The organism is Candidatus Sororendozoicomonas aggregata, from assembly GCF_031528575.1.
Taxonomy (GTDB): domain Bacteria; phylum Pseudomonadota; class Gammaproteobacteria; order Pseudomonadales; family Endozoicomonadaceae; genus Endonucleibacter; species Endonucleibacter aggregata.
In genome coordinates, this window is record NZ_JAVLSP010000008.1 from 1 (window position 1) to 57,671 (window position 57,671).

Consider the following 57,671-nt stretch of genomic DNA (forward strand, 5'->3'; position numbering starts at 1 on the left):
TCGTCAAATAGCCCCACTATTATCCTCAGAAGCAGAAATTTTTATCCTCAATTTCTCGTAATCCTCGCTACGGGCGCTATTCTCGGTCAGGCTCCTAGTGGTGCCTAAATGATTTTCTACTATTAAAATAAAATTTCTAACCCAAAATAGTATTTCTTAAATATTTGCTATCCTCGCTAGCTTGCACTAAACCTATTAGTGAGGCAAGCGATTGCCGGATTATAAAAATCCTATCTAGGCCCATCAAAACAAGGACGATAAGAAATGAAAAAACTCATCCTAACATTCGTTGCACCGCTCGTATTAGCTCTTCCTCTGACAGTCAATGCTGATAAAGCTCCCTCTAAAATAAATGTTAATAGTGCTTCAGTTGAGGAATTGGATAAAGGACTGGACGGTGTGGGTGAGCGCATTGCTACGGAGATTGTTAAATACCGCGAAGAACACGGTCCTTTTAAAACCATGGAAGATCTTGATAAGGTGAAATATGTTGGGTCTGGCCTGTTAGAGAAGAACAAAGAAAAAATATCATTTGAACAATAAAAAATTATTCTTGACTTAATAGCTCTTGAAAAGCCAGCATGCGTTGTTGGCTTTTTATTTGATAGCCTGCTTCTACTGTTGGTCGTGAGCTAAGCCTATGACAATGAGAATATAAAGCGCTTAGGCGTAATTGTGGAGCATCCCACTTCCGTTTTGTTTTACGGTCATTTGAAGTGGCGTTGTTCAGAGCCAACCAAAACCTGCTTTTCAAGTGCGGCAAGCGCACTTCTTAACTGCCTATCTGCCTCTTTTTTTCCAGATAAGCCACTGTCATTGGCTGACTCAGACCATGAGCGACCCTGGAGCACTTTTGCAACCAGCAACTTCTGATGTGTGGCATTTAACCTGTTATTCCCTGATGATAATGCACACAAGACAAAGCGTTTAATAGAGGCAATGGTGCTTTCATAGAGGCGCTGACCTTGAGCATAGGCCGCAAGCTCTGATATTTCAGCTTCAGAAGGCCGGTCATTTGTAGTCATTAGCTCTGCCAGGCAGGGAATAACAATATCAGCGTCCAAATGACGAAGCCCGTCCGCTAACAAGTGGATAAACTGGCTGGAAAAACGCTGCCGAGCTTTACATACCAGCTTTTCCCCTTTTGCATTGATAGCGCTGATCAGCAGGGCAGAGTGCGTTCCGCTAGAGGCTTCCCTGGTTAAACCGACACGCACAGGCTTTAGACCCACGTGTCGCCAAAATGTCAGTAGCTCAGGTGTTGCCCCAAAAAGACTTCCCAGATAATCGACCTCCTGGTTACTCAGGTCTTGACGTATAGAGTCCATCAATGCTGTTCCGATTCCCTGTCGCTGGGCAGCAGGATGTACTGCAATACGAATAATCCTGGCTCCTGTTAGACCAATAGACTCACAAATACCCACATGATTACTTAAAGACTGTGGCAGCAAGTGTCCTCTGACCCTGCGCTCTCCTCGCCAGATGCTTTCTTGCAAACCTTTGTCAATATTCCCTTCCAGGGCTACCAGAGCTGTAGCAAGCACATGACCTCGCGCACGAACTGCATAGACCTCAATATTGCTACCATCCAAAAGCTGCCGTACATCAAATGGGCGGGTTTTATAGTGTGCGAGCACTAAAAGACCAAACAGCTCATTGAGTAGTGTGTCGTCGTCCAATAGCTGATCACGGTTAAGTTTTTCATAAACCCAATGTTGTCTATCTAGTCTATTGACGACGTTTGCACAGACGGGTTCTGCATCAAGCATCAATGCTTGAAATGTAAAGTGTTCCACCGGATCATTGTCAGACCATCGAATGGGGGTTGTGCAGTGCAATGACCGCCACTGTGGGGTTTGTTCATCAAGGTTTTTTCTGAAACGCACGGCAAACCCTTGCCCAGTCCCTTCATAGCCATGGATCGTGGAAGAAAAAACAATACGCGAATACGTTGTCAATAGCTTTTGCAGTAAAGAGGCTGGAATAGCTGCCGCTTCATCGACCAATAATAACGCGCAGGGTTCTTGCTTTCCCGCTAGCTCATCAGGTGCTTTGAATACCAATGAAGATTGTTGCCAGGTGATTATGCCGCGATGAACATTGGGGTTTTCGAGGTGTAGTTCAGCATGCTTAAAAACAGCATCCAATGCTGACAAAGAGGGGGCCGTCACAATAATACGACAACTTATTTCTGTCATCAGTGAAGCTGCAGCAATGCCTAATGCTGCACTTTTTCCACGACCACGGTCAGCAGTAAGGACTAACGGACGCCTCCTGTGACCTTGAGCCACTTTCTGAATGGCCCTCACAGCTGTTAACTGATCGCTCGTTTTGCACCCCATTGCATGTTGAGTATTGACATGCAAACCGCCCGTATCGGTTTCTGGCTGAATAAACGTGTTGCCGTGTTCTTCAAATCGTGACAGCAGGGTACTTTGACCAATGATATGAGTTAAACGCTTTAAATAGCGTCCTGAGACAGTTTCGGGCGTCTCAGGATAAACGACTACTCTTTTATGTTCTGGGTCGAAGAGCTGGCTCCACTGTGCCAGAGGTGGTGTTAATAACAGCAGTAGTCCACCTGCTTGCAAGGTGCCACTGAGGGCACCAAATGCATCTGCATCAAAGCCGGACCAGCCGTTTATGATCAAGCAGTGGGCTTCTCGTCCCAGCCACTGACCGGCTTTAGAGGCAGGAACACATGTTATCGTATCAGCATACGATGGTAAGTGCGGCGCGTCGCCTATCCAGAGAGAATATGTATGGGATTTCCCATTAACACAACAAATGTCCAATGCAGAAATAGCCTGCTCGCAACACCATGCCTGAGACCCTGAGAGGACGACAAGGCGGCGCTGAAAGTTATGCTTGGCACGATGATACAATCGCTGAATCTGTGATTGAAAAGAGGTACCGGGTTGACTCAAACGAAAGCTCCCTGCCGCATCAGTTGATTATCCGCTTCTTTTGGCAGTTGTTGTTTACAATCTTTTTAAGCTGTGGCTGACGATAAAAGCAGCCTGCTTTGGCTTTCCCTTGTTCCATAGCGCTGCTATGTTTGCCAGAAAACTGAAAAGCAGGCGGTTTTTTTTCATGGGTTTCGCTTTTCAAAGACGTTCATGAACGGCTGCTAAGGGGATTTTTTAGATTCTGCTGGTTCAATGATGACTGCTTTTTTGATGACAATTGGGGTGATTGGTACATCGCTGTAAGCGCCATTGCGGCCAGTTTTGACCTTTGCCATGGCATCAACGACGTCCATCCCTTTAACCACATGACCGAACACAGCATAGCCTGGCTGACCCGGACGGGCATCAAGAAACTTGTTGTCTTTTTCATTGATAAAAAACTGAGAAGTGGCGCTATCGGGTGCACTGGTGCGAGCCATAGCGATGCTGCCTCGTATATTGCTTAAGCCATTAGCTGACTCATTCACAATGGGGCCGCGCGGTGTGGCTGGATGCATATCCGGCTTCATACCACCACCTTGCGCCATAAAGCCATCAATCACACGGTGAAAAATCAAGCCATTATAATAGCCATCACGGACATATTTCAGAAAGTTATCAACAGTGACCGGCGACTTTTTTGGATCTAAAGCTAATACTATCGTACCCATTGAAGTTTCAAGGGAGACTTTAGGCTGTACAAACGTTTCAGATTTTGTTGTCGCCTTGGCAGGCACCAATGTTTTCGTTTTCACCGCCTCTTGTGCGTGAGCAACGCCAACCACCAAGGCGATGACTAAGCCTGCCAATAGGCTATAGCTACTTTTCATCATCACAACCCTTACAACATTTAGTTGTTAAAACATTCAGCGCCTATTTTAGGTGTTGAAGCCCGCTACAGTAAATAGCATCTCTCAGGTACTTGCAAATTATCTCGGAATCAGTAAGATACCTTCTGTCTTTCAGGTAACACTGAAGACAGTGTCGGAGCGTGGCGCAGCCTGGTAGCGCACTACAATGGGGTTGTAGGGGTCGGAGGTTCAAATCCTCTCGCTCCGACCAAAAATTCAGTTAAGCATTCCATGAGCCCATAACCTAACCCGGATATTTCATAAACTGCCCTGAGAATTGCGCAGAGCCTTGCGGTTCTAAGGGATTTTGTGAAGGAGCGCCGTACCGGGGAGTACGTATTTTCCCAGAGCGACTATATTTATCTCATGCTTTCCTCTGCACAGTCTTCCAATACAGAGGTTGCGCCTGATCCTATCAAAGCCCCCTTTGCCTGCGCCCAAGTCACACTCAGTATAGTTGTCGTCTAATCTGTAATAGGCCGCTGCCCATATGACGCTTTCAGGGAAGCACGGAGTAATTATCATAGCATGGGGATAAGTTCAGAAAACCGGGTATAACTGACCAGCCTGGTAAAACTATCCCGCCAGGATTTCAAACGCACCTATTCTTCAGAGTTTAAGCAAACGGAATTGTGCCACAAAGTTGCCTCCTCTTATTCTGCCAACATTAGGTCTTCAGGCATCAGGCACGAGATAGTCTATAGCTATCCACAGTATTAAGTGGAAGGTGAAATTGCTATGTTGGTCAGTGGCTGGTACTATTGCTCCTCGTAAGTTGGCCGGGCAGTCGCTGTTTAACAATCTGTTGGTTGTTAAAGGGAGGAAAGTCCGGGCTCCACAGGGTAGAACGCCAGGTAACGCCTGGGAGGCGAAAGCCTACGGAAAGTGCCGCAGAGAGCAGACCGCCGATGTTAGTCAGTGAGACTGGCAGGTAAGGGTGAAAGGGTGCGGTAAGAGCGCACCGCATGGTTGGTAACAGTCCATGGCAGGGTAAACCCCGTTCGGAGCAAGACCAAATAGGAATTCGATGGTGTGTCCCGCACTGAATTCGGGTAGGTTGCTTGAGGTGTACGGTGACGTATATCCCAGATGAATGACTGCTCAACCTGTGTTTTCAGGTAGACAGAACCCGGCTTACAGGCCAGCTTGCGCTATTTTTTCTTCATTGATCTTATCTTTCTTTGAAATAAGCCAGTGACTTTTACTTCTGTTTGTTTTTTGAACATTGTTATTTCGTCGTTTTTTATCGCTTGATTTCTGCCTATTTTATTAATTTATAACGTTTTTTATAAGTATATGTCTGCAACTCTTTGTTATTTGTTTTGTCAAAAAAGTGTCTTTTGAATGTCAGGATGCGCTTGACGAGTTCTACCCGCCTTCCTATATTGTCTTTGAGTGGTATATTGTGGGCAAATGTGGGTTTTGATGGGATTTATAGAGAAAAAAGGAGTTGTATTTTCAGGGAGCGTGTCACATGTTTCGTGGGGTTAATGCAGTTAACCTGGATGAAAAGGGTCGGTTGGCCATACCTGTAAGGTATCGGTCGGCGCTACAGGATATTTACAATGGAGCATTGGTAGCGACTATTGATACCGATGAACCCTGCCTGCTGATTTACCCTCTGGATGAGTGGGAGTCCCTCCAAAAGAAAATAGAAGCGTTACCTAGTTTTCACCCGATGACTCGCCGAATACAACGCCTGCTGATTGGTCATGCTACTGATCTTGCAATTGATGGCAGTGGGCGTATTCTTATTCCCCCTTTACTGCGAGATTTCGCAGGACTTGAAAAGCGCTGTATTCTTCTCGGGCAAGGTAAAAAGTTCGAGCTATGGGATGAATGTGGCTGGAACGTCCGCCGGGATGACTATTTGCAAGAGGCGGGCGCCTCTGGAGAAGCACCTGATGAATTACAATCGTTGTCGTTATAAATGATGGAATTATCCGAAGAGCACAAAACAGTTCTGCTGACAGAGGCAGTTGATGCATTGATTACTGACCGCAGTGGCGTCTACATTGATGGCACCTTTGGTCGCGGCGGGCATAGTCGGGAAATCCTTGCGCGGCTTTCTGACGGTGGGCGGTTATATGGCATGGATAAAGATCCTGCTGCTATTGGGGTTGGCAAGAAGCTGGCTCGCAGTGATGACCGGTTCAGTGTCCACCATGGCTCATTTACTGAGTTGAATAATTTGCCCGGCGCTGATCATGTGGATGGGATTTTGCTGGATTTGGGGGTTTCGTCACCACAGTTGGACTGTCCAGAGCGAGGGTTCAGCTTTTTGAACGATGGGCCGCTGGATATGCGTATGAACCCCTCAAAGGGCGAAAGTGCTGCCCAGTGGTTGGCAAGGGCAGATGAACAGGCTATCAGTAAAGTCATATGGGAATATGGAGAAGAGCGTTTTTCCCGGCGGATTGCACGTGCTATTGTCCAGGCGAGGGGGAAAGCGCCAATTCTGACGACAGCACAACTGGCGGGTATTATTTCGGCTGCCTGTCCCCGCAAAGAAAAGAACAAGCACCCTGCGACGCGAGCTTTTCAGGCGATTCGCATCCACATAAATCGTGAGTTGGATGATTTGATCGATTGCCTGGACCTTGCGTTGGGGTTGTTGAAACCGGGTGGCCGTTTAGTTGTCATTAGTTTCCACTCTCTGGAAGATCGCATTGCCAAGCGCTTTATCCGCAAGCATGAGAAGGGTGATCCCTTACCGAGCTGGCTACCTGTCAGAGATGATCAATTAAATAAACAATTAAAGTCCCTTGGAAAAGCCACCAAAGCGTCAAAAGAAGAAGTGAATGCTAACCCCAGAGCCCGAAGCGCGGTCATGCGGGTGGCACAGAAGCGGGAATTAGCATGTTGTTGACGCCGTTACAGTCTATAGCAACGAAAAAAACTGTATTAACAGCGGTGCTCCTGTTTATGGTGGTCATTTCAGCACTGGCGGTAAGTTACAGTGCTTTTGAAAATCGTCGGTTGCATAACGTATTACAGAAAATGCGGCAAGAGAGAAACCAGGCACAGGTAGAGTGGGGGCGTTTGTTGTTGGAATACAGCACGCTGACGTCTCCGGGGCGAGTAGAGCAGATAGCCCGTGAGCAGTTGAATATGAAAGTACCTGGGGCTGAAAATATCGAAATGGTTATGCAATGAATAAAAAAAACAGGCGGTCTGAGAAAGCAATAACTAACCGATGGCGGTTATGTTTGCTTCAGTGCGTCCTGGTTATTGTAGCTATTACTATTGCCTACCGTATTATCGACCTCCAGTTGATTGATCGTCATTTTTTGCAGAATGAAGGCAACAAGCGTTCAGTTCGCTATGAGACTGTGCCTGCTCACCGGGGGGTCATCTTTGACCGTAATGGGAAACCCCTTGCTGTCAGCACGCCAGTCATTACATTATGGGCTGATCCATCAGAATTGTTGCAGGCTAAAACACGTTGGGCAGAATTGGCGACGGCATTGGGTATCAGTGAAAAAATGCTTGCCCGCCTTATATCTGACAACCGGGGTAAAGATTTTATATATCTTAAACGTCATATGACGCCTGAGAAGGGAGCGAAGGTTCTTGCGTTGAAGATACCGGGGGTTAATAAAATAGAAGAACATCGTCGTTATTATCCGGCAGGAGAGGTAACTGCCCATCTGGTGGGGTTTACTGATGTTGATGAAAAAGGGCAGGAAGGGATTGAGCTTGGCTATAACGATTGGCTGGAAGGTGTCCCGGGTAAAATACGTTTTCTGAAAGACCGTCGGGGCCGACTGGCAAAGCAGGCTGAATTGGTAAAAAGTGTTGAGCCGGGAAAAGAATTAATGCTGAGTATTGATCTTAGCATACAGTATATGGCCTACCGTGAACTGCAAAAAGCGGTTGATAAACACAAGGCTAAGGCGGGATCTCTGGTGATGATTGATGTTCAGACCGGTGAGATTCTTGCCATGGTGAATCAGCCTGCTTATAACCCGAATAATCGTGCAGGTATGGCTGCCTTCCGGGTTCGAAACCGCGTGGTGACGGACGTACTGGAGCCGGGATCAACCCTTAAGCCTTTTACAGTGATGGCAGCACTGGAGTCTGGTCGCTATACCAAAGAAACACCTATTAATACCCATCCCGGGTATATGCGTGTGGGCCGGAATCTGGTGAAGGATATTCTTAACTACGGGCAGTTAACGGTAACGTCGGTGTTAACGAAATCCAGCAATATCGGAGTAACAAAAATGGCCATGGACGTGGGGATTGATAGTGTGCTTGATACCTTCCGGCGTGTTGGATTTGGACAGATAACGGGTATTGGTTTCCCCGGGGAGAGTGCCGGGTATCTGCCGTTTCGTGACCGCTGGAGTGATATCGAAGTGGCTACACTGTCCTTTGGCTATGGCCTGACGGTGACCCCCCTGCAATTGGCACAGGCTTATGCGGTGTTAGGGGCAAAGGGAGTGATGCGACCTGTTTCTCTGATCAAGCGGGATGTTCCACCGAAAGGTATCCGCGTGTTTGATGAACAGATCAGCACAGATGTATTGGAGATGTTAAGCACTGTAGTGGATAATGGCTCTGGGCAACGTGCAAAAGTCCCTGCTTATCGTGTGGGAGGGAAAACAGGCACTGTCCGGAAAGTCGGCGCATCCGGGTATCAGGATGATCGTCATGTGGGTATTTTTGCTGGTGTTGCTCCCATTGATAATCCAAGGTTGGCAACAGTGATTGTGATCGATGAGCCTACCGAAGGTGGGTACTATGGTGGTTTGACGGCTGCACCGGTTTTTTCAAGGGTAAATGCCAATGCCCTGCGGATGCTGAGTGTGGCACCACAGCAGAAAGAAGTGCTTACCGCAGAGCGCGAAAATGATAGCAGTGAAGGTGATCCGGGATAACCTGACAGGAGCAGTAATGACAGAAAACGCCCTGAAAACATTGAATGACGCATTGTTTCTGCTGGATGTTTCATCGGTGGATTATTGCTGCAAAATTAACGGGTTGGCCCTTGATAGCCGCAAGGTTACCAAGGGCGATTTGTTTTTGGCGGTGCCAGGTGTTGCCGGGGATGGTCGTCATTATCTGGCTCAGGCTCAGCAACGGGGAGCGGCGGCTGTTTTATTTGAACGTGAAGGCTTCTCAGCGGATTCCCTGCCTGAACTGAAAATCCCTGTTATTCCCGTTTCTGGCTTGAAAGGTAAGCTGGGACAGCTGATAAGCACCTATTACTCACCAACGGGTAAGCCTGTCAGTATTACCGGCTATACGGGCACTAATGGAAAAACCTCCTGCTGCTGGTTTATGGCGCAGTTAATGGCGCGATTAGGTGTCCCGTGTGCAATGATGGGAACCATTGGCAAAGGCTTACCGGGTGCCCTTGAGTCAACATTAAATACTACCTCTGATGTGCTGTCTACTCATCAGTTTATTGCTGGCTTACCGGAGCGGGGCTGTCATGCCCTGGCTATGGAAGTTTCTTCCCATGGGCTTGAGCAGGGGCGCGTTGATGGCGTTGCTTTTGAGGTGGCTGTGTTCACCAATTTAAGCCGTGACCACATGGACAGTTATGCCAGCGTTGATCAGTACGCTCGGGCAAAATCATTGTTATTCTCAGATCAGGCCATAAAACATGCAGTCATCAATCATAACGATGCGTATACGGATATGATGCTGGCGGCATGCCCAAAACATGTGAATGCGCTCACATGGTCTTTGTCTGATGCCTCGGCTGACGTTTATGCCAGGGATATTATTTTGTTGCCTGAGAGTATAAAAGTGGTTGTACACTCTCCTTGGGGTGACTACCCATTAGAAGCGCCTCTGCTGGGACGGTTTAATCTGGAAAACCTGCTCGCCGTCATTACTGCGCTTGGTGTACAGGGGGTTGACGTTGGGCAGGTCATCCGGCAGGTGCCGAATCTGACGACGGTACCAGGTCGTGTTCAGCGGTTTGGTGGTGGGCAGCAGCCGCTGGTACTGGTGGATTATGCCCATACGCCAGATGCCTTGGGCAGTGTCCTGTCAACCTTGCGTGAGCACGGTGCCAGACAGCTGACTTGTGTCTTTGGCTGCGGGGGTGACAGGGACAGGGGCAAACGCCCATTGATGACCAGGGCGGCGTTGTCGAGGGCTGATAAGGTAATATTGACCAGTGATAACCCCAGGACAGAATCTCCAGAAACTATTATTGCAGATGCCCTGGCAGGTTTGACTGCTGAACAGCGGCAACATATCACGGTTATTGTTGACCGGGCTGATGCAATCAGGAAAACCATTCAGGGAGCATCAGCAAGGGATATTGTCGTGATTGCCGGAAAGGGGCATGAAACCTATCAAGAAGTTAACGGCGTGCGACAGCCCTTTGATGACAGGGAGCATGTGCAACAGGCGCTGGCGTACAGGAGTAACCAATGATCCATTCTAGTTCTTTGAAAACCCTCGCCAACCAGCTTCATGGGCAGCTGACGATGCCTGAGGCCGCGTCATTGGTTGTTACCGGGATGAGTATTGATTCCCGGTCAATAAAACGCGGTGAGTTGTTTGTGGCGATCAAGGGGCCACGTTTCGATGGGCATGATTATTTACAGCAGGCAAAGCGGGCCGGCGCTGTGGCAGCGGTGGTTGATCGCACCGTTGACATCCCTGAGCTTCCTCAAATTGTTGTGACAGATACATTTAAGGCACTAGGCGCTCTTGGTGCCATGAACCGGCTGGCATTTACCGGCGTGGTTCTTGCGGTGACGGGTTCTTGTGGGAAAACATCAGTAAAAACCATGTTGGCATCGGTTATGGCTGAAAGTGTTTACACCTTTGCAACCGAGGGTAACTTAAACAATGGTTACGGGGTGCCGTTAACGCTTTTTCAAATTAAAGCCGCCCACGGTGCTGCTGTCATAGAGCTAGGTACCAGCTCACCCGGAGAGATCGCCTACATCGCTGGATTAACCAAGCCGGATGTGGCAATGATTACCAATGCGGCAGAAGCGCACCTTGATGGTTTAAAGTCTGTTGCAGGGGTGGCCCATGAAAAAGGGTTTATTCTGGATGCTCTCAGTGGGACAGGGGTTGCAATACTCAACCGGGATGATGCCTTTTATTCTGAGTGGCATGATCGGGTGCATCAGGTAGCAGGACGAAAGAGCCTGACCTTCAGTATGGATAGCCCGGATGCTGACTGCTACGCAAGCCGTATTGGCAGCTCTGATAATGGGATGCGGTTTGATTTGCACCTTGGCGGTGAGTGCAGGCCGGTGTCTTTAGCTTTTTGGGGACGTCATCAGGTAGCTAATGCCTGTTGCGTTGCTGTGGCAGCATTTTCAGCGGGTCTGGGGCTGGATAGTATTGTTCGGGGGTTGGAAAGTGCCCGCCCTTATCAAAGGCGGGGACAACGATACGTCCTGTCTGGCAAGTCTGATAAAGGTTCGGGGGCTAAAGAAATCGTTGTGTTTGATGAAACCTATAACGCTAATCCCCGGGCTACTTTAGCGGCTATTGATCAGCTATCGGAATGTTCAGGTAAACGGATTATGGTGTTTGGTGATATGCTGGAACTTGGTGCGGTGTCAAGCACTAAACACCAGGAAATCGGCTCCTATGCTAAACAGCAGGGAGTTGATTATTTTGCCGGTTTTGGGGTACAGGCGCGTCTGGCCTGTGAAGCATTTGGTAAAAAAGGGCGTCATTTCGAGAGTAAGGCCGCGCTGAGTGACTGGGTGGACTCCCTGACGGGAGAAGCGCCTGGCAAGCGGGTGTCAGTACTGGTTAAAGGCTCGAAAGGCATGGAAATGTTGGATGTTGTCAGGTCCCTTGTGGGGCCGGAATATGAGGGAGAGCGCTAGATGCTGCTCTGGCTGGCTGATTATTTATCCCAGTATTATCACGGGTTTTTTATTGTTAATTACCTGACACTAAGAGCAATCTTTGGGGTATTGACCGCCTTAGGGATCAGCCTGTGGCTGGGACCTTATATGATTCGCAGTCTTAGCTATCACCAGATTGGTCAAAGTGTCAGAAATGATGGGCCTCAAAGCCATTTGAGTAAAGCCGGTACGCCCACCATGGGGGGAGGCTTAATTTTAGTGTCCATTCTGATCAGCACCTTGTTGTGGGGTAATCTGACCAATAAGTATATTTGGTTGGTGTTGATTGTCACCGGTATCTTTGGCGCTGTTGGCTGGGTCGATGACTACAGGAAGGTTGTGGAAAAAAATTCCCGGGGGTTGCCCGCAAGGTGGAAATACTTTTGGCAGTCGTTAGCGGGTTTGGGGGCGGCTCTGTTTTTGTACTGTACCGCTCAGGCAGCGGCTGAAACAACACTGATTGTCCCTTTCTTTAAAAGCGTCTCCCTGCAATTAGGGCCGTTTTTTATTCTGCTGGGGTATTTGACTATTGTCGGCACCAGTAATGCGGTAAACCTGACGGACGGGTTAGATGGTTTGGCTATTATGCCTACCGTGCTGGTCAGTGCCGCGCTCGGTGTGTTTGCTTACGTCAGCGGTCATGCAAACTTTGCCCAATACTTATTGATGCCGGCCATTCCGGGTTCTGGAGAACTGGTTATTATTTGTGGTGCTATCGCGGGTGCCGGCCTGGGCTTTCTCTGGTTTAATACCTATCCAGCCCAGGTGTTTATGGGTGATGTGGGCGCGTTAGCACTTGGTGCCGCGTTGGGTTTGATCGCTGTGATTGTTCGTCAGGAAATCGTCCTGATTATTATGGGCGGGGTTTTTGTTATGGAAACGGTATCCGTCATATTGCAAGTGGGTTCATTCAAACTGACGGGGCGCCGAATTTTCAAAATGGCGCCACTTCACCACCACTTTGAGCTCAAGGGCTGGCCGGAACCGCGTGTGATTGTCCGTTTCTGGATTATCACCCTGGTGCTTGTGTTGTTGGGGTTAGCAACACTGAAAATCCGTTAAAATCTGGCCTGTCTTCTTATTCACGGGCACTGGAGAAAAAGCGTGGCTCTGATTGGCTCAAGCTGCAAACGAGTAATTGTAGGTCTTGGTAATACAGGGCTGTCCTGCGCGCGTTATCTGTCTGCACAAGGGTTGCCTTTTTCCGTTGTTGATAGCCGCCTCTCTCCGCCGGGATTGGCTGCATTGCGTGACGAATTGCCTGATGTGATGGTTCATACCGGGAGCCTTGATGAGCAGTTACTGGCCGGGGCTGATGAGTTGATTGTCAGCCCCGGAATCGCGGTTGATACGCCAGCGATTGCCGCAGCCGCTGGAACAGGTGCAAAAGTCATTGGTGATATTGAGCTATTTTGTCGGGCAGTAACCAATAAGCCTGTTATTGCCATTACCGGGTCCAATGGTAAAAGTACAGTCACGACACTGGTAGGTGACATGGCTCGTGAGGCCGGGATTTGTGTAGCTGTGGGTGGGAATATTGGTATACCCGCACTTGAGCTTTTAAAGCAGCGAGCAGATCTTTATATTCTTGAGCTATCCAGTTTTCAGTTGGAAACGACCGATTCTTTGAGGGCAGTAGCTGCAACAATATTGAATATGTCGCCGGATCATATGGATCGATACTCGTCCATGGCTGCTTATCATGCGGCCAAGCAAAAGATTTACCGGGGTTGCCAGGCAGCAATTGTTAATCGGGATGACTCGTTAAGTATGCCGTTGTTGCCGAGCAACACCCCGTGCACTTTTTTTACCGCGCGCTCACCGGATCTACAGCAATACGGGCTGCAAAGGGATGATCAGGGGACGTGGCTATGTAAAGGCCCGCAGCGCCTGCTTAATGCGACAGAGCTTCGTGTTTTCGGTCGTCATAACCACTTGAATGCGCTGGCCGCATTGGCTCTTGGTGAAGCTGCTGGTATTAATGAAGCGGCCATGTTGCGGGCTTTACGTTGCTTTCGCGGCTTGCGTCATCGTTGCCAGTGGGTGGCTGAGGGCGGCGGTGTCCAGTGGTTTAATGACTCCAAGGCAACCAATGTGGGGGCCAGTGTCGCTGCCATCGAGGGGCTTGGCAAGGCCTTGTCGGGTCAGTTGGTTTTGATTGCTGGTGGTGATGGCAAAGGAGCAGACTTTTCTGAATTATTGGCCCCTGCTAAGCGTTACGTGCGCCACGTGGTATTGTTGGGGCGCGATTCGCCGCGGATCAAAGCAGTTATTGAAGGCCAGGTGCCCTATAGTTGTGCCAGCTCTTTGGCAGAGGCTGTCACCCTTGCAGCTAACAATAGTGTGTCAGGTGATGCTGTCCTGCTGGCACCTGCGTGTGCCAGCTTTGACATGTTTAACAGTTTTGAACACAGGGGGGATCAGTTTATTCAGTGTGTTCAGCAGCTATTGCAGGAGCCGCATCAATGTTAAGATCCGATGCGCATGCTTATGCTGAGGCGCGTCTTATTGACTTTTCTCTGCTGGCTGCCGTGCTGGTTCTTCTCTCTATCGGCTTGGTGATGACGGGGTCAGCCTCGTTGGATGTGTCAAACAGCATGTTTTCCAGCCCGTTCCATATTTTTGCCAAACAAGCGGTTTATGCGCTTGCCGGCTTGCTGGTGATGGTGTTAGTGCTGTTGATTCCAGTGCCTCTCATTGAGCGGTATAGTTGGTTGTTGCTTTTTCTGGCGCTGGGTTTACTGGTTCTGGTTCTTATCATTGGTCGTGAAATCAATGGCAGTATTCGTTGGATTCCCCTGGGGTTATTTAACCTGCAGGCATCGGAGGTGGCCAAGCTTTGTATTGTGATATATCTGGCTGCCTTTTTAGTCAGACGACTGGATGAGGTCAGAACGAAATGGACTGGCTTCCTGAAGCCCATGGTGGTGCTGGGCGTTTCTGCGATATTGCTCCTGCTGGAGCCAGACTTTGGCTCTTTGGTTGTGCTGATGGGGGCGTCATTAGGCATGATTTACATGGCAGGCGCAAGACTTTTGCCGTTTATCCTGTTGATTTTTGTGATGAGTAGCATGATCGTGTTGCTGGTTATTTTTGAGCCTTACCGCATGGCGCGATTGACATCTTATATGGATCCATGGGCTCATGCGTTTGGTAGTGGCTACCAGTTAACACAGTCACTGATTGCTTTTGGTCGGGGTGCTTTTACAGGGGAAGGGCTGGGCAATAGCATTCAAAAGCTGTTTTATCTGCCAGAAGCGCATACAGACTTTGTTTACGCGGTGTTAGCAGAAGAGTTCGGAGTCATCGGTAGTCTGTTGGTTCTGGCTTTATTTGTTTTTGTTGCCTGGCGGACTTTGCTAATAGGTTATCGTGCCGAGGGGCTGGGCTTATTATTTCATGGTTTCGTAGCTTATGGCTTGTCACTCCTGTTTATCAGTCAGGCTTTGATTAACATTGGTGTCAATACAGGTTTGCTGCCTACTAAAGGCTTGGCTTTGCCTCTGATTAGTTACGGTGGTAGTAGTTTATTGATTAACTGTCTTGCATTTGGCCTGTTACTGCGTATTGATTATGAGCGGAGAATAGAAGCGCAGATGATTACCGGACAGAAACGTAACAGGGAGAAGAAACACGCTGATGGTTCACAATAAGCAACCATTAACTATTGTTGTGATGGCTGGAGGCACCGGGGGGCATATTTTCCCCGCTTTGGCGACGGCTGTTGAGCTACAGGCTCGTGGTTATTGTATTCACTGGTTGGGCACACCGGGGAGTATGGAGTCAGAGATTGTTCCACGATACGGCTTTGAGATAAGTTTTATGCCGGTTACGGGCCTGCGTGGGAAAAAACTGGAAACGCTCTATAAAGCCCCCTGGCGGTTGGCTCGCTCATTAATGACAGCTATTGGGGTGCTAAGGCAGAAAAAGCCAGTCTGTGTGTTGGGTATGGGGGGCTACGTCACGGGTCCTGGTGGTGTTGCTGCCCGCTTGTTGGGTATACCCCTGGTCATTCATGAGCAGAATGCGGTGCCAGGCTTAACAAACAGGCTATTATCAAAAGTTGCTTCTCGGGTGCTTGAGGCCTTTCCAGGCACATTTCCGGTCTCATCAGATAATGGCTGTATAAAAAGAAAGGTATTTACAACGGGAAATCCGGTAAGATCCACTTTGGCTCTGTCTTCAGACTACCAGGCAGGAAAACCACTGAAGTTATTAGCGCTTGGGGGAAGCCGGGGCGCTGTAGCCATTAATCAGGTGGTTCCTCCACTATTCGCCGGTTGCAGAGGTAACCTGGATGTCTGGCACCAGACAGGGAAGCATAATATCGTCGCCACACTGTCAGCTTATGAGGCTCAAAACATTGCCAGTCAGCCTTATAGAGTTGAGCCTTTTATTGATGATATGGCTGCTGCTTATCAATGGGCGGATATTGTTTTATGCCGCTCAGGGGCATTGACTGTATCAGAGTTGGCTGTTGCCGGCAGGCCCGCTATTTTGGTGCCTTACCCCCATGCTGTTGATGATCATCAGAGTGTCAATGGGCGTTACCTGGTGGATGAAGGCGCAGCGCTGATGATCCAGCAAAAAGATTTGGATGTAAATATGTTAATTACCCTGCTATCGGATCTGGGTAATGATCCTTCCCGGCTTGCTGCAATGGCAGCATCAGCAAAAGCTGTTGGAAAAGCACAAGCCACCCGTGATGTCGCTGAACACTGTCTAGAGGTAAGCAATGGCTGATGTAAAAAAAACCATACCGGTTATTGCAGTACCTGAGATGAGGCGTATCCGTCGTATTCACTTTGTGGGTATTGGCGGGGCAGGCATGTGTGGTATTGCAGAAGTCTTACTGAATCAAGGCTATCAGATTTCAGGCTCTGACTTACGTTCATCCCCAGTGACTGACCGGCTCGACTCTCTCGGCGTTAAGATATTTATTGGTCATGCCAATAATAATGTAGTTGGCGCCGATGTTGTGGTGACCTCAACCGCTGTTTGCGAGGATAACCCTGAAGTCACCACTGCCAAAGCGCAGCGTATCCCTGTGGTACCAAGAGCTGAAATGCTGGCTGAGTTGATGCGTTATCGTCATGGTATTGCTGTTGCGGGCACGCACGGTAAAACGACAACTACCAGTTTGATTGCTTCAGTTCTCGGGTTTAGCGGGATTGATCCGACCTTTGTGATTGGGGGGCGGCTAAATTCTGCGGGTGCCAATGCCCGATTGGGCGACAGTCGTTATTTGGTCGCTGAAGCAGATGAATCTGATGCTTCCTTCCTGCACCTGCAACCGATGGTAGCTGTTGTCACAAATATTGATGCTGATCATATGTCAACCTATGACGGTGACTTTGAAAAGTTGAAAAAAACCTTTCTTGAGTTCATACATAATCTGCCTTTTTATGGGGTGGCAGTTATGTGCATTGACTGTCCTGTGGTTAGGGAATTACTGCCTGCTGTCAAGCGCAAGGTGATTACTTACGGATTCAGTGAGGATGCAGATGTCCGTGCAGTAAATGTTCGCCATGAAGGGATGAGAACTTGCTTTAATCTGGCGCAAAAAGGGCATGATAGAAAAACGCCCGTTGAGCTGGCTATTCCAGGACGTCACAATGCGCTGAACGCTCTGGCAGCATTCACTGTCGCTGTTGATGAGGGCGTTTCTGAATCAATGGTTGCAGAGGGGTTGCGCCAGTTTGAGGGAGTTGGTCGTCGTTTTCAGGTCTATGGCAATTACCCTGTTGCCGATAAGGGAAGTGTCATGCTGGTGGATGATTACGGTCATCATCCAACAGAGGTGGCAGCCACCATTGAGGCTGTCCGTCAGGGGTGGAGTGATAAACGACTGGTGATGCTTTATCAGCCGCATCGCTACTCTCGTACCCGAGATTTGTACGAAGATTTTGTTGAAGTATTGTCTCGTGTTGATGTTTTGTTGCTGATGGAAGTGTATGCGGCGGGTGAAGCAACCATAACGGGTGCAGACAGCCGAAGCTTGTGTCGCAGTATCAGGCAGCGGGGGCAGGTAGATCCGATTTTTATCAGTCATTCTGGTGATGTGGCAACAATATTATCCAGAGTCCTCAACGATGGTGATTTGCTGTTAACGCAGGGAGCAGGAGATATTGGTGCTTTGGCGGCCAAGCTTGGGGCAACGGGACTAAGCCTTTAAGGAGCAAAGTATGAATAATAGTAAAATCTCTATCGCCGATGATGTTAAAGCGTTTGGCAAGGTCGCGGTCATTCATGGGGGGTGCTCTGTTGAACGGGAAGTCAGTCTTGCCTCCGGTGATCGTATTTATGCAGCCTTGCAAAAAAGGGGAATTGATTGCCAGTTAATGGATGCCGCGGATAATCTGGTTGAGGCACTGGTAGCCTATAAGCCTGACAGGGCATTTATTGCGCTGCATGGAACTGGTGGTGAAGATGGCACTGTCCAGGGCTTACTGGATCATATGGGAATTGTTTACCCCGGCAGTGATGTATTGTCGTCAGCCTTGGCAATGGATAAGTACCGGAGCAAGCTGTTATGGCAGTCTGTTGGATTGCCAACACCGGCTTTTCAACTGGTGAACTCTGAGGAGGATTTGCAGCATTGTTCGGCTTTACTCCCGGCGTTTATAAAGCCCAGTCGGGAGGGGTCGAGCGTTGGCGTTACCCGTGCCGAGAGTGAGGAGGAGCTGTACCTGGCATGGGAAAAGGCTAGCAGCCATCATGGCCCGGTATTGGTGGAAAAGTTGATTGACGGCCCGGAGTATACGGTGGCAATTTTAGGGGGGCAGGAGCTTCCGGCTGTCCGTATTGAGGTAGCAGACACCTTTTATGATTATGAAGCCAAATACCTCTCTGAAGAAACAAAGTTCTCTGTGCCCTGTGGCTTATCGCCTGCGCAAGAGCAGGAGATGCAAGCGCTGGCTCTGACAGCCTTTGAAGTGCTTGGCTGTAGTGGTTGGGGGCGGGTGGACTTTATGCGGGACGCTTATGGGCAGTTCTGGCTGCTGGAGGTTAATACCATCCCGGGTATGACCGACCATAGTCTTGTGCCTTTGGCTGCCAATGCAGTTGGATTGTCGTTTGAAGATCTGATTATCGCTATACTGCGGACGTCTGATAAGCATTCGTCCGTAAAATCCTCAGTAACCGAGCCTGATCCCTTGTGTGCTGAGCCTTTATGATAAAAGCAAGATTCCCGCTAATTGGCAGGATTAAGCAGGTATTGTTCAAAAAAAAGGGGGCTTCTCCTTTTTCAAGCACTCAGTCCTGGAGACGCGCGTTGCCTATCGCGCGTTTTTTACAGCTACTGCTGTTTCTATCGGTCGTTATTGGAGGGGGGGTGGTTTGGCCACGATTCATGATGTGGATAAACCAGCCGATTACACGGGTGGAGGTCCATTCGACTTTGCGTTATATACACAAGAGTCGAGTGCAGTCTATGCTGAACCCATTGATAAAAAGCCGTTTTTTTCAGTTGGATTTACAGCGGGTAAGGGAGGTTTTGTTGAGCCAGTCCTGGGTGAAAGAAGTGTCTTTGCGAAAAGAGTGGCCAGACAAACTGGTTGTCTTTCTGGAAGAGAAGGAGCCTGTTGCTCGTTGGGGGGATGACAGCTTGATTACCGGGGATGGAGATGTTTTCGGTCTTCGGAATCTGGAAGATTTTCAGGCTCTTCCGGTATTAAAAGGGCCTTACAAGCAGGCACAGGTCGTGATGCAGCAATATTTGGCGATTGGTCAGTTATTGCGCCCCATGGGTTTAGTCGTCAACGAGCTGGATCTTAGTAGCACAGGTGCATGGAGTTTTCAGGTAAACGGCGTCAGAGTCAATATGGGTGAGGATAATCGCGCGGAGAAGTTGCAGAGGTTTATTCGTCTCTATCATGCCAGGCTGGAGTCTCAGTGGCAGAGAGTTGGTCGTATTGATCTGCGTTATTCCAATGGGGCTGCGGTGGCCTGGAATAACTCTTGACGTTGCCGGACCTCTGGCGGAAGTAACATAATTTTTGCTGTTTCTTGGGCAGAGGCTATAAACGTATTTTGGTAATGACAGTTTTTGCGGTTTAGGAAGATAGGTGTCATGACATCGGCGGATAATGGAAGCATGATTGTTGGGCTGGACATCGGCACGTCTAAAGTAGTTGCGATTGTCGGTGAAATTACCCCAGACGGTGATATTGAGATAATAGGTATTGGTTCAAATGCTTCACGGGGCCTGAAACGCGGTGTCGTGGTGAATATTGATTCAACCGTCCATGCGATCAAGCGGGCGGTTGAAGAAGCTGAACTGATGGCAGGCTGCCAGATTCATTCAGTTTTTGCCGGTATTGCTGGCAATCATATACGTAGTTTGAACTCCCACGGCATTGTCGCTATCCGTGAGCGCGAGGTGACATCCGCTGATGTTGACCGGGTTATTGATGCTGCGCAAGCTGTTGCTATACCCGCGGATCAGCGTATTTTGCACATGTTGCCTCAGGAGTATGTGATTGATACCCAAGAGGGCGTGAAGGAACCTTTAGGCATGTCAGGGGTTCGGCTGGAAGCTAAAGTGCATTTGGTGACGTGTGCCGTGAATGCTGCCCAGAATATTGAAAACTGTATCCGTCGATGCGGGTTGGAAGTTGACGATATTATTCTTGAACAACTGGCATCGAGTTTCTCGGTGTTATCAGATGATGAAAAAGAGCTGGGTGTGTGCATTGTCGACATTGGTGGTGGAACCTCGGATATTGCCATATTCACTGATGGTGCAATCAGGCATACTGCAGTTATACCTATCGCAGGTGATCAGGTGACGAATGATATTGCGATGGCTTTGCGCACCCCAACCCAGAACGCGGAAGATATCAAGATAAAATATGCCTGTGCCCAGGCAAAGCTCGCAGGTGCGGATGAGACCGTAAAGGTGCCCAGCGTAGGTGGACGAGCACCACAGGAATTATCCAGGCGGGAACTGGCCGAAGTGGTTGAACCCCGGTATGGTGAACTGTTTACTCTCATCCATGCTGAAATCAGGCGCAGTGGGTTTGAAGATTTGATTTCTGCCGGTGTGGTATTAACCGGGGGAACTGCAAAAATGGAAGGGGTGGTTGAGCTGGCTGAAGACATTTTCCAAAAACCCGTGCGCCTCGGCTTGCCGCAGGACGTCCATGGGCTGACAGATGTTGTTAACAACCCCATTTATTCCACCGGTGTTGGTTTATTGCAATACGGACGTGAAGCCCAAAAGGAAGGGCGCGGGGAAAATGCCTTCACAAATCAGGGCAGGAGTTTGGTAAACCGGCTAAAAACATGGTTCCAGGGTAACTTCTGAATGATCAGTTTTAAGAGAATAGACAGTTAAGGTGAGATAAGGAGAAAGTCATGTTTGAATTGGTTGACAACGTTCCGCAGGAAGCGGTCATCAAAGTGATTGGTGTTGGTGGCGGTGGTGGTAACGCCGTCTGCCACATGCTCAATAGCCAGTTAGAAGGTGTTGAGTTTATTTGCGCAAATACTGATGCCCAGGCCTTAAAAAAACAACACTTGCAGGCCCACACCCACCTGCAATTAGGTGCGTCCATTACGCGAGGTCTGGGTGCCGGGGCTAACCCTGATATTGGCCGTGAAGCGGCAATGGAAGACAGGGATCGTATTTCTGAAATGCTCTCAGGTGCTGATATGGTCTTTATCACAGCTGGCATGGGAGGGGGGACAGGGACAGGTGCTGCCCCGGTTGTTGCGCAGATTGCCCGGGATATGGGAGCACTTACCGTTGCAGTGGTCACTAAGCCTTTTTCTTTTGAGGGTCGCCGGCGCATGCAAGTGGCTGATGAAGGGCTGAAGGAACTTCAGGACTGTGTAGATTCTTTGATTACTATTCCCAATGAAAAACTGTTGCCCGTGTTGGGGCGTGATGTCAGCTTGTTGAATGCGTTTGGTGCGGCGAATGATGTACTGCTTGGTGCCGTTCAGGGTATTTCTGAATTGATTACGCGCGATGGTCTGATTAATGTCGACTTTGCGGATGTGAGAACGGTGATGTCTGAAATGGGCATGGCGATGATGGGCACAGGGGCTGCGACGGGGAATAACCGTGCGATTGAGGCGGCAGAGAAAGCTATTCGCAGTCCTTTGCTGGAGGATGTTAATTTGCAGGGAGCTCGTGGCGTATTGGTGAATATTACAGCAGGTCTGGATCTATCTGTTGGCGAATTCCACGAAGTAGGCGACACTGTACGAGAGTTTGCGTCAGATAACGCCACAACCGTCGTTGGTACTGTTATTGATCCTGAATTGAGCGACGAGCTGCGGGTGACAGTAGTGGCTACTGGTTTAGGTGCTGCTTCTCCTGTGAAGCATGAAGCAGGAGCATGTGCTGCTGTTGAGGCGGTGGGAACAAAGAAAACTGATGGAACACTTGATTTGCCAACGCTGGAAATTCCTACAGTAATCCGCAACAAAGAGGTGGGTGACCGGGAATCTGCAAAAGCCGCCACAGGGGCTAAGAAGCGAGCAGTGACAACAACAGCAGAAGCGGAAAGTGTTGACTACCTGGATATTCCTGCATTCCTTCGCCGCCAGGCCGATTAGTCAGAAAAACCGTTTGTAACAAAAGGCTATTTTGGGTGCCCTTGTTTCAGAAGGAGTTTTTGTTACAATATGTTGTTGAAATTTCGAAAACAGGGGCCTATAAGGTCGCGGAATAGCGTTACCATGATCAGACAACGTACTCTGAAAAACATTATTCGTGCTACCGGGGTCGGCCTGCACTCAGGTGAAAAGGTGTTTTTGACCCTGAAACCGGCCCCCGTAGATACCGGTATTATCTTCTGTCGCACAGACTTGGAACGAGTGACAGAGATTCCGGCCCATGCGCTGAATGTGGGAGAAACCACGCTTTGCACCTCACTGGAAAAACAGGGTGTGCGGGTAGACACTGTAGAACACTTATTGTCTGCTCTGGCAGGACTTGGCATTGATAATGCCTATGTGGAAGTCAGTGCCCATGAAGTGCCTATTATGGATGGAAGCGCAGGTCCTTTTGTCTTTTTGATCCAGTCAGCAGGTATACAAGAGCAGGATGCACCTAAGAAGTTTATTCGTATTAGAGAGACTTTAACTGTTTTGGATGGTGATAAGGCGGCGACTTTTAAGCCCTATAATGGCTTTAAGGTCAGCTTTTCCATTGATTTTGACCATCCTGTATTTAAGAGTCGCTCTCAGTCAGCCTCTATTGACTTTTCAAGTACTTCGTTTGTGAAGGAAGTCAGCCGTGCACGTACCTTTGGTTTTATGCGCGAAGTGGAATATCTGCGCTCCCAGAACTTGGTGCTAGGTGGTAGTGTTGACAATGCCATTGTGGTGGATGATTATCGCATACTCAATGAAGACGGTTTGCGCTATCACGATGAGTTTGTAAAGCATAAGATGTTGGATGCAATCGGTGATTTATACCTTCTCGGTCATAGCTTGATTGGTCAGTTTATCGGTCACAAGTCAGGCCATGAGTTGAATAATAAGCTGGTTCGTACATTGATGGCTAATGAGAAGGCTTGGGAAGTGGTGACCTTTGATGATGTTGAAACTGCACCTATTTCCTACTTGAAGCCAGCAGCGGTAACGGTTTAGTAAGTACCTTCCTGGTACTGGTACAATAAAAAATAAAAAAGGCCGCTATGACGGCCTTTTTTGTTGTCAGGCAGGATAAATGTCCGACAGGTTGTCTTCTTTCTCTGACACTTTAACGTTCTTCCGTAATACGGAGCAAACAGAAAGGATTTCTTGCCCCGTTATGCTGTTGTTTTCCCCCGCATAAATGGCTGCATCAAGCTCCGCGCAAAGCGTTCTTAGTTGTTCGGAATCCAGGCGATCAGCACATTGCTGTGCTGTTTTGAGGGAATGGTCGTTCACAAACAGACGGCACCACTTTTTCATGGTTTCCAAAATCAGCTGAGGTTTTTGACCTTCAAGGCAGGCTGCCTGAAAGGCCCTGAATGCCCCTTGCTCGCTGGCACTTTGTGGTCGTACTGAATGAGCCTCAGATGATTGAACAAGGGTGGAGGACGAACGTTTTGAACGCCGCCAAAGCCAGAATAACGCGCAAATGGTTATCAGCCATAACCCGGAAAAGCCCAGTGCAACCCATTGCCATAGGGAAAGTTGTTGCTTGGTGGCTGCCGGCGCAGGCAAATTATCAGGCTTCTCAGGTAAAGGGGAAGCAGTGGGTGCTGGGGAGGGCCGTACTGGCGAGCTGATATTGCCTGGCAGTACTTCAATGGATTTTTCCGGGATAGTGGCAGTGCGGCTTTGATGATTGTTGGTATCAAACCAGGTAATGCTGATTGCTGGCAGAGTAATAACGCCTTCTTTGGTGGGTACCATGGCAACAGCAGAAACACGTTTACCAATTATCCCTGTGTTGGTTGGGGTATCACTGGTTGATGATTGATCAGAGTAGGTATTTACACCCGTTGGGCTCGGTATGTTTAGCGGGGGAAGCTGTGCGGCTGTTAAGCCCTTGGCCTCAATGGTAATAGTCCGTGTCACTGCATCGCCAACTTTGATGCTATCGGGCGGCTGGCTCCAGGTTTCGTTCAGGGTAAGTCCCCTGGAAGGTAACCAGTCATGGCCTTGGTAGCTGGCAGGGGGTGACAGCACTTTAACGGGAATTTCAGCGGAGCGAGCTCTTACAGGTTGACCTCCCATAGAGAAGACACCTTGGAAAGGGTCTCGAGGGTCAGCCATCGTGCCGGTAAAGCTGAGGGAAGGAATGGTGAGTGTCCCTGCTTTTTGTGGGTAAATGGCATACTTGACCTCAAACACACCATAGCGCTTGCCATCAATAGTGGTTTCAAAACGCTGGGTATCACCAAGCTGATTCACAATAGCATCGTTAATATCCAGGGAGGACAAACGGCTGTCATCATAGAGGCTGACGCTATGGAAAATACGAAGAGTGAGTATTAATTCCTGCTGGGTATAGACCGTCTCATGACTAAGTTGCGCTTTCATAAAGACTGGACTGATATCCGTTATGTCTCCTGCTTGAGTGCTGTTTTTTTGAACGCTGATAGTGATTGGTTTGGAGTGTTCACTCCCAAAAGGGATTGGCGGTATAGTCAGTGTGCCCGTTTTTTTGGGGGACAGGGTAACGACCCAGTCCTTCCAGGACTCAGAGCGTCCGTTAATAATGCGTATTTGCTGACTGCGGCGTGTGCCCAGTATATCAAAACTTTTTTCAAGGATGCTGAGATCCGGTGATGCATCACTGTCAGTATCAGCGCGCAGGGTGAGTTCCAGTGTTTCGTGCAAAGCAATGTGTGAACGGTCGACAGATGCATCAAAGGATGAAAAGGCTGTGGAAGAAAACATTAGTAGAAACAGCGCTGCCCTATGAAAAGAGTTACCTATTCTCGTCATCATCTTTATCACCATGCCTGCCTCTGGCGCTTGCGTTGCTCTTGCTCTTGTTGCTGCTGAAATTTGCGGCGTAATAAACCACCGGGGTCATCAGGGATTGTCCGTAACCAGCTTTCCAGTGCCTGCTGCTCTTCTGACTGCATTGGTTTTACAGTAGCTGATTGCTGCTGTTTACCTTCAGCCTGATGGGGCTGCTGCTCTTGCTCAGAAGCACTGGCTTCCGGTTGCTTTTCTTCCTGATCCAGCTTCTTGTTTTGCTGCTGGTTGCCCTGACTCTGTTGGTTCTGTTGATTCTGTTGGTTCTGTTGGTTCTGTTGGTTCTGTTGGTTCTGCTGGTTCTGTTGGTTTTGCTGGTTCTGTTGGTTCTCTTGGCTCTGTTGGTTTTGTTGGTTTTGTTGGTTTTGCTGGTTTTGTTGACTCTGCTGGTTTTTTGGGGCATGTTTTTGAGCCTCCAATAGTTTTTCAACCAGCGTTTTGTTGAATTGGATATCCTCTTTCAGAGAAGTGTCAGGTGTTTTTTCACGCAAATGGGTCAGGGCTTTCTGGTAAGTATCAATGGCTTCTTTTAGCTGACCAGCCTTGGCTTCAGCGTTGCCTTTGTTATACAGGGCGCGGGCATTGTCAGAGGTGCCAAACAGCGCAGCCGCTTCTGAGTATTTTTTCCCTTGAAATAGCGCCTGGGCTTTCCATTGAGGTCTGTCAAACAAGTCAGCAGCCTTTTCAGGATTATTTTGTTTTAGCGCTTGGGCTCCACGCTGATCATTATTTTGCCACAACGCTTCCCACTCCAGTGCCATTGTCGGGTCTGACCTGGGTAGGAGAATGGCAATCAATGCAAGGGTTAACCAGCCGCGGCGGAAAGCCCCGAGGGCGAGAGGAAGCAGGGCGATAACCAGCCAAAAGCCAGTGTCATGCCATTGGTCAAACTGTCGTTCTAGCAGGACTATTGTCTCAGGCAGTGAGACTTCTGGGAGGACTTTACGTAAATCGGTGTTATCAATAGTTAAATCATGGTAGAAACCATGGCAGTTGTTTGCCAGCTGGATCAGGTTAGTCCTGTCAAGTTGGGGAATCACTATGCTGCCGTTCTTATCTTTGAGAAATCCGCCCTGAGGAAGGGCAATGGGGGCTCCCTGGTGGCTGCCAATCCCAATAACAGAAACCATGCTGTTTGACTTGTTAACCAATGCTGTAATGTGTTGGACATCCGTGTCAGATAGATGATCGGTAATGAGCAAAATCTGCCCGCCATGGCCTGCTCCTTGTTGAAGGAGTGTGACAGCTGATTCAATACCCGCAACGGGATTGTGTCCTGGTACTGGCATAATCTGAGGGCTAAGTGCATTGACCAGGTTTGATAAGGTCCGGTTGTCGTCAGTCAGAGGGGAAACGGTATGGGCTGAACCAGAAAATACCACCAGTGCGGTAACCCCCTCATTTCGCTCTTTGAACAGATCCAGTAGCTTATATTTCAGCCTCGCCAGTCGATTGGGTTGAGTATCGGTGGCGAGCATGGTTGGTGACATATCAGCCACAACGACCAGGGGCTTCTGGGATTTGCTCACCGGAACGGGGATTTTCTCCCAGGTAGGGCCGGCCAGGGCAACACATGCCAGCACCCAGGCAGCCAACAGTCCATAGAGTGGGGGCTTTCGCCCGGGTTGGTCATTGGGTTCAAGCAGGTGGGGCAGCAGGTGGGGGGCAATTACCTGATTCCAGTTATTTTTTTGTGACAGTGTTTTATATAACAACCATACGATCACGGCGGCAGGGACGATCAGAGCCAGCCAGTAAGGGCGAAGAAAATGAAAGTTTTGCCACAGCAGCATTATGAAACTCTCCTGTATCGCTGCCCTGACAGGGGCCATAGGTGACTGAGAGCCATCAGAAAGCTGATTAGCAGCGCTGTGCCCAGCGGCCAGGGGTAGAGTGCTTTACTGGGTCTGAAGGTTTCTTCTTTCTGGGTGACAGGCTCCAGTTGATCCAGAAGTTGGTAGATTTTTTCCAGTGCTTTTGTATTGCGCGCACGAAAGTATTGCCCGCCAGTGATGTTAGCAATTTCTTTCAGCGTTTGTTCATCAAGGTCGGCAGAGGGGTTGATTTTTCGGGCACCAAAGGAGGAGCCAAACAAGCCGGGCTGAATCATTTCATCCGCCCCCATACCAATGGTGTAAATTTTGATATGCTCTTCTTTAGCCAGCCTCGCTGCCTGCAATGGTGAGATTTCGCCGGCGGTATTAGCGCCGTCAGTTAACAATATGAGAACACGGCTGTCCTGTGGGCGTTTACGTAAGTGTTTGACTGACAGTCCCAGGGCATCTCCAATGGCCGTTTTAGGGCCAGCAATACCAATGCTTGATTCGTCCAGTAAGGTTTGTACGGTTTTCCTGTCAAAGGTTAACGGGGTTTGCAGATAGGCTTGCGAACCAAAAAGGATCAATCCAATCCGATCCCCTTTTCGGCGCTCAATAAAATCAGACAGCACGTGTTTTATCGCCATAAGTCGGTCAGCCTCTTGCCCATCCACTGTCATATCACGAATTTCCATACTGCCGGAGAGGTCAACAGCCAGCATAAGGTCTCGCCCGGAGCCTGCCATTTTTATGGGGCTTCCTATCCAGCGGGGTTGGCTGGCTGCCAGAACCAACAGTGCCCATATTAACCATAAGGCCAGCAGTGACAGCCTGTTGTCGCGGGAACTCTCCAGCGAACCGGAGGTCGTTTTGTCAACAAGGTCTTTGTAGAAAGGGATGCGCAGAGCGCGATCACTCAGGGGCGTTGCAGGAGGCAGCAACGGGTAAATGAGCAATGGCACCGGGAGGGTAAGCAATAGCCAGGGCCAGTTTAATTCAAGCATGGTGTTTTTTAATCCAGCTCAAGGTCAGTGTATGGAGTTGATCGACATTCAGTTCATGGTCAGGTTTAAAACGGTCACTACCAAGGGCCGCGGCTGCTGAGTCTGAGAATTGGGGGTTCTCTGAAGACTGTGATAAAAAGACCAGCCACTGATCACCATTGAGACTGGCAATGTTCTGTCGGGGGTAAGCCTGCAGTGCCACTTTCTTTAACAGACGGTTGCAGTCGTGGGCAAACTGTCTTTTATTACCGTTTGCTTCATAAGCTTTAACCACTTTGCGCAGGGTTGATAGTGCTCGTCGTCGGTAACGCCTTTTATGCCAACGGGAGAGAATAAAGCGCATTGCCAGCATAATAATGACAAGGGAAAGCCCACCCACTATCCACCAACCCGGGGCTAATGGCCAAATACTGACAGGGGCAGGTAAATGGTTGGGGCGTAACTGTTCGAGGGCTGATTGTATATCCATGGTTAGCTTCTTCGCCGACGAGAAAAGTAAGCCAGTAACTGTTCTGTTGTGTCACTACTGGTGGTGAGTTGGAGTAATGGAATACGGTACTCCTGAAGTTGTTGCTGAAGCTGCGTGAGCTGTGCTTGCTGGTATTCCCGAAATGACCGGCGGTGTTTGCGCTGTCGGCTGTCTAACGTGTATCGATGCATGCCATTGGTAATAATGTAGCTGGCAGGTGGTGGCAGTTCTGTCTCCAGGGGGTCAGATACCCGGATGGCTATCATATGGCAATGACGTCGCAACCGGGAAAGTTGTGGCAGGCATTCATTGCTCATATCCTTAAAATCGCTGATAACGAATAACTGTGTTCCAGGCAGTGCGATGCGACGTGCATGCCGCAGTGCATTGGTCAGATAGCCGCCAGGGGGGGTGCTCGGCATGGTCTTGATGGTTAAAGCCTTATTGAGTTTTTCAGCCTGCTTGAGCAGATGCAAAGTAGCGGCTTTTGAACTGGTTGGCCGAAGTGTTGTCAGTGTTTGATTGTTAAAAAGGACACCACCAACCCGGTCTTTGTGTGACTGGGTCGCCCAGGCAATTAAAGCGGCGGTTTCACAAGCGGTGACTGATTTAAAATTAAGGCAGCTGCCAAAAAATAAAGAGTAACTCTGATCCAGCAGAATCAGTACAGGGCGTTCCCGTTCTTCTTTGAAAATTTTGGTGTGCGCCTTGGAGCGGCGAGCTGTTACCCGCCAGTCAATGGTGCGTATATCATCCCCTGCCTGATAGGCGCGAACTTCTTCAAAGTCCATGCCACGCCCTTTGAAAAGGGATTGGCCTCCCCCCGCCAAAGGGCTGTTGACCACTTTTGGACGGAACAGGTAAAGATGCCTGGCATTCAAACGCAGTTGGATCAGTTCATTTAGCTCAGAGTAGGTACCACCCATTATTTGTCTTGTCTCCCTGAATCAAGCAACGGGCACAATTTTTAGCAATAAGTCAATGATCTGGTCAGCATCTTTGCCCTCGGATTCTGCCTCAAAAGAGAGAATTAACCGGTGGCGTAAAACGTCGTGGGCGACAGCCTGAACGTCATCTGGGTTGACATAGTTGCGTCCTTCAAGCCAGGCATGGGCTCGGGCACAGCGGTCGAGGGCAATCGTGCCTCGTGGACTAGAACCATAATCGAGCCACTTGGCCATTGAATTATGGTACGCTGAAGGGTCACGCGTCGCATTAATCAACTGAACAATATATTCCTCAACCACAGGTTCCATATGAATGGCCAGTACCGCCTGTCGTGCTTCCAGAATGCTGCTTTGAGTGATGGGTTCGCCGGGGCCGGGCTGAGCCGTTTTCATGGCCTCTCCCCTTGCCAATTGAAGAATGGCTTTTTCAGCGCTGACGCTGGGATAACCCACTTTGACATGCATGAGAAAGCGATCCAGCTGGGCCTCTGGGAGCGGGTATGTCCCCTCCTGTTCAATAGGGTTTTGGGTCGCCATGACCATAAATACCCTGGGCAGGGGGTAGGTTTTGCGTCCGACGCTGACCTGACGCTCAGCCATCGCTTCAAGCAGCGCTGATTGAACTTTTGCCGGCGCTCGGTTAATTTCGTCGGCAAGTAGCAGATTATGGAAAATGGGGCCAGGTTGAAAGCGGAAGCTGCTGTCTTCCGGTATATAGATATCTGTGCCAGTGACATCGGCAGGGAGCAGATCCGGGGTAAACTGAATGCGGTGAAAATTTGCATCTAACCCATCAGCCAAGGCTTTGATAGCCCGGGTTTTTGCCAGTCCGGGGGCACCTTCAACCAGCAGGTGCCCATCAGCGAGCAGAGCAACCAATAGCTGGTTGACTAAGTGCTCCTGACCAATAATACAGGCGGAAAGGTAGTCTCTGAGTTGGCCCAGGGCCTGATTATTTAACATAAACGGAATTCATTCGCCTTAGTTGTGCGTCCTGCCCGGAAGCATGCGTCTGATGATGCTGACTGCTCGCCGGAAGCTCAAATACCAAGTGTCCCACCGGAAGTTTTGACATGAAGACATGTACATAATGTACCCAGAACTTGAAAAGTAGTCGAGTGGGAGTGTCTTCGGCAACTTTTTTGCGATTTTTTTACTTATTCACTCAATCGTCCTCATCATGTCAACATTTCCCTCGAAATTGTCTCCTTCAGGGGACGAGGTTATAGGTTTATCCCCTGTGATAGGCTACCTTGAAAGAAAGGAGAACGCTTTTTTGCATGGAGACGCAAACGCATGGCGCACTTGGAGACCAAGGAACGTCAGGAAACCCTTGACCGGTTATTACATGACCTCGCCACTCAAATCCCCGCAGAACCTTTTGATGACCTGAAGCAATTTGTATACCGCTTCTATGCCATGGATAGCAGGAATGACCTGCTTGGCGGAGACCGGCGGGAGTTGCTGGGTTCAACATTGTCGTTCTGGCAATTTATGGCACATCATCATCAGGAACAACCCAAAGTAGAGGTTTTTAATCCGAATCACTCTCTCCATGGTTGGCACTCGACACATTCTGTTATTCGGATTTTGCATCGGGATATGCCCTTTCTGGTGGATTCTGTGCGAATGAAATTAAATGAATACGGGTCAGGTATTCACTTAATCCGCAATGGTGTGCTGGCTTTTAAACGCGATGGTGAACATCAACGGTTACCGTCTGACAGCGTGGGGGAAAACGATACCCGTGAGGCGTTTATTTATCTTGAAATCGACCGGATTGATAACGCGGCTGCTTTGGCAGATCTGGCCAGCCACCTGAGGGCAGTATTGGCTGATGTGTCACGGGTGGTGGATGATTTTCCGGCGATGATTCAGCGCGTCACCGCCGTGAAGAAAATAGCCAGGGACAAAAGCAACAGTGAAATTGAAACCTTTTTGAATTGGTTGCTCGATGGTAGTTTTACTTTTTTAGGGTTTGAAGAATTAAAAGTATTTCATCAGTCAGGCCGCCAGGTGGTCAAGCGGGTACAAGACAGTGTCCTTGGTTTATTACGACCCAAAAATGGCGGGGAAATCGGTCAGCACGAGCTTGAGCCGGAGCTTGAGGAGCACTTCTTTAAAACGAAAGAGCCGTTGTCTTTTTCCAAGGCTGCCGTTCGTTCTAGTGTCCATCGGCCTGCTTATCCTGACTTTATCTCCATTCGTCAGTTTGACCAAACCGGCCAGGTAGTATCAGAAAGTCGTATTGTTGGCTTGTTTACATCGCCTGTATACCGTCAGAGTCCCTTTGAAATACCGTTTATCCGTCATAAGGTTGACGCGATCATCGCCCGGGCTGGTCTGGCACCAGGAAGCCACCATGATAAGGACTTGTACCAGATTCTCACCATTTTTCCACGGGATGAATTATTTCAGACGCCCTCGGATCAACTGTACGAGACGGTACTGGCCATATTAAGAATTCAGGAGCGGAAACAGGTAAAGGTGTTTATTCGACAGGATGCATCAGCGTCGTTTTGCTCTGTATTGTTATTTGTTCCGCGGGATATATACAGCACTGATTTCCGCACCCGGGTAGAAAAAATCCTTTGCCGCAGGCTGGAAGCCATTGATTCTGAATTTACCACCTTTTTTTCCGAGTCTGTGCTGACACGTGTTCACTTTACCTTCAAGTTAAAGGGAAAAGTTGATTATGACAGGGTGAGCATTAACGAAGAAATCACCCGGGCAGCATCCACCTGGAAAGACGATTTTTCCGGGGTTGCATTGGAGTTTTTCGGGGAAGCGAAAGGTAACCAGTTAGTGGCCATCTATAGTGATGGTTTCAGTGCTGGATACCGTGAAGTCTTTTCTCCTCAGTCTGCTGTCGATGATGTCCGGCACTTTGAGCGGGTCAGTGAGGCTATGCCCATTTCCATGGGGTTTTATCGTGCCCTTGAAGATGGACCGGGGATGATTCATTTTAAAATATACCATGCCAATGAGCCTTTACCGTTAACCGACCAGACGCCTATTATTGAAAATCTCGGCCTTCGGGTTATGGGTGAGTATCCCTACATGGTGCGCAAGCATAATGGGGAGGTGATCTGGATCCATGATTTTTTGTTGTGCCTTGGCGACACACCGGACATTGATATTGAAAAGACGGGGCCGGTCTTTCGTGAGGCTTTTGAGAAAATCTGGTTCAAACATGCAGAAAATGACAAGCTCAACCGGCTGGTGATCGCTGCCGGTATGAGCTGGAGAAAAGTCACTATACTGAGAACCTGCTCCCGTTACTTAAAGCAAATTGGCGTTGGTTTCAGCCAGAGTTATATTGCCGATACGCTATGCAATAATATTGCCCTGGCTAAAATGCTGATTGCATTGTTTGATATTCGGTTTAACCCTGACATCCGTTTGTCTAAAACTCAGCGTCTGGCCAAGCAGCAGCAGATTCAGGGAAGTATTCTTGAGGCCCTTGACGATGTCAAGGTGCTCAGTGAAGATCACGTCATTCGCAGAATGCACAGTGTTATCGCGGCTATTTTGCGTACCAGTTTTTACCAGCAGACTGGCTCTGGTGAAGGTAAGCCTTACGTCTCTATCAAGTTGGCACCAAGGGATATCGAAGGCATGCCAAAACCTGCGCCACTGTTTGAAATTTTTGTCTATTCACCCCGTTTTGAGGGCGTGCACCTCAGAGGGGGCAAAGTCGCTCGTGGGGGGCTTCGCTGGTCAGACCGTATAGAAGACTTCAGGACAGAAGTGCTTGGGCTGGTCAAAGCCCAGCAGGTAAAAAACGCGCTGATCGTACCGGTGGGCGCAAAAGGGGGGTTTACCCCCAAGCAGATACCGCATACGGCCACAAGGGAAGAGATTCAGGCAGAAGGTGAGGCCTGTTATCGGGGCTTTATAAGGGCATTGCTGGATGTGACCGATAACCTTGAAGATGGCGCTGTTGTTCATCCTAAGAACGTTGTTTACTATGACGATGATGACTTCTATCTGGTTGTTGCTGCCGATAAGGGCACTGCCACATTCTCTGATATTGCCAACAGTATTGCCAAAGAATATGGCTTTTGGCTGGGAGATGCTTTTGCGTCCGGTGGCAGTGAAGGCTACGACCATAAAAAAATGGGGATTACGGCAAAAGGTGCCTGGGTGTCAGTGCAAAGGCACTTTCGTGAAAAAGGCATCAATGTTCAGTCCGATACGATTTCGATGATTGGTATTGGCGATATGGCGGGAGATGTTTTTGGTAATGGGGTACTATTGTCAGAATCTATCGCCCTGGTGGCTGCATTTAACCATCTGCATATCTTTATTGACCCAAATCCCGACATTGAATCGGGTTATAAAGAACGCAAACGGTTATTCGAGTTGCCAAGATCCAGTTGGCAAGATTATGACGCCACATTGATATCCTCTGGTGGGGGTGTTTTCTCCCGGACTGCCAAGTCAATACCTATCTCTGAGCCGGTAAAAAAACGGTTCGATATTAAATCCAATCGTCTGACGCCCAATGAACTGATCAAGGCTCTGCTCAGGTCGCCGGTGGATGTAATCTGGAATGGTGGCATTGGCACTTATGTGAAAGCGGTGACAGAAAGCCATGGTGATGTGGGTGATAAAGCCAATGATACCTTGCGGATTAATGGTCGCGAGTTACGAGCCAGGGTTATTGGGGAAGGGGGTAATCTCGGGCTGACGCAGTTGGGGCGTGTTGAGTATGCGGCAACAGGCGGTGCTATGAATACGGACTTTATTGATAATTCGGCAGGCGTTGATTGCTCGGATCACGAAGTTAATATCAAAATTCTCCTCAACAGGATAGTTGCTCGGGGTGATATGACGCTCAAGCAGCGAAATGCCCTACTGGTGAAAATGACCGATGACGTGTCCCGGTTGGTGTTAACCAATAACTATCGTCAGACGCAGGCAATTTCACTGGCTGAGATTGATGTCCGCAATAAAATGGAAGAATACCGTCGTTTTATGGAGTATCTCGAAGCGCAGGGAAAGCTGGACAGAGCCATTGAATTTTTGCCCACCGATGAAGAGCTTGCAGAGCGTGAAGCTGCTGGTAAAACATTAACCCGGCCAGAGTTATCATTGTTGGTGTCTTATAGTAAATCAGATTTAAAAGAAGCGTTAGCTATCTCTGATATTGTTGATGATCCTTATTTTGTGCACGAACTTAATACCGCTTTTCCATCAGTGCTAGTGGATAAGTTCAGTGATGCTATTACCGAGCACCGTCTGCGTAGTGACATTATTTCAACCCAAATTGCCAACCGGCTGATCGATATGATGGGGATTACCTTTGTCCATCGTATTGCGCAAACTATGGGGGGCACTGCCGCTGAAATTGCACGGGCATTTCTGGTCAGTCGTGATGTGTTTACTATCGAAAAATACTGGGAGCAAGCGGAGGCTCTCGATAATAAAGTGCCCAGTGAGTTGCAAATGCAGATGATGGCTTCCATGAATAAGCTTGCTCGACGGGCAAGCCGTTGGTTTTTACGCGTTAAACGACAAGATCTTATTACTTCGCAATGTGTGGCACACTACAGGCCAAGGGTGCGTAGCTTCACCAGTTGTTTTGCGGAATACCTCGGGGAGCAGGAGCAAAAGCAGTTTGCGGATAAGCTTGCCCGGTTATCTGAATACCAGGTACCACAAGAGCTGGCTACTCTTGTGGCAGGTCACCGTTATTTGCTCAGCGCGCTGCCTGTGATACAAGCTTCTGATCAAACAGGTCAGCCTTTGGATAAAGTGACTCGCGTGTATTTTTCCATCGGACAGCGGCTTGAGTTGGAATGGTATAATAGTGCCCTCGGCGCTTTTGAAGCGAATAACCACTGGCAGTCGTTGGCAACGGACAGTATCCGTGATGACTTAAACTGGCAGCAGCGGGAGCTGACTGTTGCACTAATGATGATGCCCGATGCCGCTGGTAACCTTGATAAGCATTTGGATCAATGGTTAATGCGGCAGCATGCTCTGGTCACCCGCTGGCAGGATATTCTTGGTGAAATACGCAGTGCCAGTGAACCGGATCTGGCCATGTTTACGGTAGCAAACAGGGAACTGCTATACCTGGTTCAGGCAACGGTGCACGCATGTCAGGAGCAAGCCAATGGTAACAGGATGGTTTTGAATAATACAACAGAAGACGTTTTTTCATTAAACAGTGAAAGTCACCATCAACGGCAAGGTGGCAACAAGGGTAAATAGCGCTATTTGGCCAGGCAAGTCAGTTTCGCTGGCATCAACGCCAGTTTTCTCTATAATTTGCCAAACTTTCAGATGTGTGGATCTCCCATGTACCAGTGTGCCCGAAAGCTTCTTTTTCAGTTATCTGCAGAAACAGCCCATGATATGGCTCTTGATATGATCGGTGCGGGTAATCGGCTGGGACTCGGTGGACTAATGGCGGTCAGCGTGCCTTCAAGACCCCGGAAAATTATGGGGTTAACCTTTGATAACCCTGTGGGGTTGGCTGCCGGGTTGGATAAAAATGCGGATTGTATTGACGGTCTGGGACAGCTGGGTTTTGGCTTTGTTGAGCTTGGTACTGTTACCCCAAGGCCGCAGCCAGGCAACCCCAAGCCGCGCATGTTCAGGATTGTTGAAAAAGAAGCCATTATTAATCGAATGGGGTTTAATAATCTCGGCATTGACCATCTTGTTGCCAACGTGCGCAAGCGCCGCTACAGGGGCGTGGTGGGGATCAATATTGGAAAAAATGTTAATACACCCATAGAAAATGCGGTGGATGACTATCTGGCGTGTATGAAAAAGGTCTACCCTTATGCCGGCTATATCGCGGTTAATCTGTCTTCTCCCAATACCCCGGGGCTGAGAAAACTCCAGTTTGGTGACGCGTTAAAACAGTTGCTCGATGCTATTAAACAGGCACAGTCAGGGCTGACGAGCGAATACGGTAAAAAAGTCCCTCTAGCGGTAAAAATTGCACCGGATATGACCGATGAAGAGATAGCTGCTATTGCTAAAGAGCTTGTTGCCCAAGAGATTGAGGGTGTTATTGCCACCAATACCACCTTGTCGAGGGAAACCGTGAAAGGTTTCAAGCATGCGGATGAGCAAGGTGGGTTAAGTGGTGCGCCGCTGGCAAGGCGTTCCACTGAGGTCATTAAAATACTGGCCGGTGAATTGTCGGGCAGGTTACCTGTTATTGGTGTTGGTGGCATTGACAGCGCTGAAGCTGCTGTCGCGAAAATCAAGGCGGGTGCCAGCCTGTTGCAGGTCTACTCTGGTCTTATCTACAAAGGACCCCGCCTGATTAAGGACGTTGCTGAAGCGGTGTACTCCTGCGAGTAATGATACCTGCTGGTCTTATGGGAACCCCGGATATTCCGGGGTCGCTCGGTCTTATTGGTTATCGGCGCGCGTTGGCAGACAGTTGTTGTACACCAGATACCCCCGTCTTGCCATCCCAGTTGTCAATTCGTCCTTCACGCCAGCCATTGAGCCAGGCCTGCCGGAGTTGTGGTTCTTCGTGAGGGCAGATATCCTTGGAGCGTCCGCATACACCGGTTTGATAGCCTTTGGTGTACGCTCTGTCAGATTTATCCCTTTTTTGTCTTTTCATCATAATGCGGCCTCTTGCGGGTTTATCAATTGCATTACCTCTTGGCGCACAAAGGCGCTTTCCAGAGTGAGCCAAACCGTTTGAGTACGGTAAGCTGGCTACCATTAGGCCATTGTGTACCTGGTAGCCAGAAAATCAAGAAAAGTCAATGGTATTTTTATCGGAAATTAACAGTAAAGTCGACTGTTAATTATAAATAACAGCTATATTTTGTAGTTTTTTGTGGAATAACACCATGCGTTCGGAGTCACTTTCCCTGTTTGCAAGCTGTCCAAAAGGACTTGAAACATTACTGGCTACAGAGCTGGATCAGCTAGGTGCTGAGGCTGTTCAGGAAACGGTGGCCGGTGTCAGCTTTAACGGCAACATGTTGATGGCTTACAGGGCCTGCTTGTGGTCACGATTGGCCAGCCGGATTTTATTGCGGCTAGATAAGCTTGCCTCAGAAACCAAAGAACAATTATACGACGGTATTAGTTTGATTGACTGGTCTGAGCACCTTGATCCTTCTGTAAGCTTTCGAGTGGATTTTTCCGGGTCAACACCCGATATTCAACACACCCGTTTTGGGGCGCAAGTCGTTAAAGATGCTATTGTTGACCAGTGCCGTGATCAACATGGGTTTCGGCCATCGGTAAACGCAGCAAAGCCTGATCTGCGAATTAATGTCCATGCAAAGGGGCAGTCAACTTATCTTTCTATCGATTTGTCAGGGCAGGCTTTGCATCAACGCGGCTATCGCCTTGAGGCCGGTGAGGCACCTTTGAAAGAAAATCTCGCGGCAGCTATTTTGCTTCGTGCACGTTGGCCGGCCATTGCAAAAGAGGGTGGGACGCTGGTCGATCCCTTATGTGGCTCTGGCACCTTATTGATTGAGGGGGCAATGATGGCTGCGGATATTGCGCCGGGGTTGTTGCGGGCACGCTTTGGTTTTGACAAATGGCTGGGGCATATCCCGAAACTCTGGCTCCAGGAACTTGAGCAGGCCCGTGAGCGCCGTAAAGTCGGCCTTGGGCGGGGCTTGCCAGCCATTATTGGGTATGAGGGGGTGCCTAAAATAGTCGGTCGGGCGCGGGCAAATGCAGAACGCGCGGGGTTGGGTAGGTATGTCTCCATAAAACAACAGGAGCTGGCCAGGCTGACTATCAGTGGTATCAAGCCAGGGTTGGTGCTATCGAACCCGCCCTACGGTGAACGTATGGGAGATGAAGCGAGCCTGGTGTATTTCTATCGTCATCTGGGAAATAAACTGAAAAGCCAGTGCGCGCGCTGGCAGGTGGGCATTTTTTCTTCAACGCCTGAATTATGTCGCAGCATGGGGCTGACTCCTCGCAAGCAATACTCATTATTTAATGGGGCATTGCCGTGTAAGTTATACCTTTATGATATTCGTGAAAAGCAGATTGATCAGTCTCTATCTGCATCTGCGTCAGAAAAGAAACTGGGGATATTCTCTGGTTCGCCTGGTGCTCAGATGTTTGCTAATCGATTAAGTAAAAATTTTCGACTGATGGGTAAGTGGGCGAGAAAACAAGGCATCGAGTGCTACCGTTTGTACGATGCCGATATGCCGGAGTACGCTATCGCCATTGATTGCTACAAGGACTGGGCGCATGTGCAGGAGTACGCCGCGCCAACGTCCGTGGACCCTGATAAAGCGCGCAAGCGTTTGTTGGAAGCGCTGGAAGTGATACCTGCGGTACTGGATATTCCAGAAGATCAGGTGGTATTCAAGCGTCGTCAGCGACAAACAGGCACGCAACAATATACACGACAATCCAAAACGGGCGATATGCTGGAAATAAAAGAATGTGAATGTCGTTTATTAGTAAACCTGAAAGATTATCTGGATACGGGTTTGTTTCTTGACCATCGACTGATGCGCCAGCGCATTGCCAGGGAGGCTAAAGGCAAAGACTTTCTCAACTTGTTTTGCTACACCGCCACTGCTTCTGTGCACGCCGGTGTAGGGGGTGCTCAAAGTACCACCAGTGTGGATATGTCGAACACATACCTCGCCTGGGGGCGTAAGAATTTTGCCCTGAACGGTCTGAGTGACCGCAGGCATCGTTTGGAGCAAGCCAACTGTCTGGAGTGGCTAAAGGCTGATAACAATCAGTACGACATGATCTTTATGGACCCGCCCACCTTCTCCAATTCGAAACGGATGCGGGGGACGTTTGATGTGCAAAATGACCATGTGGAATTGATTAATTTGACCATGACAAGGTTGCGTAAAAATGGCGTGCTGTATTTTTCTAATAACTACCGGGGCTTTTCCCTGGACGACCAGTTACAGGCGTGCTTTACGATAAAGGAAATCACGGCATCGACCATTGACAAAGACTTTCAGCGCCGACAGGGTATTCACCGTAGCTGGGTTATTACCCATCAGTAATGGGAGGGCGCAGTGAGTTCACCTTTTTCACCTTTGTTAAGGTGCGCTCACTGACAGCCAGAGGTGAACGATTAGAAGCGGTACACGGCGTTAACACGGTAGACCATGGGGTTCAGGTCGTAATCCCCTTTAAGCTCAGGCTTTCCTTCACCTCCAAGGGTTGCTGTGGTTTTAAGATCGATATACATGGCCGAGACATTCACCCCCCAGTTTTTATTGATCAGGTAATCCATCCCTACTTGCGCGGAGAGACCCCATGAATCATCCAGGGAGAGACTGTCATAGCCATCAGCCTCCATAGCCCTGCTGGTTTCCTCACTGAAAAAAGTAGTGTAGTTGACGCCGGCACCGACATAGGGTTGCCACTGGCTGTTTTGGCTCATTGGGTAGTATTGCAGGGACACTGTCGGAGGCAGGTGTTTAATGGTTCCGAGATCTGACCCTTCAAGGTCACCTTTGCCGTTGAGGTCATGGCTAAAGGGCGTGGCAGCAAGCACCTCTATGCCTAGTTTATCGGTCATCATATAGGTGAACGACAGGCCAAGCTGGGTATCGTTATTGGCTGATGCCTGTGCATTCAATTCGGCTGAGGCACCATTATTGCCATAAGCATGAATATTGTCGGATTTATTCTTTGGCGCCACGGTTGCCGAACCGCCGCGCAGAATAAAGTCTCCTGTCGTGTAAGCGATAACAGGTGCGGTAAATGCTGCAGATACCACTGAGGCAAGGATGGTAAATTTTAATGTTTGCATGTTTCTCTCTTTGTTACCGTGTTTTTTTATGTAAACCAAAACGCACGTGAAACCACCGGTGTATACCCGTCGCCTTTCAAGCTGATGCGAGCGATGCGCTATTCTTGGTCAATTTTATTTTGAACTAAGGTATCATTTTTTAGGGGAGAAAAAAACTGAGTATTTTGGTTATGTTTATGGGATAGTGTGGCCTGGTTTTTTTGTGAACGGTGTTTGTCAACAAAGCTGACAGCAGCCCGGCGTAATCTTCTGCTTCTACGACGTCAAATCCTGATTAATGAAACTGGAAAGCCGCTTTTTGTCACCTGAACGGCAAAAGCCAGTTGCTGTGGACATCGTCGACATCACTTGAAAGGCATCAGTGTTAGCCACAGCAGCTCTGGCTTTTGCTCAGAAGCAGTCTTAAAAGTCATGCTCCTGCTGCGGCTACGATAAATGGGTCTAAAAAATCGCTTTTGTTCGTCAATCAAATAGTCCCGCTATTCTCCTCACAAAAGCGACTTTTTATCCTCCATTTCTCGCAGTCCTCGCTACGGGCAGACTTTTAAGACTGCTTCTGAGTTTGCGTTGTTGTGTCCAGAACCTGGGAAGCCAGGTCAGCGTAAGGCTTAATTGCACCATATATTCAACGCAAGTTCCTTCTCAGTATGACCTGTTCTATCTGACATAAAGTTGTCAGGATTGTGTATCATTACTATTCGGGACGTTTTACCAGCCGGCTTTTTCCATGCGAACTGGCCGACAATCTTCCCTGTATCAAGATTGATAACGTTAAAATCCTGTACGCTGTCCCTTACCATACAACCACCTGAACTGGAATAATGAATGGCTATCCTACCCTGTCCTTTGTAGTAAGAGAAGTATCTGGCAATGGCTGAAGAGGGGTTATACACGCCAAGCATGCAGGGTCCCTTGCCACTGGGTTCAATTTTGTAGCCTTTTATTGAGGAATATTTGTAACCTGTGACGGGTACTGAATTAGTAATTTCAATGGACGTATCTTTACTATAAGCGTTATTCATGATGAATAAGCTCAATACGACAGTAAAAAAACAACCGATTTGTTCGCCATGAACGTTCTGGTACGTAGGGTGTTCTTGGTACTCATGATGTACTCCTACCGTTTATTGCCACTGAGAAGTCATCCTAACAATCTTTCATCCTGTTAACACCACGAAAACAGTTATAAAAAACCACTGTTCTGTGACAGGAATGTGCGATTTGATCGGGTTCTCAGCACCGAAGTGAAGTGTGAGTGGTTTGCGCAGCCGAAAGTTGGCAAAAGAAATCCTCCATTTTTTGGTATGATTCCGCTCAGTGGCCAGGGCGTCATTCATTAATTGCAACTTATATTCAGTGCCCCATCCTTGTCACTCATTAACGTTGCATCCACCATAAAGTTGCCAGGATTTTTGTGCGTTATTATGTACGCTGGCTCCCCTGCCGGCTTTCTCCAGGTAAATGTGCCTTCAACCTTGCCTGTATCATTGTTTATCACTTCAAAATCCTGCAGGCTGGCCTTGATCCAGCATTCCCTTGTGGCCTTATAATGTATGCCTAGACGACCACTATCACTCCAGCCCCTGCCATAAATGGCAGTACATGAAGAGGGGGTATACACGCCAAGCATGCAGGATTCCTCGCCAGTGGCCCTGATAGTGTAGCCTTTTATTGATGTGGGTATTAGATTGTTAAATGAAATAGTCGTATTTTTGCTGTAAGCGTTACCCATGAGGCATAAACTCAAGACCCCGGTAAAAAAAACAAACGATTTTTTCACCGTGAACGCTCTGTTACGTAAGATATACTTCATACTCATGATATACCCCTACCGTTCATTACTGCCAACAGGCAGCTCACACTTTTTTGTGAGCTGCGGCCACCGATAAAATCTGCCTGGTTTGGGCTTTCTTTCGTTACATAATACTACTACTATACGCCAAAAAATTGAAAAGTAGGCAGTTTTTTCATGGGTTTTATTTTTTACAAACAATCATAAATAGCTGCTCTAGGAGGCTGTCGGACTTATGCTTTCGAGCAGGCTCCCAGGTAGCCCAATTTCAGAAAATACCCGCCGTTCGTCATTCCTGCGAAGGCAGGCATTCACCACGACAGTGAGTCCCCACTGTTGCAGAGGGTGCTGGTGGAGTGAACATTGGTCTTAACGCTTGCCTTCGGGGTTCCCCCGCGTAGGGTGTCTCCCGTTGGGTGTTTGTGGCACAATGACAGCCAGTTTTTTATTCAGTTGGTCCTTTTTTTTATTAACGGCTTAACGGCGACGACCCCTTATGTTCAGACCGCTTCCCCTTTTCATTGGCCTGCGTTATACGCGGGCCAGGCGAAGGAATCATTTTATTTCCTTTATCTCCGGCACCTCCATGGTAGGGCTGACACTCGGTGTTTGTGTGCTGATTATTGTCCTGTCAGTCATGAACGGATTTGACCGGGAATTACGTGAGCGGGTGCTGGGCATGGTACCCCATGCCACCATTACGGCGCCTGAGGGAGGATTGAAAGACTGGCAGGGTATGCTGAAAACAATCCCGCAAACACCGGGTGTGGCAGGGGTCGCGCCATTTGTGGATGCGCAGGGGATGTTAACCAATCGTGGTGTGGTGCAAGGTGTCATGGTGTATGGTATTGATCCGGCTTATGAAAAAAAAGTATCCATTGTCCAGGATCATATGGCAGTAGGGACGCTGGATTCATTGAAGCCTGGGCAATTTGATATCGTTATTGGCGAGTTGCTGGCACAGGCGCTGGGTGTCAATCTCGGCGATAAAGTCACGTTGGTATTGCCCGAGGCTAATGTCAATCTCGCGGGTGTTTTTCCTCGACTGAAACGCTTCACTGTCTCAGGCATTTTCTCTGTCGGTGCTGACCTTGACGCCAGCTTGGCTTACATCAATATTGAGGACGCCGCCCGATTTATGCGGGTTCCACAGGGCGCTACGGGCATCCGGTTAAAAATGGATAACCTGTTTCAGGCACCGCGACTAGCCTGGGAGGTGGCCATGAAACTGCCGGGTCGTTATTACGTGCAGGACTGGACGCGCACACAGGGGCGGTTGTTTCAGGCTATCCAAATGGAAAAAACCATGGTAGGGCTGTTGTTGACGCTGATTGTGGCCGTAGCAGCGTTTAATATTGTCTCGGCGTTGGTGATGGTGGTGACCGATAAGCAGGGGGATATTGCGATTTTGCGCACTTTCGGCGCGACGCCTCGCACGATTATGGGGATCTTTATGATTCAAGGTTCGGTGATTGGGGTGGCCGGGACGCTCTTAGGCGTTGTGCTGGGCGTTATTGCCGCTGTTAATGTTCCTGCCATTATTGCCGGGCTGGAAAAATTACTCGGTATGCATTTTTTGAGTCCTGATGTGTACTTTATCAGTTATTTACCCTCTCAATTACAATGGCGGGACGTTGTGATTATCAGTACTTCGGGATTGACCATGAGCTTTTTGGCAACACTTTATCCAGCATGGCGGGCGTCAAGGATTCAGCCGGCGGAGGCGCTGCGTTATGAGTAGTCATGGGGCTGTATTGGCTTGTACCGGGTTGGCCAAGTGCTTCGATGAAGGGCCTGAAACATTGGAAGTACTGCGCTCTGTGGACTTTACCGTTCAGCCCTCAGAAAAAGTAGCTGTGGTGGGGGCTTCCGGTTCAGGGAAAAGTACCCTGTTACAACTGTTGGCCGGGCTGGACCGCCCCACATCGGGCACCGTGCGTATTTGTGGTAAAAATCTGGCGGAACTCAGTGACTTTGAAAAAGGCCAGCTGCGAAACCGGCACTTGGGCTTTGTGTATCAGTTTCATCACTTGTTACCCGAGTTTTCTGCCCGTGAAAATATTGCCATGCCATTACTGATGCGTAAGGAGGTGTCGGTAAAGGGAGCTGGTATAAAAGCCGATGCCATGCTCGCCGCTGTGGGCCTTGCCCCTCGGGCTAGGCATAAGCCGGCAGAGCTGTCCGGGGGAGAGCGTCAGCGTGTTGCCATTGCCCGTGCGCTGGTGGCACAGCCTGATTTGGTGTTAATGGATGAGCCAACGGGTAATCTTGATCCCCACACAGCAGATAAAATCCATGAGTTAATGGCATCGTTAAGTCGGGAGTTAACCACCAGTTTTATTGTGGTAACCCATGATATGCGCTTGGCGGGGCAGATGGACCATGTGTATCAGCTAACGGATGGTCAATTGTTGAAAGCAAAACAGTAACAGGTAAAATACGCAAAAATATAGCCAGTATGAATAAACTGGCTTTTTTTATTTTGATATAAACTAATTGATTTCGTTTCAGCCATTACTATTAGGTTTCAATTATTCTTTTAATAGTGAAACAGGTGCGATATGGTGGCAAGGGTTTTACAGGTTTTACCTTTCTTGTTTTTTTCTTTCATTACCACAGCTGTATGGGGAAGCTTCAGTAGCTGCGATAAATGTGAGGATAGAGTGGATATTATTCGGTGCTCTGTGTGTAAGGCGTGTCATGAAAAACCCATTTTGCCCTTTATTGAGCGCCTGTATACTCTGTTAAATGATCAGCAATTGATGAATGACGCCACCGTGGAATTACGGCAGCGACACGATATGACATTAGCAGAAAAAATGGCTCAAAACGAAACGCTTAATTTTCTGAAGACTGCAATACAATCCGTGTTTCATAGAAAAAAACTGTATTTGAAGAAAAAAGAATTTAAAGAAACGGTGTTTTATATGCCAATGGCATTACATCAGGCGGATAAAATACCCAATGGCGACCGTTTTTTTATGGCGGATGAATTATTCGAGTTAATGAATTTGAGTAACTGGCTATTGGGTGTAGGTAATTTCAGTCAGGTAATGTTAGCCTTGACAGGTGCAAACTTAATGTATTTCAATGAGAAAGGGCGGTTTCCTGAGTCTCGCACTGACTATTTTGAGCTCTATAAAACGTTAGTACCTATGTTGATGGATAATCTCATTCATTCTCAGTCTCCGTTTTTCAGATTGGAAAGGGCGCAAAAGCAACGGGCTGAAATCGTTAAGCGGTTGTGTTATTCCAGGTCATTGAATAGAAACGGTGAACACCAACAGGAGGCAAGTGATAGCGGCCATGTAGGCCATGTAGAAGAACTAAACAATCGGCTTAGAAAATCCCTGAATCAGCAGATAGAGACTGTCAAACTATCAGACCTGAACTGGTCTCAGCATGTTAGCCAGTATTTTGAGGAGGATAGTAACAGAGGTTATGTTGTTTTGTGTATTGTTTCCGATGGACCGAATGACCCCAGTGATGCTTATTACCCTGTGGTTATCTTAGTCAGCAAGGAAGATAATAAAAGTAAGGTTTATTTTCGTCATGGCGGCTATATGGAGTTTGATACAGAACAGGGAGAACAACAAGTTCTCTCTGTCCTTAATGATATGTTGGAACCCTTGCCCAGCATTGTGTTTGAAAAAATGATCAAATCTTATCAAGAAGAGGTAGAAGATAGAATTGGGGTACAAAGTAATGACTACATGGTAAAGTTCGCCAGTGGATCAATGGTCATCGGGGGTATTATCATGGGGACGATGGCTATCGGAATTCCAATGCTTAATGATGCCCTTTCCAGGGCGTGGAGTGGTTGGTAAACAGGATGACGGTATATTTTAGGGTAACTATACCCAAAGGGTTTCAAGCTACTGTTCTGATGTCCAGTTTGTAAGCTCTTACGCTGGTTGCTGCCTGAGAAGTCAGAAGCCCCCTGCTTTAGAGAGTGTCGCAAAGTCTATGCCACAAGGATGTGAATCACTAAACCCGCATGATGCGTGCGGTTAGAGTGCCTTCCATGGAGTGTGGTTCCTGTATATTGCCTGTACAGGATGATGGTGCGGGGTGTATTTCAGCGTTTCGCGACAGCCTCTTTAGTTGGGGGAGCAGTCACCCATTACTCTTATTTTTCAATTATTCTTTCAATAGTGAAACAGGTGCGGTATGGGTGTGAGGGTTTTTCGGGTTTTACCTCTCCTGGTTTTTTCTTTTGTTGCTGAAGCTGTATGGGGAAGCTGCGATAGGTGTGAGGGTAACAGGGACGTTGTTCGCTGCTCTACCTGTAAAGAATTTTATGTAAGACCCATTTTACCGTTTCTTCAGAGCATAAGCAGTTTATTAAACAGCACTGAATGGATTAATGCCGTCCAACAGGAATTGCTAGATAATCCCAATACAGGGTTTGTGGAGAAAGTGGCGCAAAATGACACGCTTTATAGTCTGAAGACTGCAATGGACTCCCTGATTTCTGAAGAAAAAGTGTATCTAAAGGAAGATGCTTTTAAAGAAACGGTGTTTCGTATGGCAATGGCGTTACATCAAGTGAGTAAAGTGCCCAATGGAGACTGTTTTTTTAGGCAGGACGAAGTATTCGAGTTAATGAATTTATGTGATTCGGTATTAGGTGTGTCCAGTTATTTTCAGACAACGTGGGCGTTGACTTATGAATATTTAAGGTATTTCAATAGAAAAGGGTCATTTCCTGAGTTTCGCACTGATTATTTTGAGCTCTATAAGGAATTGGTGCCTATGCTTGTGGAAAATCTTATTAAATGTGAGTATGAATTTTTTGAATTGAACAAGACCAAAAAGCGAAGAGCAGAAATGTTAAAGCATTTATGTTGTTGCAGATTATTAAATGGAAATGTTCAAAATCAACAGATGGCCAGTGAGTTTGATTCAGCTTATAGTGATAGCGAATATATAGAAGCGCTCCAACTTCGACTTTTCACATCCTTAAAAAATATAAAGACTGTCAAATTATCGAAACTGGACTGGTCTCAGCATGTTGGCAAGCACTATGAGGATAGAAAGTTCGTGGTTTTGTGTATTATTCCCGATGAACCTAAAAAGCCTTATACCCGTGTTGTTATGGTAGTAGGGTATGAAAGTGGTAAATATAACGTTTATTTTTTTCAAGGCGGCTATATGGAATTTGATACAGAACAGGGAGAACAGGAAGTACTCTCTGTACTTAATGATATGTTGGAACCCATACCAAAAAGTGAGTATCAAAAACTTTTCGAACTTTATAGACAACAGGTAAAAGATAGAATTGGGATAGAATACTCCTATAGGGAATATATGGAAAAGTTCATCAATAATGGATCAGCTGCCGTGTGGATGGCGGGGGGGATGGCGGCGGGGATAGCGGTTTATGTGCTCCCAATGCTTTACAGGGCCTGGACTGACCGGTAACACCAATAGTCTAATACCAAGACTCTTCAAACTCGATAGTAGTGCGAGGCAAAACGACGAGTGAAGCCTGCTGTTGAGAGTTATTTTAACGCGCGCTGCTTTTGGGGTTTTCAGCGTAAAGCGCAGTGAGAATGGGCTGTTGGTATAAGCAAGGTGAAGATATTTCGGATAGGGGGCGCAGGGTAACTGTGTGACAAGGTGGCGCAAGGTTGTTTGTGTTCAGATATCACTATAATACCTGTGACCTTAAGGTAAAAGAAAAGATCATTAAAATAGCCATTAATAATACCAATTGTATTTTCTAACTCTGAAAAAAATCTTTCTTTATAAGGCTAAGCTAAGAAGCAGTCTTAACCCGGATATTTCATAAACTGCCCTGAGAATCGCGCAGAATCTTGCGGCTCTGAGGGATTTTGCGAAGGAGCGCCGTACCGGGGAGTACGGTCGATTGAGCAAAACTCCCTTAGAGCCGCAAGGAGCAAGCAAGGCCAGGAGCATGTTTATGAAATATCCGGGCTAGTTAAGAATCTACTGAATGCCATGTCCAGTGACAAAAGAATTAAAATACAAATGTCGCTTTATTGCTCTGCGCGCTCATTGACCGCATGAATTTTGCGAAATAGCCGGTCTAAAAGCTCTCCTTTGCCTTATCCACTTTTATACCTGATACACCCCTCCCAATACCCTCTCACCCTTTGCCCCTGTCACCGCGGGTAAGTTTCCTGGCTCTGCGAACAAACGCTGTTTCGCCAACCACGCAAATGCCATAGCCTCGACCCACTCAGGTTCAATACCCAGCACCTGAGATGTACTGACAGGGATGCCCTTAAGCGCAGAGGCCAACCCCGCCATTAATGCTTTATTACGAGCGCCTCCACCACAAACAAAGAGGCTCCGTGTGTGGGGGGCAAACTCTCTGACGGCTCTGGCAATGGTCTCTACCGTCAATTGACATAATGTCGATTGGACATCGGCTTGACTGAGATCCGAAAAATGTTCCAGCTGACAGGCCAGCCAGTCTGGATTAAACAACTCACGCCCGGTACTTTTCGGTGGTGATGCCTGAAAAAAAGACTCCCTCATCATACTGTTCAGTAACTGCTGATGACTACTCCCTGACGCTGCCCACGCGCCTCCCCGATCGAAGGGTACCCCTTTATGCTTCTGGCACCAATAATCCAGCAACACATTGCCAGGGCCTGTATCAAAGCCCGTTACCGTTTTTTTACTGCCATCTGGCAACACGGAAATGTTGCTCATTCCGCCGATATTGACAATGGCGCGAGATTCACGGGTGCTGGAAAAAACCGCTTGATGAAAAGCCGGCACCAATGGTGCGCCCTGCCCCCCTGCCGCCATATCCCTGCGACGAAAGTCTGCCACCACAGTAATCTGCGTTAACTCCGCAATAAGATTGGGATCTCCCACCTGCAGGGTATAACCCTTATCGGGCAAATGCCGGATAGTCTGGCCGTGGCTGCCTATCGCACGGATCCCTTCAGGTTTTTCTCCTGACATGAACAATAATTCATTGACCGCTTTTGCAGACAGTTCCGCAAACTCTGTGTCAACTAAGGCCAACTGCTCAATTTCATTATCCGATGGACTGCAAAGATCGATTATGCTGTGGCGAAGCTTATCATTTATGGGAGCGCAATGATTAGCCAGTAAACGAATACTGTCTTTGTTAAAAGAAACCAGGACGGCATCTATGGCATCCAAGCTGGTGCCAGACATTAGACCAATATACTTTTCTTCCATGACTATCCGCTATAAAAAGTAGTAGAACACAATCATCTATTTTAATCTGAATTAGCCGTTGAATGCCGCTATTGTGCTGACAGACTGAAGCCTCTGCGTAGCAAAGCTGCCCTCATAGTTACCAGCATGAGACAATAACTATAATAAAGGTAATATGGAAGTCTCCAAGACTAATAGCTATTGGACAAGGGCATACAAATACTGATCAAAAAACCGGCCATTCTTATAACAATGCTTATGAAGAATGCCCTCAAGCGTAAAACCACATTTCTCCAAAACAGCACAGGAGCCTTTGTTGTACTCAACAACGTCGGCATAAATCCTTGCCAAGTCGAAATTATCGAAGGCATACTGCGTCATAAATTTCAATGCCTTTGACATAACACCTTTTCCCCAATGGTCTTCTGAGAGCCAGTAACCTATTTCAGCCGTATACCGGTAGACATCTGTCTGAGACACAAACCCAATCTCTCCAACTGCTTCATCGTGAAAAGCAATAACAAAACGAGTTTTTGACTCATGCTCTTTTACATACTGAACCCAAACTCGTGCGTGCTCTAAAGTATAGGGGTTAGGAAAGCTATCACGGAGGTTTTTCTCAATATTTTTATTATCTGCATGCTTAGCAATAGCGACTGCATCGCCATATAAGAAAGATCGTAGACAATAACCATTACCCAGCTCAAAACGCATAACGCTTTCCTGACACTCCGTTAGCAAAATTAATCACGACCCCTTTTTCATTTTATCCATGGCTTCTTGTACGACAGCTTTAGCCTGATCCTGACACTCTTTCATCATTTCAGGGTCTTCATCAGGAGCAACTCGCCACTCAATAATCCGCTTTGCCAGTTTACGCGCCATTACTCCGACTAAATCATCCAGATAAGACTCATCCAGCATACTGATGGGCATGAAACGCAGGTGAACCAAGAGCTGCTCCTGGTGTCCATCTTCTTTCATATGGATAGCAAAATCCCCAGGATCCGTTGTACTTTGACTAATAGTCAGCGTAAAGTGTTCACCACTCATGGCAATCTCCCCATTCTCCTTACTCTGTTGTCGGCGACGTCAAAAGGCTCTTTATTGGAATAACTCAGCCCGCCCCTCTAGAATAAAAAAGACCATAGATAAGGAAATCAAAAATGAGCCTGATCACCTCCAAAAATACAGAAAAGCTTGAACCCGCTTCCTCTTCAAGTATATCCCCAGTCCAAGCCCCTGACACAGTTGATGCAATGGCTGCCGACCGGTTTTCTCAGCTTGTTAACCCTGAAGATACAGCATCTCCTGAAAGTAAGTCGGATACTGCTACTGAAGAAGAGCCAACACTTGCTGACATTCAGCAACGGTTTATTGACACAACCTTTCGGACAGGTTTCAATAAAACCATGGAAAGGGCAAGAGAAATCGCAAAAGAAATGAAAGAATAAGAAAAACAATATATTAAAAAAATATTACGACAATTTTATCCTAAAAAACCCTGTAATTATGACACGTAAGCCTGAACTCAACAGTTGATTAGTTTTAACGTTATGGAAGTCTTATTCTTTATAGTGAAAATTCCGTTCAACTGCTGAGTTCAGGTTAAATCAAACTATAATTAACAAGTGTCATATAACACTCTTTTGAGATAAAAGGTGTAAAGCAGCTATGGATCGGCCTGATAATACCTCCCCTTTACACACAGCAACCCATGAAAACCTCAATAAAGTTCGATCATTTATGATGGATCTATTGGAAGGGCATATCTTGAATAACATGTCAGCATCGCTGATTGATATTCAAGAAAAACTACTGAATCTATCCACTCAAGCGATAAATAACAATCATAAACTGTCGTTACTTGAGACAAGACAGGTATTAGAAAATAGAAAAACAACAATCATAGAGTCCTTCAAAAAAAAATTAGGCGACACAACTAAAGAGAAAAAAAAAGACGCCTTGCATCTATTAAAAAATAAAGATCTCGAAAAGCAAATAATCGCACAGGAATCCTCAAAATCACTCACTGATTCAAGATCATCATTATTACTTTCAACCATAAACAACCGCCTGCAGCACCATCATGACCTCTACCAACTCGTTAGCCCCATTCATATATACGTCTGCTTTGAAAAAGCTATTTCTGATGTATGCCTACCCAAAGAGATGGAGGCTATATGCCTTCAGGCGTTTTGTCATTGTATGCGACCACATATAACCACACTCTATGAAAATACCGATGTATTCCTTGAAAATTCCGGATTTTCAGTTTTAACCTCCTTCACTAAATCTGAAACCAATGAAAATCAATTGTTGGATAATATCACCAACAAAGTGATAAATAAGTCCAGTTATACCCTCGCTGAGCAAAATATGTGTACAGAGCGTCACTCCTCTTTGCTGACACCTGCTGATTTAGTAACAACACTATCCATCCTCCAGGTTGAGCTATTGTCAACGTTTAACGCTATTGAAGATCTTTCCGAATCAATTAAGTTTTCACTGGAGCACCAGGGTATTTACCCAAAATTATCCTGTCGTCACCAGGATTTGATAAACCTTACCGGCATGCTATTTGAGTTCATTCTCGATGATCATCAGCTACATAATGATATTCGCAAGTTAATTGCTCTGCTGCAGATCCCGTTACTGAAACTGGCTATTTTTGATGCGACTTTTCTAACTGACAGACACCACCCCGCCAGGGATTTACTCAACGAAATGACGGCCGCTGGAATGGCCTACAGCAATGAGACATTGAAAGATGAAGCCCTTATACGGCTGATCGAACGCACCGTAAAAACCATTGTCTCTCACACCAATGATAACAGTATTTTTCCACTTGCCCTGAATCGCTTTCGTGATGAGCTCCAGACTCTCACCACCTTCAGTAACGACCCACTGCCCCCTGATGAGCCGCCTGAAGTAAAACGGCCTGAAGTGACACTCTCTAATGCAGAAGCTGGCAACAACGCAGGCGCACTCAAGGAAATTCAACCCGTAGATGAGGATGAAGATAAGAATGAGGATGAATCAACCCTGACCACGGATAATGATCTCAACCAAAACCTTGAAGAAATTATTCTTGAAAGCGGCGCCAGGGGGGTTGAGCCTTTTTCACTGCATGACTCAGATGAAACAATAAACATAAAAGCCTTTCAACCTTTTGCCGGTCTAGCTGAGAACCAGTGGGTTGAGTTTATTGGTGAATCAAAAAATTCTTTCCGTTGTAAACTCTCTGATATTGATACCCTGCATAACCGCTACACGTTCATTAACAGCTCAGGTATGAAGGTGGCTGAAAAAAGCAGCGAAGAGTTACAGTCAGATTTTGAAAAAGGCACATTACGCATTTTAGAAGACAGCCCCCTGTTTGATCGCGCACTGCGCAATGTTATTGATAAATTTTTACGTTACTGACAATCACCACCTATTGAGGATAAGCCCCATGTTTAATCCCGAACACCTGGAGGAGATCACCGGCGGCAATACCCAACTGGCACAGCGTATTTTATCTGAGTTCATCTCTACCACTACAGAAGACTTAAGACGTTTACAACAGGCAATAAACACTAACAACCCAGCCACTATGGTCAGTTTAGCTCACCGAATAAAAGGCGCGGCCGCCGCCATAGGCGCAACCCACCTGCAAGAACAGGCAGATTGTCTGGAACAAGCCACCAGCGGCTATCAATCACTTTTTGACGAGCTCCAAACCCGCTTTCAATCCATTCACTCAACACTGCCGAACGTGCATCAAAAGTAATCATGTAAGACAATGGATATAAAAAACCCCGGGCGTTAAACCCAGGGTATAGTGGTTAAAAAAGCCAAGTTTTAGAAATCATACTGGATTCTGCCAAAGTAACTGTCGCTATGGTAACCCGGCTTTTGGTTACGCGAATACCCAAACACAAAGCTGAAGTTATCGTTTCTGCGATAAGTGACGCTGGCCGTACCCTGATAGCTCTCCTTAACCGGGTCAGCGCCTTTTACATCATAGTCCTGTCCACCAATTAAGTAGCGAGCCGTCGTTTCTACCTGATCACCTTTAACATCGTACCAGGCCATCAGTCTGAGCGCCGACTCAAGCTCACCCTTGGCCACCTTGAATGTTTCGCTCAGGGCAATACCTGCACCAAACTCGACTCGCTGATGGGTTTGCTTATCAACAGACATGGCAAAATCAGAAGCCTCTCCGTAGGCTTTCTCCTTATAACTGTCCGTTTGAATCAAACCATAGTTAAATCCAAGCAAGGGCTGTATTTCAAGGCTATTAATACTATGATCCAGACCTGCCAGTACCTGAACGCCATAGTGCTTACTGTGAAAATCGGCCATAATAGCATCGTCGGAAAAACCGTCAAGGTAGCGGTTGCGGTCATGGTTACTCAGCCCCATATTGATCAGACCATCAACAAACCAAAGATCATTATCCCAAGAGCCGTACAACGTAAACTGGTGGTTTTTTACCGTTGAATGGTCAACTGAATCCAGCTTATCGATAGACGTATTGGCAAGGGTAAACGCACCACCGATCATCCAGTTATTTCTTTCCGTCTCATAACCAATAGACACCCCGTTTACGTCAGCATCATAACCAAATATTTTACCCCCGGTATCGTTCGTACGGTTATCCTGGGAGATATCAGGATCCAGTGCCTGCATCCAGAAACCATCCTGTTCCAGCGCGTCTCCGGTACCAATGCCTCTGAGCCGGTCTTCTCTCATACGGGCCATACGGTGTACGACGACTTCTTTAGCTAATCCGGCTAAACTATTATTAATCGCCTGAGTAGCCCCGGCATTATTCACCCGTAATTCCGACGACAGTTCGGCAAGTTCTTCAACACTCTCCACTTCTGACACAACGACCAGAGCCCCTGGTCCATCGCCGTCTGCAAGATTCTCCAGCATAACCTCCATTCCGTCTCTGGCACTGTCTCCTGCTTCAGATAAACTGTCGATAACCTCTGGCACTGTTCTATCCTCAAAATCAAGCGTCACCTCCGTGGAGGTAACTTTGATATCACTCACGTTTACCAACGGGTTCCCGATAAAGCTCTCTGCTGTTAATCCAACAAACGAAACATTGGCAGCTTGAATAAGGACAAAATCATCATCTAAACGGCCCGGAGAGTAGGAGCCTCTTCGCAAAAGGAACGTTACATTCTCTTCTTTCCTTAAGTTTCCTGTTACACTCATTACCGGTGAAGAACCTGTTACCTTGAATTTTGCGTTGGCCCCTTCATCAAAAGTCAGGTTGCCATTAATATTATGGGTGCCTTCTTTTTTGAAGCTGACTTTACCACCGGACTGAACAGTAACATCAGCACTGCCCGAACTCATGGTAATATCTTCATGAACATTGGCATAGTCAGTGCTTTCAAGAAAAAACACCTTATCGACATCCTCAATTGTTCCATATAAATGGGCGTCACCTTTTATGCCAATTTGATCATCAGTACTTGTGGTACTGCCCAAAATTTTTCCGAAAATAGAGCCGCCATCGATGGTCATAGTAAGTTTTTCTGGAGAAGCAGAAAAGTCAATAGCATTGCCACCGGTTCCTCTGAGTGTTCCCTTCACTATTATTTGCTGATCTTCAGCAATAGAACCTCCGGCACCCGCATAAATTGCCCTCGCTCCCCTCAGTTCGGCTTTTGAACCAATATACAAAGAGCCTCCGATGATAGACCCATCAATACGATAGGCATCTCCATCCTCAACAAAAATATTACCGCGTATTATGGTATTCCCTATATTTACATTGTCTGCGTTAACCCAAATGCCATGATGATCACCTGTTGCCTGGATAACAGGGCTTGTTATACCAAATACCTTTCCTTCATGCTTAATAGCAAAGTCAGTACCGTCTTCATCGTAGACAATCACTGCCCCTGTGGCCGCAGTGTAACCATTTTCATGAATTAAATTTATACCATTTATGCTCAACGTACTCGGTTCTCCCCCTCTGAGTTTATATAAATACTGAAACCCGGGTTTAAGTTTCTTCTGAGTTTGAAACAGTGTTTTTTCTTCTTTTGATTCAGACAATACTCTTTCATCAACTAAGCGAGCATATATTGAATTTGAACTACTAACAAACACGCCTCCTATGGCAATAGATAATACTGTTTTTCTAAAAGTCCCTTTTTGCATTCCCTGTCTCCCCATCATCCCTGTTGGCATCGTCATATTTAAAATTAATAGCCCACTTCATCAGTGTACTTTTCAGATTACTAAAATCAGCACTGTATTTCCCATTCCATCTCACCATAGTAAATAAAAAGCGCGCTGATACTCAACAAAAGAACAGAACATTCAAAAAATGCTTTAAACAGTCACAGATTTCCAGAAAAAACACACGTAAATTTCAGTATAAAAAAACACTGACAGTGTTTAAACGTTAAAAATAAGACCTATTACAAAAAAGTATTAAATACGCTGTTTTTTTATTTGATAGTTACGGCCAAATAATAAAAAAGCCCTCATTTTTGAAGGCTATCACGCCTCTACCAAGGAATCTCACTGCCATCATAGGCAAAAAACTGCCCACTATTGCTTTGATCAAGCCCATCAATGACGCGGCACATGCCAGAGACCGACTCCTTTGTTGAGATAAGAGCATTACTCCCCCCCATTTCCGTCTTAACCCACCCAGGGTGCAATATACCGATTTTGACACCCCTCGAAGACAGGTCACGACTCAAGCTTTTCCCCACCGCGTTCAGAGCAGCCTTGGAGGAGCGGTACATATAACTCCCGCCACGGCCATTATCGGCGATACTGCCCATTTTACTGGTTATCAGTACAATTTTTTTCTCTGTACTACTGACCACACTCTCAACCAATAACTGCGTCAACAGGAGGGGCGAAAGAGTATTGGTTTTCAGAGTATCCAGCCAACCTTCTTCGGTAACCTGACCAAAAGACGCGGATGGACCACTCACACCCGCATTATGAATAAGAATATCAATGGGCTGCCCATTCAGGGTATGGGAAAGCGCCTCCATCATAGGCTCACTTTTGACATCCAGTGGCATGATTTCTAACTGGTCTGAATGCGCCTGCTTGGCTGATAATAGCTCTGAAGCCCCCTCAGGTGAACGACAACAAGCAAATACCTTGTAGTCTGCTTTCAAATAATGGTGAACAAACTCAAGGCCAATCCCTCTATTCGCGCCAGTAATCAGTACCACTTTACTCATAACGTAGACCTCTTTTTGACAGCTTGTTGAAACGCATTTAATGTAGCGAATACTATCAATAACAGCAATTAGCAAATCATACTAATTGTATCTTCTAACTCTGAAAAAAATCTCGCTTTATAAGGCTAAGCTGAGATTTATACCGTAATTAGAAAATCTGGCTGGTATCAGAAAATTAACAGCCCAGCCGATATAAAAAGGCAAGTGCCAGCGGCTAAGAGACCACCATGAGCAACAAACGTCGCAAGAACAGCAAAGGCCTTCATGCCCGAAAACGGCAAGCCGTTGATGGCGTAAAACTGACACCCGCCAGTGAACAACAAACAACCGATAAACTACTCGTCACCAGAAAGATCCGACACTACCAACCAGAAACCCTGCATATTATCCAGCAGTCTATGACCGTGGTTAGCGCTACCATGGATGGCATTGAAAAGGATAAAGCCTACTCTCAGGCGGTCGATGCCATCAAACAAGCGCTGTCTGAACTCGCCGATACACTCACAGCCATCCTCACTGAAGATCCCAATACAGATAACGAGATTCACCACCACGATCTCCTGGCCCATTATTTTCACCAACCGGGCACGGATGAAAACGGTATACACCTGGTGGCCACCAGCAATATTGAGGCGCTGTCAGAAGATCTCAATCTCGCACAGAATACCCGTGAATATAACTGGCTGATGAATAATGGTATTCATCAGCTTGAGTATGAAATCCTCAACCGGATTAGTCAGGAAATGAGCCTGAGTGAAGGTAAGCAGACGGCAACGACCTATTATCAACACGAAAGAGCACTGGAAATACAGGATATCCTTGAAAAAACCAATTTTTAAGGACTATTGAAAATAACAAAGCACTGCGCACTGATAACGACCATACCAAAGGCAAAGCAGGCTATGAGCACAGGCTTGCCGCCAGATACCCGATAGCTGCTTTTTTCCTTGCTTTCTCTTAACACCCAAACTAAAGCCACAGGAAGTAACACCGCAAGAACAGCCAGTGCTATGGCGGCATAACCAAGGGCAATGACAAAACCATGGGGGTAAAGCAGTGCAAACCCCACAGGGGGCAAAAATGTAAACAGTATCGTCTGGGCACGTCCCCAGCGAGTATCTTTGCGATGAAAGACACTCGCCAGATAATCAAAGACCCCCAAAGCAACCCCCAGAACCGATGTCATCAGTGCCAGGTCAGAAAAGAGTATTAACAACTTGTCCAGGTTACCGCGTTGACTGACAGCCTCTGAAAGACTCGCAATTAAGTGACTGATTGAGCTGCCCGTGTGAGAAAGGGACATTAGCGACTGAACCGGAAGATTCCCAAGGGAGGCTATTAGCCATATGATATAAACAACCAGCACCAGAGCGGTTCCCATGAAAAAAGCCAAAGGTAGCCCTTTGGTATTATCTTTTTGATACAGAATAA

At 47.6% G+C, this 57,671-nt stretch carries 46 protein-coding genes, 1 tRNA gene and 1 other RNA gene (1 of these 48 running past the window's edge); 30 read left to right on the forward strand and 18 right to left on the reverse strand.

Annotation, left to right across the window (positions count from 1 at the left end):
* The first annotated feature begins 264 nt into the window (after positions 1–264).
* Entirely contained in the window at positions 265–543 is a 279-nt protein-coding gene (locus V4C51_RS02685) for a ComEA family DNA-binding protein (RefSeq protein WP_330924584.1), read from the forward strand.
* 164 nt (positions 544–707) lie between these two features.
* Here the strand turns inward: V4C51_RS02685 and V4C51_RS02690 are convergent, their stop codons facing one another.
* Together V4C51_RS02690 and V4C51_RS02695 are read right to left on the reverse strand one after the other, a co-directional pair.
* On the reverse strand, positions 708–2,927 hold the full coding sequence (locus V4C51_RS02690) for a tRNA(Met) cytidine acetyltransferase TmcA (protein WP_330924585.1): 2,220 nt from the start codon (positions 2,925–2,927) through the stop codon (positions 708–710).
* A gap of 203 nt (positions 2,928–3,130) precedes the next feature.
* A complete protein-coding gene (locus tag V4C51_RS02695; protein ID WP_420797623.1) occupies positions 3,131–3,781 on the reverse strand; it encodes a peptidylprolyl isomerase in 651 nt (216 codons plus the stop codon).
* A gap of 152 nt (positions 3,782–3,933) precedes the next feature.
* Between V4C51_RS02695 and V4C51_RS02700 the strand changes: the two genes are divergently transcribed.
* The 18 genes from V4C51_RS02700 (at position 3,934) to lpxC (ending at position 23,250) form a co-directional block, all read left to right on the forward strand.
* Positions 3,934–4,010: transfer RNA gene (locus V4C51_RS02700), tRNA-Pro, on the forward strand.
* Positions 4,011–4,570: 560 nt separating this feature from the next.
* An RNA gene (gene rnpB, locus V4C51_RS02705) (RNase P RNA component class A) lies at positions 4,571–4,952 on the forward strand.
* A gap of 321 nt (positions 4,953–5,273) precedes the next feature.
* Positions 5,274–5,729, forward strand: a complete 456-nt coding sequence (gene mraZ, locus V4C51_RS02710; RefSeq protein ID WP_330924586.1) for a division/cell wall cluster transcriptional repressor MraZ — start codon at positions 5,274–5,276, stop codon at positions 5,727–5,729.
* A gap of 3 nt (positions 5,730–5,732) precedes the next feature.
* The gene (rsmH, locus tag V4C51_RS02715) at positions 5,733–6,668 is read left to right on the forward strand and encodes a 16S rRNA (cytosine(1402)-N(4))-methyltransferase RsmH (protein ID WP_420797625.1); all 936 of its coding nucleotides are present in this window, start codon (positions 5,733–5,735) and stop codon (positions 6,666–6,668) included.
* Positions 6,659–6,955, forward strand: a complete 297-nt coding sequence (gene ftsL, locus V4C51_RS02720; RefSeq protein WP_330924588.1) for a cell division protein FtsL — start codon at positions 6,659–6,661, stop codon at positions 6,953–6,955. Before rsmH ends, ftsL begins: the two co-directional genes overlap by 10 nt.
* Positions 6,956–7,008: 53 nt before the next feature.
* Complete coding sequence (locus V4C51_RS02725) at positions 7,009–8,682, forward strand: peptidoglycan D,D-transpeptidase FtsI family protein (RefSeq protein ID WP_330924589.1); 1,674 nt, start codon at positions 7,009–7,011, stop codon at positions 8,680–8,682.
* The gene (locus V4C51_RS02730) at positions 8,654–10,198 is read left to right on the forward strand and encodes a UDP-N-acetylmuramoyl-L-alanyl-D-glutamate--2,6-diaminopimelate ligase (protein WP_330924590.1); all 1,545 of its coding nucleotides are present in this window, start codon (positions 8,654–8,656) and stop codon (positions 10,196–10,198) included. The genes V4C51_RS02725 and V4C51_RS02730 overlap by 29 nt, the downstream gene beginning before the upstream one ends.
* Complete coding sequence (locus tag V4C51_RS02735) at positions 10,195–11,622, forward strand: UDP-N-acetylmuramoyl-tripeptide--D-alanyl-D-alanine ligase (RefSeq protein ID WP_330924591.1); 1,428 nt, start codon at positions 10,195–10,197, stop codon at positions 11,620–11,622. The genes V4C51_RS02730 and V4C51_RS02735 overlap by 4 nt, the downstream gene beginning before the upstream one ends.
* A complete protein-coding gene (mraY, locus tag V4C51_RS02740) occupies positions 11,623–12,705 on the forward strand; it encodes a phospho-N-acetylmuramoyl-pentapeptide-transferase (RefSeq protein ID WP_330924592.1) in 1,083 nt (360 codons plus the stop codon).
* A 42-nt stretch (positions 12,706–12,747) separates the two neighbouring features.
* Entirely contained in the window at positions 12,748–14,115 is a 1,368-nt protein-coding gene (gene murD, locus V4C51_RS02745; protein WP_330924593.1) for a UDP-N-acetylmuramoyl-L-alanine--D-glutamate ligase, read from the forward strand.
* Complete coding sequence (gene ftsW / locus V4C51_RS02750) at positions 14,109–15,296, forward strand: putative lipid II flippase FtsW (RefSeq protein ID WP_330924594.1); 1,188 nt, start codon at positions 14,109–14,111, stop codon at positions 15,294–15,296. The genes murD and ftsW overlap by 7 nt, the downstream gene beginning before the upstream one ends.
* Positions 15,283–16,386 (forward strand): undecaprenyldiphospho-muramoylpentapeptide beta-N-acetylglucosaminyltransferase, encoded by a 1,104-nt coding sequence (murG, locus tag V4C51_RS02755; protein ID WP_330924595.1) that lies wholly within the window; start codon positions 15,283–15,285, stop codon positions 16,384–16,386. The genes ftsW and murG overlap by 14 nt, the downstream gene beginning before the upstream one ends.
* Positions 16,379–17,818 carry a UDP-N-acetylmuramate--L-alanine ligase gene (murC, locus tag V4C51_RS02760; RefSeq protein WP_330924596.1) on the forward strand — a complete coding sequence of 480 codons (1,440 nt, stop codon included), beginning with the start codon at positions 16,379–16,381 and terminating at the stop codon, positions 17,816–17,818. Before murG ends, murC begins: the two co-directional genes overlap by 8 nt.
* A 10-nt stretch (positions 17,819–17,828) precedes the next feature.
* A complete protein-coding gene (locus V4C51_RS02765; protein WP_330924597.1) occupies positions 17,829–18,821 on the forward strand; it encodes a D-alanine--D-alanine ligase in 993 nt (330 codons plus the stop codon).
* A 179-nt stretch (positions 18,822–19,000) separates the two neighbouring features.
* A complete protein-coding gene (locus V4C51_RS02770; RefSeq protein ID WP_330924646.1) occupies positions 19,001–19,609 on the forward strand; it encodes a cell division protein FtsQ/DivIB in 609 nt (202 codons plus the stop codon).
* Between the two features lie 108 nt (positions 19,610–19,717).
* A complete protein-coding gene (ftsA, locus tag V4C51_RS02775) occupies positions 19,718–20,953 on the forward strand; it encodes a cell division protein FtsA (RefSeq protein ID WP_330924598.1) in 1,236 nt (411 codons plus the stop codon).
* Between the two features lie 50 nt (positions 20,954–21,003).
* Positions 21,004–22,212 carry a cell division protein FtsZ gene (gene ftsZ, locus V4C51_RS02780; RefSeq protein WP_330924599.1) on the forward strand — a complete coding sequence of 403 codons (1,209 nt, stop codon included), beginning with the start codon at positions 21,004–21,006 and terminating at the stop codon, positions 22,210–22,212.
* 123 nt (positions 22,213–22,335) lie between these two features.
* A complete protein-coding gene (gene lpxC, locus V4C51_RS02785; RefSeq protein ID WP_330924600.1) occupies positions 22,336–23,250 on the forward strand; it encodes a UDP-3-O-acyl-N-acetylglucosamine deacetylase in 915 nt (304 codons plus the stop codon).
* A 66-nt stretch (positions 23,251–23,316) separates the two neighbouring features.
* Here lpxC and V4C51_RS02790 read toward each other — a convergent pair whose 3' ends face one another.
* The 6 genes from V4C51_RS02790 to V4C51_RS02815 are packed head-to-tail and all read right to left on the reverse strand — an operon-like array spanning position 23,317 to position 30,277.
* Entirely contained in the window at positions 23,317–25,044 is a 1,728-nt protein-coding gene (locus V4C51_RS02790) for a BatD family protein (RefSeq protein WP_330924601.1), read from the reverse strand.
* A 5-nt stretch (positions 25,045–25,049) separates the two neighbouring features.
* Positions 25,050–26,870 (reverse strand): VWA domain-containing protein, encoded by a 1,821-nt coding sequence (locus tag V4C51_RS02795; protein ID WP_330924602.1) that lies wholly within the window; start codon positions 26,868–26,870, stop codon positions 25,050–25,052.
* The gene (locus tag V4C51_RS02800) at positions 26,870–27,898 is read right to left on the reverse strand and encodes a vWA domain-containing protein (RefSeq protein WP_330924603.1); all 1,029 of its coding nucleotides are present in this window, start codon (positions 27,896–27,898) and stop codon (positions 26,870–26,872) included. Before V4C51_RS02800 ends, V4C51_RS02795 begins: the two co-directional genes overlap by 1 nt.
* The gene (locus V4C51_RS02805) at positions 27,891–28,367 is read right to left on the reverse strand and encodes a DUF4381 domain-containing protein (protein ID WP_330924604.1); all 477 of its coding nucleotides are present in this window, start codon (positions 28,365–28,367) and stop codon (positions 27,891–27,893) included. The genes V4C51_RS02800 and V4C51_RS02805 overlap by 8 nt, the downstream gene beginning before the upstream one ends.
* A 2-nt stretch (positions 28,368–28,369) precedes the next feature.
* On the reverse strand, positions 28,370–29,293 hold the full coding sequence (locus tag V4C51_RS02810) for a DUF58 domain-containing protein (RefSeq protein WP_330924605.1): 924 nt from the start codon (positions 29,291–29,293) through the stop codon (positions 28,370–28,372).
* A 21-nt stretch (positions 29,294–29,314) separates the two neighbouring features.
* A complete protein-coding gene (locus V4C51_RS02815) occupies positions 29,315–30,277 on the reverse strand; it encodes an AAA family ATPase (protein ID WP_330924606.1) in 963 nt (320 codons plus the stop codon).
* A gap of 333 nt (positions 30,278–30,610) precedes the next feature.
* Between V4C51_RS02815 and V4C51_RS02820 the strand changes: the two genes are divergently transcribed.
* Both V4C51_RS02820 and V4C51_RS02825 read left to right on the forward strand, forming a co-directional pair.
* The gene (locus V4C51_RS02820; RefSeq protein WP_330924607.1) at positions 30,611–35,536 is read left to right on the forward strand and encodes an NAD-glutamate dehydrogenase; all 4,926 of its coding nucleotides are present in this window, start codon (positions 30,611–30,613) and stop codon (positions 35,534–35,536) included.
* Between the two features lie 87 nt (positions 35,537–35,623).
* Complete coding sequence (locus V4C51_RS02825; protein ID WP_330924608.1) at positions 35,624–36,643, forward strand: quinone-dependent dihydroorotate dehydrogenase; 1,020 nt, start codon at positions 35,624–35,626, stop codon at positions 36,641–36,643.
* 58 nt (positions 36,644–36,701) lie between these two features.
* On the opposite strand, the gene rmf is transcribed toward V4C51_RS02825, so the two are convergent.
* Positions 36,702–36,917 carry a ribosome modulation factor gene (gene rmf, locus V4C51_RS02830; protein ID WP_476577889.1) on the reverse strand — a complete coding sequence of 72 codons (216 nt, stop codon included), beginning with the start codon at positions 36,915–36,917 and terminating at the stop codon, positions 36,702–36,704.
* Between the two features lie 232 nt (positions 36,918–37,149).
* Between rmf and rlmKL the strand changes: the two genes are divergently transcribed.
* Positions 37,150–39,312, forward strand: a complete 2,163-nt coding sequence (gene rlmKL, locus V4C51_RS02835) for a bifunctional 23S rRNA (guanine(2069)-N(7))-methyltransferase RlmK/23S rRNA (guanine(2445)-N(2))-methyltransferase RlmL (RefSeq protein WP_330924609.1) — start codon at positions 37,150–37,152, stop codon at positions 39,310–39,312.
* A 71-nt stretch (positions 39,313–39,383) separates the two neighbouring features.
* Here rlmKL and V4C51_RS02840 read toward each other — a convergent pair whose 3' ends face one another.
* From V4C51_RS02840 to V4C51_RS02850, 3 genes are all read right to left on the reverse strand, one after another.
* Positions 39,384–40,067 (reverse strand): OmpW/AlkL family protein, encoded by a 684-nt coding sequence (locus tag V4C51_RS02840; RefSeq protein WP_330924610.1) that lies wholly within the window; start codon positions 40,065–40,067, stop codon positions 39,384–39,386.
* Positions 40,068–40,675: 608 nt separating this feature from the next.
* Positions 40,676–41,089: a hypothetical protein gene (locus V4C51_RS02845; protein ID WP_330924611.1), complete on the reverse strand. Its 414-nt coding sequence runs from the start codon at positions 41,087–41,089 to the stop codon at positions 40,676–40,678.
* Positions 41,090–41,403: 314 nt separating this feature from the next.
* Positions 41,404–41,886 carry a hypothetical protein gene (locus V4C51_RS02850; protein WP_330924612.1) on the reverse strand — a complete coding sequence of 161 codons (483 nt, stop codon included), beginning with the start codon at positions 41,884–41,886 and terminating at the stop codon, positions 41,404–41,406.
* A gap of 469 nt (positions 41,887–42,355) precedes the next feature.
* Between V4C51_RS02850 and V4C51_RS02855 the strand changes: the two genes are divergently transcribed.
* From V4C51_RS02855 to V4C51_RS02870, 4 genes are all read left to right on the forward strand, one after another.
* Positions 42,356–43,600, forward strand: coding sequence for a lipoprotein-releasing ABC transporter permease subunit (locus V4C51_RS02855; RefSeq protein ID WP_330924613.1), 1,245 nt, complete (start codon positions 42,356–42,358; stop codon positions 43,598–43,600).
* Complete coding sequence (locus V4C51_RS02860; RefSeq protein WP_330924614.1) at positions 43,593–44,288, forward strand: ABC transporter ATP-binding protein; 696 nt, start codon at positions 43,593–43,595, stop codon at positions 44,286–44,288. Before V4C51_RS02855 ends, V4C51_RS02860 begins: the two co-directional genes overlap by 8 nt.
* Before the next feature lie 234 nt (positions 44,289–44,522).
* Positions 44,523–45,686: a hypothetical protein gene (locus V4C51_RS02865; RefSeq protein ID WP_330924615.1), complete on the forward strand. Its 1,164-nt coding sequence runs from the start codon at positions 44,523–44,525 to the stop codon at positions 45,684–45,686.
* 343 nt (positions 45,687–46,029) lie between these two features.
* Entirely contained in the window at positions 46,030–47,283 is a 1,254-nt protein-coding gene (locus V4C51_RS02870; protein WP_330924616.1) for a hypothetical protein, read from the forward strand.
* Positions 47,284–47,940: 657 nt separating this feature from the next.
* Here the strand turns inward: V4C51_RS02870 and V4C51_RS02875 are convergent.
* The 3 genes from V4C51_RS02875 to V4C51_RS02885 form a co-directional block, all read right to left on the reverse strand.
* Entirely contained in the window at positions 47,941–49,044 is a 1,104-nt protein-coding gene (locus tag V4C51_RS02875) for an anhydro-N-acetylmuramic acid kinase (protein WP_330924617.1), read from the reverse strand.
* A 177-nt stretch (positions 49,045–49,221) separates the two neighbouring features.
* Complete coding sequence (locus V4C51_RS02880) at positions 49,222–49,737, reverse strand: GNAT family N-acetyltransferase (RefSeq protein WP_330924618.1); 516 nt, start codon at positions 49,735–49,737, stop codon at positions 49,222–49,224.
* Positions 49,738–49,770: 33 nt separating this feature from the next.
* Positions 49,771–50,076 carry a hypothetical protein gene (locus V4C51_RS02885; RefSeq protein ID WP_330924619.1) on the reverse strand — a complete coding sequence of 102 codons (306 nt, stop codon included), beginning with the start codon at positions 50,074–50,076 and terminating at the stop codon, positions 49,771–49,773.
* A 113-nt stretch (positions 50,077–50,189) separates the two neighbouring features.
* On the opposite strand from V4C51_RS02885, the gene V4C51_RS02890 reads away from it, so the two are divergent.
* The 3 genes from V4C51_RS02890 to V4C51_RS02900 all read left to right on the forward strand — a co-directional run bounded on the left by V4C51_RS02890 (position 50,190) and on the right by V4C51_RS02900 (position 52,795).
* Complete coding sequence (locus tag V4C51_RS02890; protein ID WP_330924620.1) at positions 50,190–50,477, forward strand: hypothetical protein; 288 nt, start codon at positions 50,190–50,192, stop codon at positions 50,475–50,477.
* A 220-nt stretch (positions 50,478–50,697) separates the two neighbouring features.
* Positions 50,698–52,449: a DUF1631 family protein gene (locus V4C51_RS02895; RefSeq protein WP_330924621.1), complete on the forward strand. Its 1,752-nt coding sequence runs from the start codon at positions 50,698–50,700 to the stop codon at positions 52,447–52,449.
* 28 nt (positions 52,450–52,477) lie between these two features.
* Positions 52,478–52,795 (forward strand): Hpt domain-containing protein, encoded by a 318-nt coding sequence (locus V4C51_RS02900; protein ID WP_330924622.1) that lies wholly within the window; start codon positions 52,478–52,480, stop codon positions 52,793–52,795.
* A gap of 71 nt (positions 52,796–52,866) precedes the next feature.
* On the opposite strand, the gene V4C51_RS02905 is transcribed toward V4C51_RS02900, so the two are convergent.
* Positions 52,867–55,191 carry an autotransporter family protein gene (locus tag V4C51_RS02905; protein ID WP_330924623.1) on the reverse strand — a complete coding sequence of 775 codons (2,325 nt, stop codon included), beginning with the start codon at positions 55,189–55,191 and terminating at the stop codon, positions 52,867–52,869.
* A gap of 353 nt (positions 55,192–55,544) precedes the next feature.
* Positions 55,545–56,240 (reverse strand): SDR family oxidoreductase, encoded by a 696-nt coding sequence (locus tag V4C51_RS02910; RefSeq protein WP_330924624.1) that lies wholly within the window; start codon positions 56,238–56,240, stop codon positions 55,545–55,547.
* A 227-nt stretch (positions 56,241–56,467) separates the two neighbouring features.
* Here V4C51_RS02910 and V4C51_RS02915 point away from each other — a divergent pair, with 227 nt between their 5' ends.
* Positions 56,468–57,079 carry a hypothetical protein gene (locus tag V4C51_RS02915; RefSeq protein ID WP_330924625.1) on the forward strand — a complete coding sequence of 204 codons (612 nt, stop codon included), beginning with the start codon at positions 56,468–56,470 and terminating at the stop codon, positions 57,077–57,079.
* Here the strand turns inward: V4C51_RS02915 and V4C51_RS02920 are convergent.
* On the reverse strand, positions 57,076–57,671 hold the end of the coding sequence (locus tag V4C51_RS02920; protein WP_330924626.1) for an aromatic amino acid transport family protein. 619 nt of this gene lie beyond the right edge of the window; only the last 596 of its 1,215 coding nucleotides appear in the window; the start codon falls outside the window, past its right edge — the gene reads right to left on this strand; it ends in the stop codon at positions 57,076–57,078. The genes V4C51_RS02915 and V4C51_RS02920 overlap by 4 nt on opposite strands.

Excerpts from the sequence above, each read along its gene's own strand:
- V4C51_RS02770 (WP_330924646.1), top strand. The coding sequence starts at position 19,001 with ATGTGGATAAACCAGCCGATTACACGGGTGGAGGTCCATTCGACTTTG.
- V4C51_RS02820 (WP_330924607.1), top strand. The coding sequence starts at position 30,611 with ATGGCGCACTTGGAGACCAAGGAACGTCAGGAAACCCTTGACCGGTTA.
- V4C51_RS02825 (WP_330924608.1), top strand. The coding sequence starts at position 35,624 with ATGTACCAGTGTGCCCGAAAGCTTCTTTTTCAGTTATCTGCAGAAACA.
- V4C51_RS02845 (WP_330924611.1), bottom strand. The coding sequence starts at position 41,089 with ATGAATAACGCTTATAGTAAAGATACGTCCATTGAAATTACTAATTCA.
- V4C51_RS02905 (WP_330924623.1), bottom strand. The coding sequence starts at position 55,191 with ATGCAAAAAGGGACTTTTAGAAAAACAGTATTATCTATTGCCATAGGA.
- V4C51_RS02910 (WP_330924624.1), bottom strand. The coding sequence starts at position 56,240 with ATGAGTAAAGTGGTACTGATTACTGGCGCGAATAGAGGGATTGGCCTT.
- mraZ (WP_330924586.1), top strand. The coding sequence starts at position 5,274 with ATGTTTCGTGGGGTTAATGCAGTTAACCTGGATGAAAAGGGTCGGTTG.
- V4C51_RS02895 (WP_330924621.1), top strand. The coding sequence starts at position 50,698 with ATGGATCGGCCTGATAATACCTCCCCTTTACACACAGCAACCCATGAA.
- V4C51_RS02890 (WP_330924620.1), top strand. The coding sequence starts at position 50,190 with ATGAGCCTGATCACCTCCAAAAATACAGAAAAGCTTGAACCCGCTTCC.
- lpxC (WP_330924600.1), top strand. The coding sequence starts at position 22,336 with ATGATCAGACAACGTACTCTGAAAAACATTATTCGTGCTACCGGGGTC.
- V4C51_RS02885 (WP_330924619.1), bottom strand. The coding sequence starts at position 50,076 with ATGAGTGGTGAACACTTTACGCTGACTATTAGTCAAAGTACAACGGAT.
- V4C51_RS02685 (WP_330924584.1), top strand. The coding sequence starts at position 265 with ATGAAAAAACTCATCCTAACATTCGTTGCACCGCTCGTATTAGCTCTT.
- V4C51_RS02815 (WP_330924606.1), bottom strand. The coding sequence starts at position 30,277 with ATGTTAAATAATCAGGCCCTGGGCCAACTCAGAGACTACCTTTCCGCC.
- V4C51_RS02875 (WP_330924617.1), bottom strand. The coding sequence starts at position 49,044 with ATGGAAGAAAAGTATATTGGTCTAATGTCTGGCACCAGCTTGGATGCC.
- ftsZ (WP_330924599.1), top strand. The coding sequence starts at position 21,004 with ATGTTTGAATTGGTTGACAACGTTCCGCAGGAAGCGGTCATCAAAGTG.
- ftsW (WP_330924594.1), top strand. The coding sequence starts at position 14,109 with ATGTTAAGATCCGATGCGCATGCTTATGCTGAGGCGCGTCTTATTGAC.
- rlmKL (WP_330924609.1), top strand. The coding sequence starts at position 37,150 with ATGCGTTCGGAGTCACTTTCCCTGTTTGCAAGCTGTCCAAAAGGACTT.
- V4C51_RS02900 (WP_330924622.1), top strand. The coding sequence starts at position 52,478 with ATGTTTAATCCCGAACACCTGGAGGAGATCACCGGCGGCAATACCCAA.
- V4C51_RS02805 (WP_330924604.1), bottom strand. The coding sequence starts at position 28,367 with ATGGATATACAATCAGCCCTCGAACAGTTACGCCCCAACCATTTACCT.
- rmf (WP_476577889.1), bottom strand. The coding sequence starts at position 36,917 with ATGATGAAAAGACAAAAAAGGGATAAATCTGACAGAGCGTACACCAAA.
- V4C51_RS02695 (WP_420797623.1), bottom strand. The coding sequence starts at position 3,781 with ATGATGAAAAGTAGCTATAGCCTATTGGCAGGCTTAGTCATCGCCTTG.
- V4C51_RS02855 (WP_330924613.1), top strand. The coding sequence starts at position 42,356 with ATGTTCAGACCGCTTCCCCTTTTCATTGGCCTGCGTTATACGCGGGCC.
- murC (WP_330924596.1), top strand. The coding sequence starts at position 16,379 with ATGGCTGATGTAAAAAAAACCATACCGGTTATTGCAGTACCTGAGATG.
- V4C51_RS02840 (WP_330924610.1), bottom strand. The coding sequence starts at position 40,067 with ATGCAAACATTAAAATTTACCATCCTTGCCTCAGTGGTATCTGCAGCA.
- V4C51_RS02790 (WP_330924601.1), bottom strand. The coding sequence starts at position 25,044 with ATGATGACGAGAATAGGTAACTCTTTTCATAGGGCAGCGCTGTTTCTA.
- mraY (WP_330924592.1), top strand. The coding sequence starts at position 11,623 with ATGCTGCTCTGGCTGGCTGATTATTTATCCCAGTATTATCACGGGTTT.
- ftsL (WP_330924588.1), top strand. The coding sequence starts at position 6,659 with ATGTTGTTGACGCCGTTACAGTCTATAGCAACGAAAAAAACTGTATTA.
- V4C51_RS02800 (WP_330924603.1), bottom strand. The coding sequence starts at position 27,898 with ATGCTTGAATTAAACTGGCCCTGGCTATTGCTTACCCTCCCGGTGCCA.
- rsmH (WP_420797625.1), top strand. The coding sequence starts at position 5,733 with ATGGAATTATCCGAAGAGCACAAAACAGTTCTGCTGACAGAGGCAGTT.
- V4C51_RS02795 (WP_330924602.1), bottom strand. The coding sequence starts at position 26,870 with ATGCTGCTGTGGCAAAACTTTCATTTTCTTCGCCCTTACTGGCTGGCT.
- ftsA (WP_330924598.1), top strand. The coding sequence starts at position 19,718 with ATGACATCGGCGGATAATGGAAGCATGATTGTTGGGCTGGACATCGGC.
- V4C51_RS02850 (WP_330924612.1), bottom strand. The coding sequence starts at position 41,886 with ATGAGTATGAAGTATATCTTACGTAACAGAGCGTTCACGGTGAAAAAA.
- V4C51_RS02735 (WP_330924591.1), top strand. The coding sequence starts at position 10,195 with ATGATCCATTCTAGTTCTTTGAAAACCCTCGCCAACCAGCTTCATGGG.
- V4C51_RS02915 (WP_330924625.1), top strand. The coding sequence starts at position 56,468 with ATGAGCAACAAACGTCGCAAGAACAGCAAAGGCCTTCATGCCCGAAAA.
- murG (WP_330924595.1), top strand. The coding sequence starts at position 15,283 with ATGGTTCACAATAAGCAACCATTAACTATTGTTGTGATGGCTGGAGGC.
- V4C51_RS02880 (WP_330924618.1), bottom strand. The coding sequence starts at position 49,737 with ATGCGTTTTGAGCTGGGTAATGGTTATTGTCTACGATCTTTCTTATAT.
- V4C51_RS02860 (WP_330924614.1), top strand. The coding sequence starts at position 43,593 with ATGAGTAGTCATGGGGCTGTATTGGCTTGTACCGGGTTGGCCAAGTGC.
- V4C51_RS02730 (WP_330924590.1), top strand. The coding sequence starts at position 8,654 with ATGATAGCAGTGAAGGTGATCCGGGATAACCTGACAGGAGCAGTAATG.
- V4C51_RS02870 (WP_330924616.1), top strand. The coding sequence starts at position 46,030 with ATGGGTGTGAGGGTTTTTCGGGTTTTACCTCTCCTGGTTTTTTCTTTT.
- V4C51_RS02810 (WP_330924605.1), bottom strand. The coding sequence starts at position 29,293 with ATGGGTGGTACCTACTCTGAGCTAAATGAACTGATCCAACTGCGTTTG.
- V4C51_RS02765 (WP_330924597.1), top strand. The coding sequence starts at position 17,829 with ATGAATAATAGTAAAATCTCTATCGCCGATGATGTTAAAGCGTTTGGC.